General features: G+C 55.8%; 41 protein-coding genes and 1 pseudogene. 12 read left to right on the top strand and 30 right to left on the bottom strand.

Annotation, left to right across the window (positions count from 1 at the left end):
- Positions 1 to 339: 339 nt before the first annotated feature.
- On the top strand, positions 340 to 1,482 hold the full coding sequence (gene ompF / locus BWI95_RS13525) for a porin OmpF (RefSeq protein WP_054803100.1): 1,143 nt from the start codon (positions 340 to 342) through the stop codon (positions 1,480 to 1,482).
- 186 nt (positions 1,483 to 1,668) lie between these two features.
- Positions 1,669 to 2,859, top strand: a complete 1,191-nt coding sequence (locus BWI95_RS13515; RefSeq protein ID WP_054803099.1) for an amino acid aminotransferase — start codon at positions 1,669 to 1,671, stop codon at positions 2,857 to 2,859.
- 47 nt (positions 2,860 to 2,906) lie between these two features.
- On the opposite strand, the gene BWI95_RS13510 is transcribed toward BWI95_RS13515, so the two are convergent.
- The 7 genes from BWI95_RS13510 to cmoM form a co-directional block, all read right to left on the bottom strand.
- Positions 2,907 to 3,554: an MBL fold metallo-hydrolase gene (locus tag BWI95_RS13510; protein WP_023481588.1), complete on the bottom strand. Its 648-nt coding sequence runs from the start codon at positions 3,552 to 3,554 to the stop codon at positions 2,907 to 2,909.
- Between the two features lie 26 nt (positions 3,555 to 3,580).
- The gene (locus BWI95_RS13505) at positions 3,581 to 4,129 is read right to left on the bottom strand and encodes a YcbK family protein (protein ID WP_054803098.1); all 549 of its coding nucleotides are present in this window, start codon (positions 4,127 to 4,129) and stop codon (positions 3,581 to 3,583) included.
- Positions 4,130 to 4,317: 188 nt separating this feature from the next.
- Entirely contained in the window at positions 4,318 to 6,123 is a 1,806-nt protein-coding gene (gene ldtD / locus BWI95_RS13500) for a L,D-transpeptidase (protein WP_054803097.1), read from the bottom strand.
- Positions 6,124 to 6,304: 181 nt separating this feature from the next.
- Complete coding sequence (gene mukB / locus BWI95_RS13495; protein ID WP_076769640.1) at positions 6,305 to 10,753, bottom strand: chromosome partition protein MukB; 4,449 nt, start codon at positions 10,751 to 10,753, stop codon at positions 6,305 to 6,307.
- On the bottom strand, positions 10,753 to 11,457 hold the full coding sequence (gene mukE / locus BWI95_RS13490) for a chromosome partition protein MukE (protein WP_023481680.1): 705 nt from the start codon (positions 11,455 to 11,457) through the stop codon (positions 10,753 to 10,755). Before mukE ends, mukB begins: the two co-directional genes overlap by 1 nt.
- Entirely contained in the window at positions 11,438 to 12,760 is a 1,323-nt protein-coding gene (gene mukF, locus BWI95_RS13485; RefSeq protein ID WP_076769639.1) for a chromosome partition protein MukF, read from the bottom strand. Before mukF ends, mukE begins: the two co-directional genes overlap by 20 nt.
- The gene (gene cmoM, locus BWI95_RS13480) at positions 12,753 to 13,547 is read right to left on the bottom strand and encodes a tRNA uridine 5-oxyacetic acid(34) methyltransferase CmoM (protein WP_054803096.1); all 795 of its coding nucleotides are present in this window, start codon (positions 13,545 to 13,547) and stop codon (positions 12,753 to 12,755) included. The genes mukF and cmoM overlap by 8 nt, the downstream gene beginning before the upstream one ends.
- Positions 13,548 to 13,665: 118 nt before the next feature.
- On the opposite strand from cmoM, the gene elyC reads away from it, so the two are divergent.
- The gene (elyC, locus tag BWI95_RS13475) at positions 13,666 to 14,445 is read left to right on the top strand and encodes an envelope biogenesis factor ElyC (RefSeq protein ID WP_076770315.1); all 780 of its coding nucleotides are present in this window, start codon (positions 13,666 to 13,668) and stop codon (positions 14,443 to 14,445) included.
- On the opposite strand, the gene BWI95_RS13470 is transcribed toward elyC, so the two are convergent.
- The 14 genes from BWI95_RS13470 to BWI95_RS13405 all read right to left on the bottom strand — a co-directional run bounded on the left by BWI95_RS13470 (position 14,422) and on the right by BWI95_RS13405 (position 30,245).
- Entirely contained in the window at positions 14,422 to 15,315 is an 894-nt protein-coding gene (locus BWI95_RS13470; protein WP_023481603.1) for a YcbJ family phosphotransferase, read from the bottom strand. The two genes, elyC and BWI95_RS13470, sit on opposite strands and share 24 nt — an antisense overlap.
- 133 nt (positions 15,316 to 15,448) lie before the next feature.
- On the bottom strand, positions 15,449 to 16,198 hold the full coding sequence (gene kdsB / locus BWI95_RS13465; protein WP_054803094.1) for a 3-deoxy-manno-octulosonate cytidylyltransferase: 750 nt from the start codon (positions 16,196 to 16,198) through the stop codon (positions 15,449 to 15,451).
- The gene (locus tag BWI95_RS13460; protein WP_054803093.1) at positions 16,195 to 16,377 is read right to left on the bottom strand and encodes a Trm112 family protein; all 183 of its coding nucleotides are present in this window, start codon (positions 16,375 to 16,377) and stop codon (positions 16,195 to 16,197) included. Before BWI95_RS13460 ends, kdsB begins: the two co-directional genes overlap by 4 nt.
- 50 nt (positions 16,378 to 16,427) lie before the next feature.
- The gene (locus BWI95_RS13455; RefSeq protein ID WP_054803092.1) at positions 16,428 to 17,660 is read right to left on the bottom strand and encodes a winged helix-turn-helix domain-containing protein; all 1,233 of its coding nucleotides are present in this window, start codon (positions 17,658 to 17,660) and stop codon (positions 16,428 to 16,430) included.
- Between the two features lie 45 nt (positions 17,661 to 17,705).
- Positions 17,706 to 18,683 carry a tetraacyldisaccharide 4'-kinase gene (gene lpxK, locus BWI95_RS13450; RefSeq protein WP_054803091.1) on the bottom strand — a complete coding sequence of 326 codons (978 nt, stop codon included), beginning with the start codon at positions 18,681 to 18,683 and terminating at the stop codon, positions 17,706 to 17,708.
- Positions 18,680 to 20,428 (bottom strand): lipid A ABC transporter ATP-binding protein/permease MsbA, encoded by a 1,749-nt coding sequence (gene msbA, locus BWI95_RS13445; protein WP_054803090.1) that lies wholly within the window; start codon positions 20,426 to 20,428, stop codon positions 18,680 to 18,682. The genes lpxK and msbA overlap by 4 nt, the downstream gene beginning before the upstream one ends.
- A 36-nt stretch (positions 20,429 to 20,464) precedes the next feature.
- Positions 20,465 to 22,729 carry a ComEC family protein gene (locus BWI95_RS13440; protein WP_076769638.1) on the bottom strand — a complete coding sequence of 755 codons (2,265 nt, stop codon included), beginning with the start codon at positions 22,727 to 22,729 and terminating at the stop codon, positions 20,465 to 20,467.
- 217 nt (positions 22,730 to 22,946) lie between these two features.
- Positions 22,947 to 23,231 carry an integration host factor subunit beta gene (ihfB, locus tag BWI95_RS13435; RefSeq protein WP_007374142.1) on the bottom strand — a complete coding sequence of 95 codons (285 nt, stop codon included), beginning with the start codon at positions 23,229 to 23,231 and terminating at the stop codon, positions 22,947 to 22,949.
- Positions 23,232 to 23,410: 179 nt separating this feature from the next.
- The gene (gene rpsA / locus BWI95_RS13430; protein WP_023481457.1) at positions 23,411 to 25,084 is read right to left on the bottom strand and encodes a 30S ribosomal protein S1; all 1,674 of its coding nucleotides are present in this window, start codon (positions 25,082 to 25,084) and stop codon (positions 23,411 to 23,413) included.
- Positions 25,085 to 25,205: 121 nt separating this feature from the next.
- Positions 25,206 to 25,889, bottom strand: a complete 684-nt coding sequence (gene cmk, locus BWI95_RS13425) for a (d)CMP kinase (RefSeq protein ID WP_023481374.1) — start codon at positions 25,887 to 25,889, stop codon at positions 25,206 to 25,208.
- Between the two features lie 163 nt (positions 25,890 to 26,052).
- Complete coding sequence (gene loiP / locus BWI95_RS13420; RefSeq protein WP_023481474.1) at positions 26,053 to 26,820, bottom strand: metalloprotease LoiP; 768 nt, start codon at positions 26,818 to 26,820, stop codon at positions 26,053 to 26,055.
- 134 nt (positions 26,821 to 26,954) lie between these two features.
- The gene (gene aroA / locus BWI95_RS13415; protein WP_054803089.1) at positions 26,955 to 28,238 is read right to left on the bottom strand and encodes a 3-phosphoshikimate 1-carboxyvinyltransferase; all 1,284 of its coding nucleotides are present in this window, start codon (positions 28,236 to 28,238) and stop codon (positions 26,955 to 26,957) included.
- Between the two features lie 66 nt (positions 28,239 to 28,304).
- Positions 28,305 to 29,390, bottom strand: a complete 1,086-nt coding sequence (serC, locus tag BWI95_RS13410) for a 3-phosphoserine/phosphohydroxythreonine transaminase (RefSeq protein ID WP_023481286.1) — start codon at positions 29,388 to 29,390, stop codon at positions 28,305 to 28,307.
- Positions 29,391 to 29,552: 162 nt separating this feature from the next.
- Positions 29,553 to 30,245: a DUF421 domain-containing protein gene (locus tag BWI95_RS13405; RefSeq protein ID WP_054803088.1), complete on the bottom strand. Its 693-nt coding sequence runs from the start codon at positions 30,243 to 30,245 to the stop codon at positions 29,553 to 29,555.
- A gap of 137 nt (positions 30,246 to 30,382) precedes the next feature.
- Here BWI95_RS13405 and ycaO point away from each other — a divergent pair, with 137 nt between their 5' ends.
- The 4 genes and pseudogenes from ycaO (at position 30,383) to pflA (ending at position 36,672) form a co-directional block, all read left to right on the top strand.
- Positions 30,383 to 32,143, top strand: coding sequence for a 30S ribosomal protein S12 methylthiotransferase accessory factor YcaO (gene ycaO, locus BWI95_RS13400; protein ID WP_076770314.1), 1,761 nt, complete (start codon positions 30,383 to 30,385; stop codon positions 32,141 to 32,143).
- 405 nt (positions 32,144 to 32,548) lie between these two features.
- Positions 32,549 to 33,406: a formate transporter FocA gene (gene focA, locus BWI95_RS13395; protein WP_139567605.1), complete on the top strand. Its 858-nt coding sequence runs from the start codon at positions 32,549 to 32,551 to the stop codon at positions 33,404 to 33,406.
- A 51-nt stretch (positions 33,407 to 33,457) separates the two neighbouring features.
- Positions 33,458 to 35,739 (top strand): annotated as a pseudogene (pflB, locus tag BWI95_RS13390) (formate C-acetyltransferase).
- A 192-nt stretch (positions 35,740 to 35,931) separates the two neighbouring features.
- Positions 35,932 to 36,672 (top strand): pyruvate formate lyase 1-activating protein, encoded by a 741-nt coding sequence (gene pflA / locus BWI95_RS13385; RefSeq protein ID WP_042714174.1) that lies wholly within the window; start codon positions 35,932 to 35,934, stop codon positions 36,670 to 36,672.
- A 74-nt stretch (positions 36,673 to 36,746) separates the two neighbouring features.
- On the opposite strand, the gene BWI95_RS13380 is transcribed toward pflA, so the two are convergent.
- From BWI95_RS13380 to lrp, 6 genes are all read right to left on the bottom strand, one after another.
- Positions 36,747 to 37,895: an MFS transporter gene (locus tag BWI95_RS13380; protein WP_042714176.1), complete on the bottom strand. Its 1,149-nt coding sequence runs from the start codon at positions 37,893 to 37,895 to the stop codon at positions 36,747 to 36,749.
- A gap of 298 nt (positions 37,896 to 38,193) precedes the next feature.
- A complete protein-coding gene (serS, locus tag BWI95_RS13375; RefSeq protein ID WP_054803087.1) occupies positions 38,194 to 39,486 on the bottom strand; it encodes a serine--tRNA ligase in 1,293 nt (430 codons plus the stop codon).
- Between the two features lie 92 nt (positions 39,487 to 39,578).
- The gene (locus BWI95_RS13370; protein ID WP_054803086.1) at positions 39,579 to 40,922 is read right to left on the bottom strand and encodes a replication-associated recombination protein A; all 1,344 of its coding nucleotides are present in this window, start codon (positions 40,920 to 40,922) and stop codon (positions 39,579 to 39,581) included.
- Between the two features lie 9 nt (positions 40,923 to 40,931).
- On the bottom strand, positions 40,932 to 41,543 hold the full coding sequence (gene lolA, locus BWI95_RS13365; RefSeq protein WP_076769636.1) for an outer membrane lipoprotein periplasmic chaperone LolA: 612 nt from the start codon (positions 41,541 to 41,543) through the stop codon (positions 40,932 to 40,934).
- Between the two features lie 117 nt (positions 41,544 to 41,660).
- Positions 41,661 to 45,776 carry a DNA translocase FtsK 4TM domain-containing protein gene (locus tag BWI95_RS13360; RefSeq protein ID WP_076769635.1) on the bottom strand — a complete coding sequence of 1,372 codons (4,116 nt, stop codon included), beginning with the start codon at positions 45,774 to 45,776 and terminating at the stop codon, positions 41,661 to 41,663.
- Between the two features lie 120 nt (positions 45,777 to 45,896).
- Positions 45,897 to 46,391 carry a leucine-responsive transcriptional regulator Lrp gene (lrp, locus tag BWI95_RS13355; protein WP_000228469.1) on the bottom strand — a complete coding sequence of 165 codons (495 nt, stop codon included), beginning with the start codon at positions 46,389 to 46,391 and terminating at the stop codon, positions 45,897 to 45,899.
- 550 nt (positions 46,392 to 46,941) lie between these two features.
- Here lrp and trxB point away from each other — a divergent pair.
- The 5 genes from trxB (at position 46,942) to infA (ending at position 52,822) form a co-directional block, all read left to right on the top strand.
- A complete protein-coding gene (trxB, locus tag BWI95_RS13350) occupies positions 46,942 to 47,907 on the top strand; it encodes a thioredoxin-disulfide reductase (RefSeq protein WP_054804022.1) in 966 nt (321 codons plus the stop codon).
- 114 nt (positions 47,908 to 48,021) lie between these two features.
- Entirely contained in the window at positions 48,022 to 49,788 is a 1,767-nt protein-coding gene (cydD, locus tag BWI95_RS13345) for a heme ABC transporter permease/ATP-binding protein CydD (RefSeq protein WP_076769634.1), read from the top strand.
- A complete protein-coding gene (gene cydC / locus BWI95_RS13340) occupies positions 49,789 to 51,510 on the top strand; it encodes a heme ABC transporter ATP-binding protein/permease CydC (RefSeq protein ID WP_054804023.1) in 1,722 nt (573 codons plus the stop codon). It begins immediately after the preceding gene.
- A 102-nt stretch (positions 51,511 to 51,612) separates the two neighbouring features.
- On the top strand, positions 51,613 to 52,314 hold the full coding sequence (aat, locus tag BWI95_RS13335; protein ID WP_054804024.1) for a leucyl/phenylalanyl-tRNA--protein transferase: 702 nt from the start codon (positions 51,613 to 51,615) through the stop codon (positions 52,312 to 52,314).
- 289 nt (positions 52,315 to 52,603) lie between these two features.
- A complete protein-coding gene (gene infA, locus BWI95_RS13330; RefSeq protein ID WP_001040187.1) occupies positions 52,604 to 52,822 on the top strand; it encodes a translation initiation factor IF-1 in 219 nt (72 codons plus the stop codon).
- 606 nt (positions 52,823 to 53,428) lie between these two features.
- Here infA and clpA read toward each other — a convergent pair.
- The 3 genes from clpA to BWI95_RS13315 all read right to left on the bottom strand — a co-directional run bounded on the left by clpA (position 53,429) and on the right by BWI95_RS13315 (position 57,558).
- Positions 53,429 to 55,717: an ATP-dependent Clp protease ATP-binding subunit ClpA gene (clpA, locus tag BWI95_RS13325; protein ID WP_023481807.1), complete on the bottom strand. Its 2,289-nt coding sequence runs from the start codon at positions 55,715 to 55,717 to the stop codon at positions 53,429 to 53,431.
- A 31-nt stretch (positions 55,718 to 55,748) separates the two neighbouring features.
- Positions 55,749 to 56,069 (bottom strand): ATP-dependent Clp protease adapter ClpS, encoded by a 321-nt coding sequence (gene clpS, locus BWI95_RS13320; protein ID WP_023481436.1) that lies wholly within the window; start codon positions 56,067 to 56,069, stop codon positions 55,749 to 55,751.
- Between the two features lie 331 nt (positions 56,070 to 56,400).
- The gene (locus BWI95_RS13315; protein ID WP_076769633.1) at positions 56,401 to 57,558 is read right to left on the bottom strand and encodes an esterase/lipase family protein; all 1,158 of its coding nucleotides are present in this window, start codon (positions 57,556 to 57,558) and stop codon (positions 56,401 to 56,403) included.
- Between the last annotated feature and the right edge of the window lie 113 nt (positions 57,559 to 57,671).

The following is a 57,671-nucleotide window of genomic DNA, read 5'->3' as shown; positions in this document are numbered from 1 at the left end:
CGCTTTTGTGCATAAGGTATGCCTTTATCTCAATTAAATATAAGTAATTCATATAAATAGGAAAGGTAGCGCTGATTTTTTAAGCGGCAACTGCGGAATTTAGAGATGGTTCACAAAGTTCCGTCAAATTCACAAATTATTACACAATATTTCTTCTTGTTACTTATTTAAGACATTTGTAGCACTTTCAGGCTAGCGAAACGTTTACTTGTTTGGAAAGATGCCTCTCAGACACAGAAAGACACCAAACTCTCATCTGTAGTTCCGTAAATTTTTTTTGACGGATTTACACGGCGGCAGTGGCAGGTGTCCAAAAAAAACCAATGAGGGTAATAAATAATGATGAAGCGCAATATCCTGGCAGTGGTTATCCCTGCCCTGCTCGTAGCGGGCGCAGCTAACGCTGCTGAGATCTATAACAAAGATGGCAACAAAGTTGATATCTACGGTAAAGCAGTTGGTTTGCACTACTTCACCAAAGATAATGGCGCTAACGGTTATGCTGGCAACGGCGACAAAACATACGCTCGTCTGGGCTTCAAAGGCGAAACTAAAATCAATGACCAGGTGACCGGTTACGGCCAGTGGGAATATAACTTCCAGGGTAACAACTCTGAAGGCGGCACCGATGCTCAGAAGGGCAACAAAACTCGTCTGGCCTTCGCTGGTCTGAAATTCGGCGACGCGGGCTCTTTCGACTACGGTCGTAACTACGGCCTGGTATACGATGCAATCGGCGTAACCGATATGCTGCCAGAGTTCGGTGGCGACACCAGCAACAGCGATAACTTCTTCTCCGGTCGTAACGGTGGTCTGGCGACTTACCGTAACAGCAACTTCTTCGGCCTGGTTGATGGCCTGAACTTCGGCGTACAGTACCTGGGCAAAAACGAGCGTGCGAATGCCCAAGGTTCTGCAGATGATATCACTCGTTCCAACGGCGACGGCTGGGCGACCTCTCTGAGCTATGACTTCGACGGCTTCGGCGTTGTTGGTGCTTACGGCGCAGCGGATCGTACCAATGCACAGGAAACCCACGACGCATCTGCGACTGGTTATGGCGCAGCTGGTAAAAAAGCTGAGCAGTGGGCAACGGGTCTGAAATATGATGCGAACAATATCTACCTGGCAGCTCTGTACGGTGAAACCCGCAACGCAACCCGCCTGAATACTACCCCTGCGGGCAGCACCGTTGAGCGCAACGGTTACCTGAATAAAACTCAGGACTTCTCCGTTGTTGCACAGTACCAATTTGACTTCGGTCTACGTCCGTCCATCGCTTACTACAAATCTAAAGCGAAAGACGTTGCAGGCGTAGGCAGCGCAGATTACATCAACTACATCGAAGTGGGCGCAACCTACTACTTCAACAAAAATATGTCCACCTATGTTGACTACATCATCAACCAGATTGATAAAGACAACAAACTGGGCGTAGGTTCTGACGACACCGTAGCAGTGGGTCTCGTTTACCAGTTCTAATCAGTCACCCTCGACTGTTATAGGCATTTAAAACAGGGCTTCGGCCCTGTTTTTTTATGCCTGCGGCAAAAAGCGCGACGACTTTTGAAAAGCGTCGCGCTTTTTATTGCAAACGGTTGGCAATTCCCCTGCCAGCCGTTAACCTGATAACGGAATTCCCTTCTGTCATCAAAATGGAACCTCGTCATGTTTGAGAATATTACCGCTGCCCCTGCCGACCCTATTCTGGGCCTGGCCGATCTGTTTCGCGCCGATGAACGCCCGCACAAAATTAACTTAGGCATCGGTGTCTATAAAGATGAAACCGGTAAGACGCCGGTGCTGACCAGCGTGAAGAAAGCAGAGCTCTATCTGCTGGAAAACGAAGCCACCAAAAACTACCTCGGCATCGACGGCATTCCAGAATTTGGCCGCTGCACCCAGGAGTTACTCTTCGGCAAAGGCAGCGCCATTATCAATGACAAACGCGCACGGACGGCACAAACCCCAGGCGGCACCGGCGGTCTGCGCGTTGCCGCAGATTTCCTCGCCAAAAACACCAGCGTAAAACGCGTCTGGGTCAGCAACCCGAGCTGGCCGAACCATAAAGGCGTATTTAACTCCGCTGGCCTGGAAGTGTGCGAATACGCTTACTACGATGCACAGAACCATACCCTCGATTTTGAAGGCCTGCTGGCCAGCCTTGAGCAGGCGCAGGCTGGCGACGTAGTACTGTTCCACGGCTGCTGCCACAACCCGACCGGTATCGATCCGACGCTGGAGCAGTGGGAGACGCTGGCGAAGCGCTCTGTAGAGAAAGGATGGCTGCCGCTGTTCGATTTCGCCTATCAGGGTTTCGCTCGCGGTCTGGAAGAGGATGCTGAGGGGCTGCGTGCCTTCGCTGCGCTGCATAAAGAGCTGCTGGTCGCCAGTTCCTACTCGAAAAACTTCGGCCTCTACAACGAGCGTGTAGGTGCCTGTACGCTGGTCTGCGCCGATGCAGATACTGCCGATCGCGCATTCAGCCAGATGAAATCGGTGATCCGCGCGAACTACTCCAACCCGCCAGCCCACGGCGCGTCAGTGGTTGCAACCATCCTCAGCAACACTGCCCTGCGTGCGATCTGGGAGCAGGAGCTGACCGACATGCGCCAGCGCATCCAGCGTATGCGTCTGCTGTTTGTGAATACGCTGCAGGAGAAAGGCGCGAACCGCGACTTTAGCTTTATCACCCGCCAGAATGGCATGTTCTCATTCAGCGGCCTGACCAAAGAGCAGGTGCTGCGCCTGCGTGAAGAGTTCGGCATCTATGCCGTGGCTTCCGGGCGTATCAACGTCGCCGGCATGACGCCAGATAATATGGCACCGCTGTGCGAGGCGATTGTCGCCGTCCTGTAAGCAAGACGCAGGAAGTAAAAAGGGTCGCTTACGCGACCCTTTTTTGTTTACCACACCGGTTGTTCATCTTGCAGGAACGGGTTGTGCAACCGCTCATTCCCCAATGTCGAGAGTGGCCCGTGACCCGGAATAAAGGTCACGTCATCACCAAGCGGCAACAGCTTATGCTTGATGGAGTGAATCAGTTGCGCGTGATCCCCTTTCGGGAAATCGCTGCGTCCTACGCCGCCTTTAAAGACCACGTCGCCAGAGATCAGCAAACGTGACTGCGCGTCAAAAAAGACGATATGCCCCGGTGTATGTCCCGGACAGTGCAGCACCTGCAGGCTGATATTGCCTACGGCTACGCTGTCGCCTTCATTTAACCAACGATCGGGCGTCAGCGGCTGGCAATCTTCGAGGCCAAACATGCGGCTCTGCGCCGGTAATCCCTGTAGCCAGAACTCATCTTCTTTTTCCGGGCCGATAATCGGCACACCATAATGCTGCGCCAGTTCCGCCGCCGCACCAACATGATCGAGATGACCATGCGTCAGCAGGATTTGCGTCACCGTCACACCACACGCATCCACTTCCTGAATAATGCGCTCTGCATCGCCACCGGGATCAACCACGGCAGCAACTTGCGTCTGTTCACACCAGATTAGCGAACAATTCTGGGAGAACGCGGTAACCGGAATAATACGATAGTTCATACTGCTCCTGTAGCTCAGACTGAGTTTTACCAGTGCCTTACCGGCCCGGTGTCAATATGCACAAAATTGCTTTTGGGGTAGTATCCTACACCACCCGCGCGCAGAGATAACGCAGCTTTGCGAATATTACTCAGGGAAATCCCTTCAATATGGAAATCCATCGCCTGGCCTTTGGTGTGATAGCTTTTTTTCGCCACACCGCGGCTATGAGCACGCAGCTCATTATTGGTATCAACAGAGCGATAACCGGAGATGAGTTGGACAGGTTTATTCGTGCCTAACAGGCCTTGCAGGCGGAACAGGTGATCAAATAGCTGAGGATCCATGTGCGTAATTTTATTTGCGCGGTAATCACGGAAGAAATGGTTGAGTTTTGCTAATTCATCCTGAATATAGCCTCTACCATCAAAGAACTCAGCTTTAATAGACTCCCCGGTATTAAGATTATTAAGTCTTAAAATACGCGGGCGCGGCGTGGAGAGCGTTGCAAAAGCGGGAGTGGGCAGCAGAGCAACACCGAGTGTGGCTCCACCCAACGCCAGCAATTTGCGGCGATTAGCGTCAAATTTATCCATGATAATCAGATCTACAGAAAAAGTGCATTGAACGATTTTTATGCACTGCTTTAGCGCACGAGAGGCACCTTACCGGGCATCAAACGCCGCGTCAAGGCGGCCTCTCCCCAGCAATCCCGGGCTCTGTAGCCTGAACTACCCGGGAATTGCCTGTCACTATGACAACGGAAAATCGCAAACTGCTTCATTTACCTGATTAATTTTTCAGCTTTCGCCAGAACAAGCGCACCGGTGCGCGCCGTCAGATCATAATTGTAAATATCTGTGCGGTATTGCGTGCGTCCATCCGCGCCAACGAACGCGGTCAAATAGTAAAGATTGACCGGAATATCGTGGCGAATATTGACGTAGCGCGTATCGCCCTGCTTTAACGCATCCGAAATACGCGTATCGCTCCAGCCCGCATCCTGCAACAGCATATTGGCAAGCTCAGAGGATTTATTCACCCTCACGCAGCCGGAGCTAAGCGCACGGGCCTGTTTCTGGAACAGAGCGTGGTTCGGCGTGTCATGCAGGTAAATCGCGTCAGAACTCGGCATATTGAACTTATAACGCCCAAGCGAGTTGGTCACGCCAGGTGCCTGCTGAAAACGGAAAGGCAAGTTAGATGGCGTAATCGTCGCCCAGTCAACCATTGTGGGATCGATCGGCTCTTTGCTGTTCCAGCCGCGCAGCACGGTGTAACCATGGCGCTCAAGGTAGGTGGGATCGTTCCACAACTTCGGCAGGATATCTTTGCGCGCCAGCGTCGGCGGCACGTTCCACGGCGGGTTAACCACAACATTATTAAGCGCGCTGCTCATCATCGGCGTTTTGCGATCCGGGCGACCGACAATCACTCTCGACGACAGCACTTCATTGCCGTTGAGGTAGTAGACCAGCGAATACTCCGGAATATTAACCATAATGCCGGTCGAAAGCGTCGAGGGCAGCAGGCGCAGACGCTGAATATTGAGCGCCAGCAGACCGGCGCGCTGCGCAGGCGTGACGTTCAGCCAGTCGCGCGTGCTTTTACCGATCACGCCATCAGCGTGTAAACCCTGCCAGGCCTGAAAACGTTTTACCGCCTCAACCAGCGTGCGGTCATAGGCCTCACGCGCGGCGGGCTTTTTCTTAGGTGCCGGCTCTGCCGAGGTGCTGACCGTGGCATTGCCATCCGGCAGCGCTATCTCTGCGCCGCTCTCCAGCATGCCGTTGCGCTGCAGGATCTCACGCAGCGCCGGAACGTCATTGCTCCACTGTCCCGGGCGCAGTGACGCTGTACCGGTCATCTCCGGCCACGGGCGTGAATCTGCCACCAGCGTCAACAAGGATTGGTGCATCGCCGTATATTGCGGGTGATGCGGTGCCAGCGTGGCAATAAAAGCAGGCAGGGAGCCGTTATCCAGCGCAGATTGCCACTGGTTGATCACCGAAATAGCGGGTGTCGCGAGCGTATAAGGTTTATCGCTATAGAGCCAGCGCTGACCCTTCGCCTGGATACCGGCCACAAATTGCAGGTAACCCATCATCGCGTCGGAGAGTACAACATCCCGCGCCATGCCGGTCACATCCGGGTTGGTCAGCAGTTCGACCCAGGTGGTAAATTGCGGCTGAAAGCCGCCAATCGCCACTTCCGCCAGCTGCTGCTGGAAAGCTTGAACTGCTTCGCGGTTATCCCACATCGGCTTCTGGCCGCGTGCAGCATAGAGCGCCGCGAGCTGATCCATATAGACAGGCGCCCAGTTTGCTGGCAGCTGAGATTGCAGCTGTGCCCGTACTTCGGCAACCGAGACACCGTTCGGATAGGGTTTCACACCGATCATCATCGCCGTCGCCGGAGATTGCTCCAGCGGCTGCGGTAATAGGGTGGGTTGATCGCCCGGCGTCGCCGAGGTATCAACCGGTACAACTTCAGGCTCATCGGCCTGCGCATTAAACAGCGGAGCGAATGCGAATGCCAGGCACAAACTCAACGCCGACATTCGACGACCATACGACTTCAAAAGCAACATCCCTGCCCCCTGTTCTCACCTTACATGTGACTAAATGTCACCTTTTTCTCAGTATATAAAGACAAAAAAACATTTGTCTGACCTACTGTAAAGAAGTTTAAAGATTAAACGCCGACTGGCAATCTTTTTCAGAAAACAAAAAGAGCGGCACTGAGGCCGCTCTTTATATATTGTGCTGCGATTAGGAAACGTCCGCCGTCCCGGGGAGCGTTTCCGGCAGCTGCGGAGCAAAGCCACGCAGGCCGACAACATGCACATGTTCCTGATTCTGCACCACTTTACGCACCAGCTTGTAGGTAGTGCCTTTCTCCGGGCTGATGTTCTCCGGCGCGGCGATAATCAGCTGCATCTCCAGACGCTCACACAGCTCGAACAGTGTGGCGATAGAGCGGGCATCAAGACGCGCCGCTTCATCAAGGAACAGCAGGCGACACGGCGAGATATCCTTGCCGCGCAGGCGGCGGGCTTCATCTTCCCAGCTCTGCACCACCATCACCAGAATGGACATCCCGGTACCGATCGCTTCCCCGGTCGACAATGCCCCCGACTCGGCGCGCAGCCAGCCGTCGGAGCCACGGTTGACTTCCACTTCCATCTCCAGATAGTTGCGGTAGTCGAGCAGCTCTTCGCCAATGGTCTGCGGCGTGCGCTGCCCCATATCGATTTGCGGGTTCAGGCGCTGATAGAGCTTCGCCAGCGCTTCCGAGAAGGTCAGGCGGCTGCTGTTAAACAGATCCTGATGCTGCTCGTGCTGCTCTGAAAGCACATTGAGCAGCGTGGCGTGGGTCTCCCGCACGTTCACGTTTAAGCGCACGCTGTTGACCTGGCCGAACGAGACGCTCTGCAAACCCTGGTTGAGCATACGGATACGGTTCTGCTCGCGCTGAATGGTTTTGCGAATAATATTCGCCACGCTGCGGGAGCTGATCGCCAGCTTCTGCTCGCGCGAGGTGAGCTCTTCCGTCAGGCGGCTTAGCTCAATCTCCATCTGCTCAATCGCCTCTACCGGATCGTCGGTGCGAATAATATCCTGACGGATACGTTCGCGCAGATGCTGGTAGACCGCGACAAAGAACTGGATTTTACGCTCCGGGCGTTTCGGATCTTCCGACATGCGCAGCACATCGCGCAGGTGTTCATTATCCGACACCGCCAGGCGCAGGGCACCAAGGGCCTTATCCGACATGGAGCGCAGCTCGTCCGCAGAAAGGTAAGCCAGTTCGCGACGGTGGAGACGACGCTCAACGCCGTTATCTTTCACCATGCGCATCACCGCGCACCAGCCCGCTTTCGCGCTCACCACCTGCTCACGCATTTCGTGATAATCGCGCTCCAGACGGCGTAACTTGCGCGTCAGGTTATCCATCTCGGCCTCACAGAAGGTGAGCGCTTTTTCCAGCTGATTGCGGCGCGAGCGGTTGCCGGAGAGCTGGGCATGCAGTTCGTCACGACGCTGACGCGCCCGCTCCTCTGCCCCGCTGTCGGCGCGCACGCCGATATCCTGTAACTCTTTTTGCAGGTCGTTAAGCAGCTCTTTTTTGGTATCAAACGAACTCTTCAGCGAGGCCAGCACCTGGTTGTACTGACCGTACTGCGCGGCATGGCTGCGCATCGCTTCGCGCGCACGGGTACGCTCCGCTTCAGCCTGCTCCAGACGCTGGCGCAGCTTCTCATTAAGATCGTTATTGCCGTTAAACATCTCGGCGGAGTCGGAGTAGCTGAAGTGCGCCCGGCGTTGAACCACTTCCGCCAGCGCGAAAGCCTGCTGGCGCGCATCACGCTGCACCTGCTGCGACGCGGCGTAGTCGGCTTTGAGCTGTTCAAACTGCTCCGGATCGCTCTGCAATACGGAAACCATCGGTTCAAGCTTCGCCAGCTGATTGCCGAACTGCTGAATAAAGCGCGCGGCTTCCTGCGCTTCATCCAGCCGCTCCTGGATCTCATCGACGCGATCGGCGAGGGTCTCATCCGCCAGCAGGCTCAGGCGCGGCAGCAGGCGGTTAAGCTGGGCCACGCCCTCTTTCGCCTGCTCGAACTGAACGCGATTCTGCTGGTTATCATTTTCATGATTGCTGATAGCCCGCTCAAGCTCGCCGCGGCGGCTGTTGAGGGTGCGGATCTCCGCTTCCGGATCGTCGTCAAACGCCACGCCAATATGGCTGCCGATAAAGCGGCTGAAGGCCTGATGCAGACGCTGGGTTTTCTGCACATCAAACGACAGGGTGGCGAAACGTTCCGCCAGCGTTTCCCGCTCGGCGTGCAGGCTTTCAATCCGGCTTTCACGCGCGGCACGGCCAAAGATCGGCAGCGTCGGGAAGCGGGAGTAGCGCCACTGGCGGTCGGCGATTTTCACCACTACCGCTTTTTCCAGCTCATCCACGCTGAAGACGCTGTCATCGAAGGATTGCGGATCCCCTTCGATCAGATAGAGATCTTCCGGGCAATCCTCCAGCCCTTCGAGCATCCCGGCGACTAGCGAGAGATCCGGCACCACGATAGCGTGGCGTGACGGGCCATACAGCGCCGAGTAGTAAGGGGCATCTTCGAGGCTAACGTCATCATAAATTTCCGAAAGCAGGACGCCGCCAAAGCGTTCGGCCAGCGCATTGAGGCGCTGATCTTCCGCACCGCCCGGCTGGCTTAAACGCTCGATCTCATCATCGACCGCGCGCTTACGTGCACCGATCTCATCGCGCTCAACGATAGCTTCGCGCTCGCGCTCCAGCAGCTGTTGCAGATACTCGGTAACATCCTGGCCCGACTCAAACTGCTCGCCGCTCTGTTCACACAGCTGCGACAGGCTGTTCTGCGCCGCCAGCCAGATCGGCGCGCGTTTGGTAAGGGTCTGAATGCGCGACTGTAACTGCTCCAGCTCCTGGCGCAGCGCCATACGCTGCTCACCGGCAGCAGAAACGTTGTCTGAGAGCGCGGCAATCTGCGCTTCCAGCTGCTGATGCAGCGCTTCCAGCTCCTCGGCATCAATCTGTTTACCCTGTCGTTTGCAGAACTCCGCCAGCAGGCGCTCGGCGTCTTGCTGCTCGCGCAGGCGCTGCTCCAGCTCCGTCAGACGCATGCGCAGCGGCTGAACCTGCTCCGCCAGATGGCGCTGGTTAACCGCATCGCGCAGTAATTCACGCGCCACGCTCCAGGCTTCATTACGCGCCAGCGGGCCATTAATGGCGGCCACCAGCTGATAGGCCTGCTCAAACTGGCTGTGCGCCGTTTGCGCGACGCTGATTTTTTGATCCAGCGACAGCAGTTTCTCGGTTGCTTCCTGCTCTTTGGCCTGGAAGGTCTCCAGCCACTCATCGGCGCTTTCAATGGTCAGATCCGGCAGGTGGCAAAGCGTTTTCGCCCGCTCCAGCGCCTGCAGAGCCTGGTTGTACTGGATCGCGCGGGTTTGCTGAACGTCCAGCGCCTGCTGGTAGTCCGCAAGCTGATTTTTCAGTTCATCCACTTCCAGCTCGGCCGCTTCGGCACGGGCTTCGTTATCTTCCTGGCGCTCGGCGGCTTCGGCCACCACTTCCTGCTGCTCTTCGAGGCGGATCTGCAACTCTTCCAGATCGGCTTCGTAGCGCTCAATCTTCTCCTGCTGACGCAGCGCGGTCTGCACGAGGTTTAAGTGATCGCTGGCGGCCTGGTAATCGGCCTCCAGATCCCCTTCCGCACCGCTATGTTCCGCCAGCTCGCGCGCCATATCGACATGCTTATACTGCTCGGCGGCAAGCTGCTTGCGTGAGGTAAAGAGATCGCGGCGATACTCCAGCGCTTTATCCAGATGCACCCGACGCTCATTGGCGTGGCGCATATAGTCTGCCGCCACGTAATCGGTGGCTTCGCTGATCAGATGTTTAAAGAGATCGCGGTCGGACTGGGTAACGCGGATCGCCTCCAGCGTCATGCGGTTTTCGCGCAGCGCCGCTTCCATATCCTGAAACGCTTTACGCACCCCGCTGTTTTCTGGCAGCAAGTAGTCGCGCAGGGAGCGCGTAATGGCGCTGGAGATCCCGCCATAGAGCGAGGCTTCAATCAGGCGGTAGAACTTGCTGCGATCGGAGGCGGAGCGCAGACGACGCGCTACGATCCCCAGATCGAACATCAGCGAGTGGTAATCGGTGATGGAGTTGAACTGCTTAAACTGCACCCCTTCCATCGCGTCGAGCTTATCTTTCACTTCCTGCAGCGTCAGGACACGCGCCTGGCGCTCATTGAGGGTTTCCGTCAGCAGCTGCGTTGGCAGCACCGAAGTTGGCAAGCCCTGAATGGCAAAAGGTTTAATGTCCACTTTGCGATCGCGACCGGCGACCTGCTGCAAACGCACGCCAACCAGCACGCGCTGGTTGCGGGAGTTGATCACATCCAGCACCGAATAACAGACCCCGGCTTTCAGTTTGCCGTGCAGACCCTTATCGCGTGAGCCTGAAGTTGCGCCCGCTTCGGTGGTGTTACGGAAGTGCAGCAGCGTCAGATCCGGGATCAGCGCCGTGACAAACGCCGCCATGGTGGTCGATTTCCCGGCCCCGTTACCGCCTGAAAGGGTGGTGACCAGCTCGTCGAGATCAAAGGTGCGGGCAAAAAAGCCGTTCCAGTTAATCAGCGTAAGCGAACGAAATTTACCGCGATCAATCATTACTCATCCTCCGAGCTGTCCGGCTGGTTCTCTTCAGGCTCATCATTGAGCTGCAGGTGATTTTCCACAGGCATCGCTTCACCGTCGCGGATCATGCGCAGCTGCGCTTCACGCGCATCGTCACCCGAACGCACATCGGCCCCGAAGCGGAACACCGATTCGGTGATGCGGAACTTGCTGCTGTCATTGCCCATAAACCAGATCATGCCGAGACGGCGCAGACGGTTGAGGGAGGAACGCACCTTTTCCTGCAGCTTCTGACGGTCGAGATCGGAGCCGGTTGAGCGGTTGTTCACCAGCTTCAACAGCTTGTTTTCATCCGCCAGCGACAGCAGCTCGTCATAGAGCTCCTGCTGGGTAAAAATCCCCTCGTTAGCCAGACGCTCCGGGCTGAGATAGAGGTAGCACAGAATTTTGCCGACCATCATATCCAGCTCAGAGAGCACCGAGCGCGGGATGAGGGTGGTGGAGCGCGGGCGCAGATAGAAGAAACCTTCCGGCGCGCGAATCAGCTCCACGTTATAACGGGCGTAGAACTCCTCGAGATACTCCTGGAAATCCATCAAAAAGGCGTGATTATCCAGCTCGTCGAGGCCAATATGCCGCCCTGAGCGCAGTGCGCTATCCAGCGCCGGAAACAGCGGGTTTGCCAACGCTTGTGCCAGTTTAACCGGCATCACTTGTTCAATATTTGTCGATGACATGCGCCTGTACCTTGGCTCCGTAATCATTAATCGGCTGCCATTTCGGCGGCAGGCCGGTGAAATCTGCTTGCGCTACGCCGAGGCGTACCGCCTGATCAACTACGATGCGCGCGATGTCAAAATGACGCGCGCGCGGGTATTGCGCCAGATACTCGCGGGCCACAAGGCCGAGATCGAGCGGCACACCTTTGGTTTTATAGATAGCCAGCTGCCGTTCGATCAGCGCCGCGAGCTGTTCGCGAATCTCGTTAAACTCCTCGAACTCCATCTCCGTTGGCAGCTCACCGGTCACCTCTTCGTCGCGCAGCGCCATCTCTTCATCGCGCATATCCAGCAAGCGGTCGGCGCTGGCGTGGGTCAACGTCCACGGTGCGTCGAAATAGCTCTGCACCGACTGGCGCAAACGCTGGGCGAAGACGCGGTTTTTATCCATATCAATCGCGGTACGGATAAATTTATGCACGTGGCGGTCGTAACCGATCCACAGGTCGATGGACTGCTGCCCCCAGCTGACAATACGGTCGAGCTTGCTTTGCAGGTTAAAGACCAGTTGATCGAGGAACTCGAGATCGTCGCGTCCCATGGTCGCTTCCTGGATGCTCAGCAAGTTGGTTTGCAACTTATCGCCTGCCGCTTCGAGCGTATCCTGCAGTTCGCGCAGCGTACCGGAGGTTTCAGAGAGCAGTAGCTCACAGCTGGAGATGGCAGCGCGCCAGTCCTTATTTAGCAACTGGGCAATATCATCTTTCACCTGTTGCTGCTGCTCATCCATGATGCGCTGCGTAAGATCGATGCTGTCGAAAATCTCTGCAACAGAGTATTTCAGCGGCGCAAAGACGTTCCGGTGCCAGTGGAATTCATCCCCGCCCTCTTCTGCCGCATCGGCAGCGCGCTTCAACTCAGCCGCCACAATAGAGAGCTGCATCGAGAGGCGCAGCGTGGAGAACTCGCGCTGGCGAATATAGTAATCGGTAATACCGATGCCCAGCGGCGTGAGGCGGTAGATGGCGTTGCCCTCTGCCTGCTCGCTGGTAAAGCGGTTCAACAAACGCTGACGCACCATATCGTTAATCGCGTTGTTTGCACGCTGGTTAACGGTTTCGCTGGTTTGCTCAAACGCTTCACTCACATGACGAAAGGCGTCAACCAGCTCGCCTTCACTCATTTCGCCATCAAGACGCTCGCCGTTAAGGGTGGCGACAGCCAGCAAAAAGGAGAGCCTGTCGACCGGCAGCGAGATGGAGAAATCATTTTTCCTGGCCCAGGCAACCAGTTCGGGGACTGTCTGGGAAAATTCACTCATCGTTTGTCCTTCCATCGATTTGCGGCTTACGGGCTGTCACGTGGATATAACGGCCGAGGCTAATATAGGGTTCCTGCCGGCAGTAGCGGGTCTCCAGCTCCAGCAGCATCTCGAAACTGCGCTGCTGCTGAGTTTTGTCGCGCAGATAGTCATGGAAAACACGCACGCCGGTTTTGCCGGTGATATGCCAGCCAATCTGCTCAAGCCAGCGATAAACCTCGGCGGGCGCACGCGGGTAATCCGGGGAGAGCGTACGCTTCTTCCGCTTCGGCATCCCCACCTGCACATAGTCAAAGTTCCCTGCCACCATGTTATGCATCAGCAGGCCGTCAGCATTGTAAAACATCAGCGACAGCGCACCGCCCGACCTTAATACCGTCCACAATTTTTGCAGCACGGCGACGGGATCGGCGACCCATTCAAGAACTGCATGGAACAATATCAGATCAACCGGCGATGCCAAATGCTGAGCAATATCCTGAACCGGGCAGTGTACAAAATGCATGTTACCGCTGATGCCTTTCTCTTCCGCCGCGGCCTGCGCGCGTTTAAGCATCTCCTGCGACACATCGCAGAGGGTCACATGATGGCCAAGCTGCGCCATGCGGATCGCCGTTTGCCCCTCGCCGCCGCCCGCGTCAAGCACGCGCAGCGGGCCGTCATTCATTTCTGCCAGTAATATATCAAGATCCTGCCACAGGATCGCCTGACGCAGCAGACCTTTTGTCGTGCCGTAAATGTTGCGCGAGAATTTCTCGGCGATATCGTCGAAATTGCGATCCTGCATAGCCGCCCTACGCTCCTGGCAAAAGCGCTATTTTGTCACAGCCGTGCCGATAATGAACCTATCTGGTGTAAGATCCGCGGAAATCGCCTGCTGTATGCTCAAAAAGGAGACGGATACAGTGCTTTTCACACTGAAAAAAATCGTTGGTGGCCTGATGCTGCCGTTACCCCTTTTACTTTTGGTTATCGGGGCCGGAATTGCGCTGGTCTGGTTTAGCCGCTGGCAGAAAACCGGCAAGGTGTTTATCAGCGTCGGCTGGCTTTTACTGCTGCTTTTAAGCATCCAGCCGGTGGCGGATCGCCTGCTGAAACCGATAGAAGAGAGCTACCCGACCTGGCACGGTAGCGAGCGGGTGCAGTATATCGTTGTGCTGGGCGGTGGTTATACGTGGAATGACGCCTGGGCGCCAAGTTCGAACCTGATTAGTAACAGCTTGCCGCGGCTTAATGAAGGTATCCGCTTATGGCGGGCTAATCCCGGTGCAAAAATGATCTTTACCGGCGCGGCGGCCAAAACCAACCCGGTAAGCACCGCAGAAGCGGGCGCCAGGGTTGCCGAGAGCCTCGGCGTGCCGCGCAGCGATATCATCACCCTTGATCAGCCTAAGGATACCGAAGAGGAAGCGTCTGCGGTGAAACAGGCTATCGGCGATGCACCTTTCCTGCTGGTGACCTCCGCGTCGCATCTGCCGAGAGCAATGATCTTCTTCCAGCACGTTGGGTTAAAACCGCTGCCTGCGCCGGCAAACCAGCTGGCCATCGACTCACCGCTTAACCCGTGGGAGCGTGTGATCCCTTCCCCGGTCTGGCTGATGCACAGTGACCGGGTGGGTTATGAGACGCTGGGACGCATCTGGCAGTGGCTAAAAGGGAGTTCAGGCCAGCCAGGGGAGCAGTGATTTCGAGGCCAGATCGACATTGGCACGGTTGAAGCGACCGGTATTCACCAGCTGCGCCACTTCGTCCCACAGCAGATAGAGCCAGCGCCGCCAGATAAACGACTCGGCAACCGGCGCGCGCTGTAAATAGTGCCACAGCAACCCTTCCGCCTGCGGGCCATCCACCAGGCGGAAGAGTTCATACTCTCGCGGTGCCCACAGCATAATGCCGGGGCCAACCATCGCCAGCAGCTGATCGCTGCGGGCATCTTTCAGCATGCTGCGCAGGTTAAAACTGCCGTGCACCAACACGCAGTTGTCGTTGAATCCTTCAAACAGAGCGGGCAAGCATTCGCGGGTGCGAAACAGCAGGCGCTTATCCTGCATCGTCAGGCCGGTATTTTGATATTGATTGAGGGTAGTCCAGAGCACTTCGACGCGCTGACGATACCAGGAGGGCCAGATATTCTCCTGGGTGCTGTCGACGGTGCCCACGCAGCCGTGGCTATCCTGACGATGCCAGGAGAGCAGCCCCTCAACAATTTGATCTTTGAGCTGCTCCCAGCGCTCCGGCGTGCGCGCAGGTGCTTCAACCGGCACGCCGCGCAGACGTTCAATCAGCAACACGTCAGGACCGGGGTGCTCTTCGTGAGTCATTACGCCATAAACCACCGGCATGCGCACCGTGCCGCTGCGGGCGAGCATTGAGATTTTCCACGCCAGCTGTTGTGCCAGCCCCGGGGTGGTAAAGCTTCTAGCCATCAGTGGCATCGGGTTTCCCCGGCTGTCATACAGCGTCCAGAGCGCCGAATCAGGTTTTTCACTGACGCACTCCATGCGGCTTAATTTCTCTCCCAGCAGATGGCTGAGTTCGGCGCGAAGTTGTTCCATAGCAATGCCCCTACAAAAACGACTGCTTTTATAATGAGCGCCATACCGGGAGATGTCACCCCAATGAGATCAAAACAGGGTGATTATTTGACGAGCCAGAGCAAATCCCCTCCGGGCGGAGGGGATGAGTAGGTTAACGCATCGCCTGGCGGACGCGTTCAAGATCCTCTGGCGTATCAACGCCGGTGCCGGGGACCACGCTTGCTACATCGACGTGGATTCTTTCGCCGTACCACAACACGCGCAACTGCTCGAGCATCTCGATCTGCTCCAGCGGGCTGGTTTGCCAGCTGACATAGCGGCGAATAAAACCAGCACGATAGCCATAGATGCCGATATGACGCAGGAAGCTGTCGCCGATGGTCTCACGCGAGGCGGCAAAACGGTCGCGATCCCACGGAATGGTGGCACGCGAGAAGTAGAGCGCGTAGCCCTGCGCATCCATTACCACTTTCACCGCATTGGGGTTGAAGGCCTCTTCTGCACTCTCAATCGGCACAGCCAGCGTTGCCATACCGACATCGCGGCGCGCGGCCAGATTGTCGGCGACCTGGCGAATGATCGCCGGCGGGATCATCGGCTCATCACCCTGTACGTTAACGATCACTGTCTCATCACTGAAACCACATTTTTCAACGACTTCAGCAAGACGCTCGGTGCCGGACTGATGATCCGCGCGGGTCATGCACACTTCGCCGCCCACCGCCTGCACCGCCTCCCTCACCTCTTCGTTATCGGTAGCAACGATAATACGCTCAGCGCCAGATTCGCGAGCGCGCTCCAGCACATGCACCACCATCGGTTTACCGTTGATGTCGACCAGCGGCTTACCCGGGAGGCGCGTCGAGGCGTAGCGCGCGGGAATAATTACCACAAAGCTCATGGACGGCTCTCTTCTGGGGTTAACGCGCGGGCTTCGGTTTCCAGCAGCACAGGAATGCCTTCGCGTACCGGGAAAGCCAGGCTGTCGACTTTGCAGATCAGCTCCTGCTTATCCTGGGTGTAGTTGAGTTTGCCGTTGCAGACCGGGCAGGCAATTATTTCGAGTAAACGGTGATCCATCTTTCCTCCTGAGAAACCGATGATGAGCGGATTGAACTTATCATAGGCAATTATGACGCCGCGTCTATCTCCAGACCGGCACGCGATGATGAAAACAGGCCATTGGGCAGGCGTGAAAAGGTAATGCGCTGCGCACCTTGCCAGCGCGCGAAGTCGGTAATCGCACGCTGTAGCCCCTTCTCCAGCTGAAGCGACGGGGAAATGCCCTCTTCCAGAAACAGCGCAATCACTTCAAGCACGCCGGTTTTGCGGTGCATTTTTGCATCCATCCGCCCGACCAGCCGCCCCCGGTGCAGCAAAGGCAGGACAAAATAGCCATATTGCCGCTTCGGTGCCGGGGTATAACACTCCAGCCGGTAGCTGAAGCCAAATAGTTGTTCCGCTCGCTTGCGATCCCAGACCACCGGATCGAACGGCGAGAGCACCGCGCTGTGGGTGGCGGTGAGTTTGTCCGCCTGCGCCTGTTCCAGCAGCGGCAGCAAAGAGGCGTGTAACCACGCAGGTCCTAGCCCCTCGACATTAACCGGTAATATGGTTTGCGCCTCTTGCATCTGCGCCAATGCCTGAGCAAGCGCCGGGCGACGCAGGCGATAGTAATCCGCCAGCCACTGCGCACGGAACAGGCCAAGGCTGCGGGCGCTCTTTTCCAGCATGATGGCTTCGGCCTGCTCCTGCGAGAGCAGATCGCGCACATCGTCCCACTGCGGCATCACGCGCTGCGTCAGATCGTAGACGCGCTGGAAATTACGCCGCTCAATGACCATTACTTTTCCGGCGGTGAACAGCCCCTCCAGATAACGCTTATGGGGTTTCCACTCCCACCAGCCGCTGGTGCCTTTGCGCGGATGTTCAAAATCAGCGGATCGCACCGGACCATGCTCCTCAATGTGTGCAATAAGCTGCTCAATCTCAGCCGCATGCTCCTGCATCCACGCCTGGCGATACTTCCACCCCATTTTGTCGGGTGCCAGCATGCGGTGACGGACGAGGGCAAAATCCTCGCGCGGCAGAAAGCAGGCTTCATGCGCCCAGTACTCCATCAACTCGCCGTTGCGCAGGGCATCATCCAGCCAGCGCGGCTCAAAGGCGCCGAGACGGCTGAACAACACCAGATAAGGGCTGCGGGCGACGATATTAATGGTATCGATCTGCAACAGTGACATACGCCGGATAGTCGAGAGGATATCCTCCGGTTTTGCACGTCGGGAAGGTTTTTGCAGCAGACCCTGCGCGGCGAGATGGAGATGGCGAGCGGCGGTAATCGAAAGTTGCGGCACAGACATAGGCGTTCCTGTTGATGAAACAGGGCGCAGCCGAGGCGGCTATCCTCAGCGCACCAGTGTGAGCAGATCCAGCAATAATTTTTCGGCCGCATCGCCCGCAAGCTCGGCATCAACCGGCAGATACCACCAGTTAGCCTGCGCAAATGGACGACATTTAACGGCATCTTTTTCCGTCATCACCAGCGTTTCACCGGGCTGAAGCAGCGCGTCAACATCCTTCTGTGCCAGCGCCTGGTGATCCGCCAGCGCCACGCTGCGCTTAAGCGTTGCGCCACACTCAGCAAGGGTGGCGAAAAAGCGCGGAGGGTGGCCAATTCCCGCCATCGCGACAATCTGGCCAAGCTCGTTTACCGTACGGCGCTCGCCCGTCAGCAGATTGACCGCCAGACCTGGACGCAAACGCATGGCGATTTCACCCGTCTGCGGCGTACCGCCGTTGGCGATCACGGCATCGACGCTTTTCAGGCGCGACGCGCGTTCACGCATCGGCCCCGCCGGCAGCCACCAGCCATTGCCGAAGCGCCGCACGCCGTCTACCACCACAATCTCTTTATCACGCGCCAGCCGATAGTGTTGTAAACCATCGTCGGTAACGATCAGCTGCAGCGGATGCTGCGACAATAAAGCGTTGACCGCTTCACATCTGTCAGGCGAAACCGCCACCGGCGCGCCGGTACGCTGATAAATCAGCACCGGCTCATCCCCCGCCTGCGCTGTTGACGTTTCAGGCGTCAACAGCAGCGGATAGCGATCGGCCTTACCCCCGTAGCCGCGCGAGACCACTCCCACGCGGATACCGAGCTGCTGTAGCTGCTCGACCAGCCAGATAACCACTGGCGTTTTACCATTGCCGCCCGCCGTCAGGTTACCGACAACGACCACTGGCACCGGGGCGCGCCAGGCTTTTTTTAATCCGATACGATAAGCAAACCGGATTGCGCCACTCACCAGGCCATAGAGCCAGGAGAGCGGCAGCAGCAACAGCCACAGCGGGGATTCACCGGACCAGATGCGCGCGATCATTCGCCAAACTGCATCTTATGAAGCTGCGCATACGCCCCACGCTGCGCCAGCAGCTCGGTGTGGCTACCGCGCTCGACAATGCGGCCATCTTCCACCACCACAATTTCGTCGGCCTGTTCAATGGTCGACAAACGGTGCGCGATGACCATCGAGGTGCGGTTTTTCTGCAGCTCATTCAGCGCTGCCTGAATGGCGCGCTCGGACTCGGTATCGAGTGCAGAGGTCGCCTCATCAAGGATCAGGATCGGGCTGTCGCGCAGCAGCGCGCGCGCGATGGCGATGCGCTGACGCTGACCACCAGAGAGCAGAACGCCATTTTCACCAATGATGGTATCGAGACCGTTATCCATCTTATTGATAAAGTCGAGGGCATAGGCCATCTCAGCGGCACGCTCAATCTCTTCGCGGCTGTACTCTTCCGTACGCGCATAGGCAATGTTGTTCGCCACGGTATCGTTGAAGAGGTGGACGTTTTGAGAAACCAGTGCGACCTGGTTGCGCAGTGAAGAGAGCGTGTACTCGCGCAGGTCGTGACCATCCAGCAGGATTTCACCCTCATCGATATCGTAGAAGCGCGTGATCAGGCTGGCAATGGTGGTTTTACCTGAGCCAGAGCGCCCTACCAGCGCGACGGTTTTACCGGCCGGAATGGTGAGATTGATATTACGCAGCGCTGGGGTTTCACGCCCGGGATAGGTAAAGGTCACATTGCGGAACTCAAGATCGCCACGCGCACGTTCAATATTGCGGCTGCCTTCATCTTTCTCTTGCTCGCTATCGAGGATGGCAAACAGCGTCTGGCAGGCCGCCATTCCGCGCTGGAACTGCGCGTTGACGTTGGTCAGCGATTTTAGCGGACGCATCAGTGCAATCATCGACGAGAAGACCACGGTGATAGTACCGGCCGTCAGCGTCGCCATGACGCTCGGGAAGCTCGCGGCATAGAGCACAAAGGCCAGCGCCAGAGAAGCGATAAGCTGAATAATCGGGTCGGAGATGGAGGAGGCCGAAACCATTTTCATTCCCTGCAGGCGCATTTTGTTGCTGACTTTGTCAAAGCGGCTTGTTTCCACTTCCTGCCCGCCAAACATCAGCACCTCTTTGTGCCCTTTTAGCATCTGCTCTGCGCTGGTTGTCACCTGCCCCATGGTGTTTTGCATATTCTTACTGATGCTGCGAAAACGTTTGGAGACAACGCGAATGGCGATCGACACAATCGGTGCCAGCACGATCAGAATCAGCGACAGCTGCCAGCTGTACCAGAACATCATGATAAACAGCCCGATGATTGAGGCACCTTCGCGCACAACGGTGATCAACGCGCCGGACGACGATGACGCCACCTGCTCTGAGTCATAAGTAATGCGTGACAGCAAGGTGCCGGTGGACTGTTTGTCGAAGAAGGAGACCGGCATGCCCATCATATGGCTGAACAGGCGACGGCGGATGGTCATCACCACTTTGCCGGAAACCCAGGAGATGCAGTAACTCGAAATGTAGCTGGTGATGCCGCGCAGGATCATCAGGCCAATTACCACCAGCGGCATCCATAGCAGCACTGAGCGATCCGTTTTACCAAAACCATCGTCCAGTAACGGTTTGAGGAGCGATAACATGAAGGTATCGCTGGCTGCGTTGAGGATTAACGCGATCGCCGACACGATCAGCCCCGCTTTAAAAGGCGCAATAGTCGGCCATAGACGGCGGAATGTCTGCCATGTAGAGAGATCTTTGTCGTTATGCATTCAAAAAACCAGCACTTGTTGAAATAGCCGCATATTCTACCCGTTATCTTGGGGGACGCCAAACCACTGATGATACCAACGTGGTAAAAGTTGATCGCGTAAGCTGTGGATTTCCCAGCCCTGAGGCGAAAATGAAACGGTGATCTGCCCCTGATGAGGCGTGTCGTACCACTGATAGCCTTGCTGCTGGTAACGTTTTTTAACCTTCGCCGAGGGCAAACGCCAGGCGTTATAACGCGAAGCTGACGCCAGTGCCGCCGCGCCGCCGACACGCTGTATAAAGGGCAAGGTCGAAGAGCTCTGGCTTCCGTGGTGAGGCACCTGCATCAGTGTAGCCTGCAAATGCGCCCAGTAATGGCTGAGCATCGCCATCTCCCCCTGCCCTTCAATATCACCGGTGAGCAGCACGCTGTAGCGTCCATCCTCTACCTTCACCACGCAGGAGCGGTTATTGCCCTGCGAGCGTGTCTCTTTTAGCGGCCAATGCGCGGTAAAGGTTAATCCCTGCCATTGCCAACGCTCGCCGCGAAAACAGGGCGCATGCCCTGCCCAACCAATGGGACTTCTGATCCACAACTGCGGCCAGACCTTCAGCAACGAATCCAGGCCGCCGCGATGATCGAGGTGATCGTGACTGAGAATTATCCCTTCCGGCCGCAGCCCGCGCCAGCGCAGCCAGGGCGCAATCAACTGCGCGCCACTGTCTCCGCCGGGCCACGCGGTACCGGTATCATACAGCAGCGCTCTTCCCCGACGCTCTATCACCATCGCCAGGCCCTGCCCGACATCCAGCATATGCACTGACCAGTTATCAGGCCGCGCGCTGCGCCAGACGGGATAAGCGAGCAGTGTCAGGCAACCCAGACAGATGGCAGGGATCGTGCGCCACAGGCGAAAGCGTAGCGCAATCAGTAGCAGCCAGGGCGCAAAGGAGAGCCATTGCCAACGCGTGTCTATATTGACCCAGCCGGGCGGTAACCCGCGCAAAAACGTAAACAGCGCCTCCAGGCTCATATCCGCCAGCGCCCAGCAGAGCGACTGCAAAACCATGGAGTCGGACAGATGCAGCAGCATCCCGGCCAGAATAAGCGGCACTGTCACAAACGTCACCAGCGGGACGGCAATCAGATTCGCCACCAGCGCGCTCAGGCTCAGACCATGAAAGATAGCGAGCTGCATTGGCAGTAAAAGCAACAGCATCCCGACCTGCAAATGCAGCAGGTTCAGCGCGCCTCGCCCGAGCCGCGTGCGCACCTTCAGCGGCGCAGGAAACCACTGAAACCAGAACAGCAAAGCTGCAACGGCAAAAGCGGAGAGCCAGAGACTATCAGAGAGCACCGCCAGCGGATCGATAAACAGAATCGCGGCCACGCAACATATCCACACCTGCCAGGGCGACCACTGCCTGCCGGAAAGACGCAGCAGCGCCCAGACGCAAAGCGATATTGCCGTGCGCAGCGCTGGCGGTTGTAACCCCGTAAGCCAGGCGTAGCAGACCGCGCAAACTAGTCCGGTTAAGAGTGGAAAACGCCAGTTAATGCAATGTGCAGGTAAGAGAAGCTGTGCGGCTCGGGCAAACAGCCAGCCAAGCATCGCGGCCAGCGCGATATGTAAGCCAGAAATCGCCATCAAATGCGCGGTTCCCGTCTGACGGAAGGCCTCCTTTATCTCCGGGCTAAGTGCTGCACGCTCACCCATACCGAGCGCAAGAATAACGGCTTTCCACTGCCGTTCAGCCAGTACTTCGCTCAGCGAGTGAAGATAGTCTGCATGCCAGCTGCAGCGCGATTGCAGTAAGCTGGCATCGATAAAGCGACCGGTGAGCGGTTGATGCGAGGCCAGCGCGTAGCGCTGCGCATCAAAGCCACCTTCGTTCAGTTGCCCATGAACGGCCCGCGCGCGAATGGTCATCGCCCAGCGCTGCCCGGCGCAGGCCGGGGCGGGCAGATATTGCCCGTAGAGCGTAATGCCCGGAGCGGCAAGAAGCCACTTACCATCAAGACGCAGGATTTTCCCCTGGTGACGAGTCGCGTTATCAGTTTGGGTAATTTCAAACTCGATCTGGCGATGCGCTGCTGGCAGGTGCTGGGCCGGCCAAACAGCCTGCATTGCGGCAAGGATCCCCCATGCAAAAAAAAGCAGCGTCATGCCAACGTAGCGCAATACTAGGTAGCGTTGGCAACCCAGCAGAGTTCCGGCAATGATGACGCACCAGAGTGTGCTGATGCCCGGCAGTGCCGGCAGCCATGCAAGCGGCATAATCCCGAGCGTAATACAGGCAGCCAGCGCGGTCAGTCTCATCCTTACCTCCGTGTTATGAGGCGCAGTATGAGATGCAGAGATAGCGATGTCAGGAGCGTTTTCCGCGGCTTGCGGCGCGTGTCGGGGGGTGTTTACAGGGTTACACTACAGCGACATATTTTTGCGAGGTAGGCCGAAAAAATTAGCGATGCTAAAAACGAAAAAAGCACCCCAATGGGTGCTCTTTCGACGAGTAAACGTTAGCGTTGGCTAAGGCTTATTCATAAATATTGGCGCGGTCACGTAATTCTTTACCCGGCTTAAAGTGCGGAACGTATTTACCTTCCAGATCCACTTTATCGCCTGTTTTTGGGTTACGCCCGGTGCGTGGTGCACGATAGTGCAGGGAGAAACTGCCGAAACCGCGGATCTCAATGCGCTCGCCCTGGGCAAGAGTAGAGGCCATATGCTCCAGCATCTCTTTCACTGCATCTTCAACAGCTTTAGCCGGAATATGCGATTGCTGGCTTGCAAGTCTTTCGATCAATTCTGACTTGGTCATGATTGCTCCGGTCTCCTTCAACGCAAGGTTAGCTTAGTAGCTTGAACAAGGGCGGCCGTAGCCGCCCTTTGTCATTGATTACAGGACGAATCTTGTAATCTGTCAAGTTGCTCATCATCAATTGCGCTATAACGGTCGACTTACGTCGCGCTACAGCGCAAATGAGACAGCGTGCTTGATTACTCGCCTTTAGCTGCTTTGAAAGCTTCAGCCATAGCGTTAGAGAAGTTGCCTTCTTCCTGTTTGTTGTTAACAGAAGCAATTGCATCTTTCTCGTCAGCTTCGTCTTTCGCACGAACAGACAGGCTAACTACGCGGTTTTTACGGTCAACGCCGGTGAATTTAGCTTCAACATCGTCGCCAACATTCAGAACCAGAGTTGCGTCTTCAACGCGGTCACGGGAAGCTTCAGAAGCGCGCAGGTAACCTTCAACGCCGTCAGCCAGTTCTACGGTTGCGCCTTTAGCGTCAACTGCAGTGACTTTACCGTTTACGATTGCGCCTTTCTTGTTCAGTGCAACGTAGTTGTTGAACGGATCTTCTGCGAGCTGTTTAACGCCCAAGGAGATACGCTCACGCTCTGCGTCAACCTGCAGAACAACGGCTGCGATTTCGTCGCCTTTTTTGTATTCACGAACTGCTTCTTCGCCTGCAACGTTCCAGGAGATGTCAGACAGGTGAACCAGGCCGTCGATACCGCCGTCCAGGCCGATGAAGATACCAAAGTCAGTGATAGACTTGATTTTACCTTCAACGCGGTCGCCCTTGTTGTGGGTTTCAGCGAACTGCTGCCACGGGTTGGATTTGCACTGCTTCAGGCCCAGGGAGATACGACGACGTTCTTCGTCGATATCCAGAACCATAACTTCCACTACGTCGCCAACGTTAACAACTTTGGACGGGTGGATGTTTTTGTTGGTCCAATCCATTTCGGAAACGTGAACCAGGCCTTCAACGCCTTCTTCGATTTCAACGAAGCAGCCGTAGTCGGTCAGGTTGGTCACGCGGCCAGTCAGCTTGGTGCCTTCCGGGTAGCGTTTAGCGATAGCAACCCACGGATCTTCGCCCAGCTGTTTCAGGCCCAGAGATACACGGGTACGCTCGCGATCGAACTTCAGCACTTTAACAGTGATTTCGTCGCCAACGTTTACGATTTCGCTCGGATGCTTAACGCGTTTCCATGCCATATCAGTGATATGCAGCAGGCCGTCAACGCCGCCCAGATCAACGAATGCACCGTAGTCAGTGAGGTTCTTAACGATACCTTTAACTTCCATGCCTTCCTGCAGGTTTTCCAGCAGCTGATCGCGCTCTGCGCTGTTTTCGGATTCGATAACCGCACGACGGGAAACAACAACGTTGTTACGCTTCTGGTCAAGCTTGATTACTTTGAATTCAAGCTCTTTGCCTTCCAGGTGCAGAGTGTCACGGACCGGACGAACGTCTACCAGGGAACCCGGCAGGAACGCGCGAATACCGTTGAGCTCAACAGTGAAGCCGCCCTTGACTTTGCCGTTGATAACACCGGTAACAGTTTCAGCGTCTTCGTAAGCTTTTTCCAGCGTGATCCAAGCTTCGTGACGTTTCGCTTTCTCACGGGACAGCAGGGTTTCACCGAAGCCGTCTTCTACTGCATCCAGAGCAACGTCAACTTCGTCACCAACCTGGATTTCCAGCTCGCCCTGGGCGTTTTTGAACTGCTCAGCCGGAATGGCGGACTCAGATTTCAGACCGGCGTCAACCAGTACGATATCTTTGTCGATAGCAACAACAACACCGCGGACAATGGAACCCGGGCGGGTTTCGATTTCTTTCAGGGACTCTTCAAAGAGTTGAGCAAAAGATTCAGTCATATTGATAATCTTCAGGATTCTTCAATTTAACGTCCACCTGGCTTCATGCCGGATGGGGTTGTTTCACATGCCTGCTCACAATCCATTGCAGCAGGGGGTACTACGAATTCGGTCGCATATGTTATGCGAGAGCCAACTTTTGGCGGGCGTATTGTAGCGCTTTTTCAATCACTTGCTCAATGCTTAAGCGGGTAGAATCCAGCACTAAAGCATCGGCAGCGGGAACCAGCGGTGCAACAGGACGATTACGATCGCGGTCGTCTCGTTCCTTTATCTCAGCCAAAAGGCGTTCAAAGTTAACACTAAAGCCCTTCTCCTGCAACTGTAGCATGCGGCGATGCGCACGCTCGTCCGCCGAGGCGTCGAGGAAAATTTTTACCGGCGCATCGGGGAAAACCACCGTGCCCATATCGCGGCCATCGGCAATAAGACCGGGCGCTTCACGGAAGGCGCGCTGGCGACGCAACAGCGCCTCACGCACGCGCGGGAACGCAGCAATCTGCGACGCGGCATTGGCCACTTCCTGGGTACGAATTTCGCCGCTGACATCTTCGCCTTCGAGGATCACTTCCAGATGACCGTCGGTTGAGACAAAACGCACATCAAGGTGCACGGCGAGCGGCACCAGTACATCTTCCGAAGAGACATCAACGTGATGATGCAGTGCGGCCAGCGCCAGCACACGATAAATTGCGCCTGAATCTAACAGATGCCATTGCAACGCTTCCGCCATTGCCTTGCAAAGCGTGCCTTTTCCCGCACCGCTTGGCCCATCAATGGTGATTACCGGGGCAATTGCCGTCATCTTTTTCTCCTTAATCAAGGCATATCGTTATATAACGCCGCGCATTATACGCGCCAACGCGCACGAAAGTTACTGCTGCGTGCGAATAACGAAAGAGTATGAGGCTGAGTGTAGATTAATTGCGCGGGAGTACGGGCTGATTTGCACCAGCCCGGAATAAAACTTACTTCTTGCTATCTGCGGCGATACGGTCGCGGATATGCTTCGCACGCTCAGCTGACGGCGGGTGAGAATCAAACATCGATTTCTCAGAACCGGCATCCAGCTTCGCCAGCTTGTCAAAGCTGGTAACCAGACCCTGACGGCTGATGTTACGTTTTTTCAGCAGATCGTAGGAGAAATCATCCGCTGCGGACTCCTGGCTACGGGAGAAGGCAGAGTTGATCAGGTTCTCACCCAGATCGCCCAGCTGAGACTGGGAGAGCTGTGCACCTGCCGCGCTGCTGGCGGAGATCGCATCACGCGCGGCCAGTGTGGCATACGCGGTTTGCATCGCTTTACGGCTATGACCCAGCGCAACGTGGCCCATTTCATGGCCCAGAACCGCTTCAACTTCGTTGTTGGTCATCATGTCCATCAGACCGCTATAGACACGAATACAGCCGTTCGCCATCGCCCACGCGTTCACTTCTTTGGTCATATAGACTTTGTAAGTGACTGGCGTGCCATCGATGTTGTTGCCCAGCGCTTTAGCAATCTTGTTCAGACGCTTCGCGTAGGTGCTCGATGCAGGCGCGATGGTGTTTTGCTTGTCCATCTCAGCACATGACTGCTCAGAAAGCGTTTTCACATCCGCGTCGCTCAGCGTCGCCGCTTTATAAGCAGACATACCGGATTTGGTCAGCGCATCCGTATCAATACCACCCATGTTCTTACAACCAGAGACAAGCGTTGCTGCTACGAGGCAGCTAAAAATCATTGTTTTTTTCATTGACAGTCCATGTATTAACTAACTGAATTGAGGGAAAGAGTCCCGCGCAAATGGTAGCACAGCGCAACGGCTTTTCACCCTCTTAACAATGGCAGGTAATTGCGCCCCGCAGAGGATGCGGGGCGGTAAGAACATCAGGCAAGCGTACTGATACGCGCTAACTGCTCGAAGTAATCAGGGAAAGTTTTCGCCGTGCATTTCGGATCGAGAATGGTGACCGCCGTATCCGACAGCGCCACCAGCGAGAAACACATCGCCATGCGGTGATCGTTATAGGTGCCAATCTCTGCAACCTGCAGCGCAGCTGGCGGCGTCACGCGAATAAAGTCTTCCCCCTCCTCCACCGTTGCGCCCACTTTGCGCAGCTCCGTCGCCATGGCGAAGAGGCGATCGGTCTCCTTCACGCGCCAGTTGTAGATATTACGCAGCGTAGTAGTACCCTTCGCGAAGAGTGCCGTAGTGGCGATGGTCATCGCCGCATCGGGAATATGGTTCATGTCCATATCGATGGCGTTCAGCTCGCCGCGCGAACAGGCAATATAATCTTCGCCCCAGACCACGGTCGCGCCCATTTTTTCCAGCACATCGGCAAAACGAATATCGCCCTGCACGCTATTACGACCAATACCGGTCACCTTGACTGTACCGCCTTTAATGGCCGCAGCCGCAAGGAAGTAGGAGGCAGACGAGGCATCGCCTTCAACCAGGTAGTGTCCCGGCGACTGATAGTGCTGCCCGCCACGCACGACAAAACGCTGGTACTGCTGGTTATCAACGTCAACGCCAAAAGTTTTCATCAGATGCAGAGTAATGTCGATATAGGGTTTCGACACCAGATCGCCTTTGATGGTGATCACCGTATCCTGCGGCGCCAGTGGCGCGGTCATCAGCAGCGCGGTTAAGAACTGGCTGGAGACGCTGCCATCAACGCTCACTTCGCCGCCGTTGAACCCGCCGCGCAGGCGCAGAGGCGGATAGTGCTCCTGCTCAAGGTAGTCGATCTTCGCCCCGCCCTGACGCAGCGCGTCAACGAGATGACCAATCGGGCGCTCTTTCATGCGCGGCTCGCCGGTCAATACCACGTCGCCGTCGCCCAGGCAGAGCGCGGCTGCCAGCGGACGCATCGCCGTACCAGCATTACCGAGGAATAACTCAACTTTTTCTGCCGCGTTCAGCGGGCCGCCCACGCCGGTCACTTCACAGCGGGTGCGATCGGCTGACAGCGTATAGTGAACCCCCAGCGTAGTCAGGGCATTAAGCATATGGCGAACATCGTCGCTGTCCAGCAGGTTGGTCAGCACGGTGGTGCCACGGGCAAATGCGGCAAGCAGCAAGGCGCGGTTTGAAACACTCTTTGAACCAGGCAGATTGATGGTGCCATCCACACGCGCGATGGGTTGTAACGTCAGGGATTCCATGAAACTTCACTCTCTACGGACAAAATAAAACCCCGCAGCCCGGCTGCGGGGATGGTCATTACTGCATTAACCGTGACGGCGTTCGAACTCAACCATAAAGTCCGTCAGCGCCTGCACGCCCGCCAGCGGCATGGCGTTATAGATGGAAGCACGCATGCCGCCCACCACACGGTGGCCTTTCAGCGCGTGCAGGCCAGCGGCAAACGACTCTTCGAGGAAGAGTTTATCGAGCGCGCTGTCAGCCAGCTGGAAAGGGACGTTCATACGTGAGCGGTTCGCCTTCGCCACATCGTTACGGTAGAAATCACTACCGTCGATCACGCCATACAGCAGATCGGCTTTTTGCTGGTTGATGCGGTCCATCGCTGCCACGCCACCCTGCTGCTTCAGCCATTTGAATACCAGGCCGGAGAGGTACCAGGCAAAGGTCGGCGGGGTGTTGAACATCGAATCGTTATCGTTAAGCACGCTGTAATCAAGAATCGACGGGCAGGACTGGTGCGCTTTACCGAGCAAATCTTCACGCACAATAACCAGCGTTAATCCCGCCGGGCCAATGTTTTTCTGCGCACCGGCGTAAATCACGCCAAAGCGGCTGACATCAAGGGGGGCAGAAAGAATGGTAGAGGAGAAATCCGCTGCCACCACCACATCGCCAAAGTCCGGCGTTTCGTCAATGGCAATGCCGTCGATCGTTTCGTTCGGGCAGTAGTGCAGATAGGCTGCGTTGTCGCTCAGCTGCCAGTCGCGCATCGGTTTAACCGCGCGCAGGCCGTCGAGGGTGGTTTTGGCATCGATAACGTTCGGCGTGCAGTACTTCTTCGCCTCTTTGACGGCGCTTGCCGCCCAGTAACCGGCATCGACATAATCCGCGGTGGTTTTATCGCCCAGCAGATTGAGCGGAACGCCAGCGAACTGGCCGCGGCCACCGCCGTGACAAAACAGCACTTTGTAGTTGGAGGGGATATTGAGCAGATCGCGAAAATCCTTTTCTGCCTCTTCCGCCACCTGGATAAACTCTTTGCCACGGTGGCTGATTTCCATCACCGACGTGCCGAGACCTTGCCAGTCGCACAACTCCTGCTGAGCCTGCTTAAGCACATCCGCCGGTAATACGGCCGGGCCAGAACTAAAATTGAAAACCTGCGTCATTTCCCCTTACCACCCTATAAAGCAAAACGTTTTTCCTGTGACATCGGTTTTATCATTCACCGCCACAGGCCGCAACGAGTAATCAGAGGCAGGGGAAAGTTGTGCGCCCCATCACATAGCAGAATGTTTTGTCAGTCGAAAGCAGATCCGATAAAAACCCTGTTATGTGACGCGAATCGCCCTGCTGGCCTTCGACCATTCCGGATTTGCGCAGCGCGGGCAGGCTTTTTTTTCACCCGCCTGCAGCGCAGAAATTTTACTGCAGCGGACGCAAACATAATCGCCCGCTTCCGGCACGGTGATAAAACGCTCGCTGCACCCCTCTGGCAGAATGCAGAGCCCGGGTTTGACCTCTTCATCAATATAGTAATAGACGCTGAGTTGGCCGTTGGTCTCCATAATCGCCAGCCGCACCTGCCCGAGCTGCTCGACGCCGTTGTTGCGCAGCTCCATAAAGAACTCGAACTCTGTCATGTTCTCTTTATGCAGCCTCTCCCACTCCAGCTCGCCCTCTTTAATAATGACGATCGGCTTGCCCTCGAGCAGATCTTCCAGCTTTTCGCTATGCGACATCAGCCACATCACCAGACGGTAGAGCAGCGCGAGGGTAATAAAGACCACCAGCACCGGCAGCATGGGGACATCATCATAGAAAGCGACGTCACCCGCCGCCGAGCCAAGGGTCAAAATAATCAACACTTCAAACAGCGACATCTGCCGTACGCCGCGTCGACCAGTGATTTTGAGGAACAGAAAAACCAGTACAAAGGTGTAGAGACTGCGCAGGGCCACTTCGCCCAGAAATTCGAGGGGAACCTTGTCGAGCGCCATGCGATGCAGGTCAAACGCTTTCATTTTTAATGCCTTAACAGTGAGTTACTCCTGATAAGCATAGCCAGAACTTTTATTTTCGCCGCACCACTAAGGACGATAGCGCCTGCCACGTAAAACCCGTATCATTGCGCGCTTTACGTACGAAAAAAGTGACCGCCATGACTCAAACATTTATCCCCGGTAAAGACGCCGCGCTGGAAGACTCCATCGCCCGCTTTCAGCAGAAACTGACCGATCTCGGTTTCAATATTGAAGAGGCCTCCTGGCTAAACCCTGTGCCAAACGTCTGGTCGGTGCATATCCGCGATAAAGAGTGCGCGCTCTGCTTTACCAATGGTAAAGGTGCCACGAAGAAAGCGGCGCTGGCCTCCGCGCTCGGCGAATATTTCGAACGTCTCTCCACCAACTACTTCTTTGCTGACTTCTGGCTTGGCGACGCCATTGCCCAGGGGCCGTTTGTCCACTATCCGAATGAGAAGTGGTTCCCGCTGCCGGAAGATGACTCGCTGCCGGAAGGCATTCTCGATGCACGTCTGCGTGCCTACTACGATCCGGAAAATGAGCTGGCCGCTGGTATGTTGATCGATCTGCAATCCGGTAATGAAGAGCGCGGGATCTGCGCCCTGCCCTTTACCCGCCAGTCGGATGAGCAGACGGTCTATATCCCGATGAATATCGTCGGCAACCTCTATGTCTCCAACGGCATGTCGGCGGGCAATACCCGTAACGAAGCGCGCGTGCAGGGGCTGTCTGAAGTTTTCGAACGTCATATTAAAAACCGCATTATCGCCGAGAGTATTAGCCTGCCGGAGATCCCGCAGGAGGTGCTGGCGCGCTATCCGGGCGTGGTCGAAGCGATTGCCAAACTGGAAGCGGAAGGTTTCCCAATCTTTGCCTATGACGGCTCGCTGGGCGGTAACTACCCGGTGATCTGCGTGGTGCTGTTCAACCCGGCGAATGGCACTTGCTTCGCCTCGTTTGGCGCGCACCCGGACTTCGGCGTGGCGCTGGAGCGTACGGTGACGGAACTGTTGCAGGGCCGCGGTCTGAAGGATCTGGATGTCTTCACTCCGCCGACCTTTGATGATGAAGAAGTGGCGGAACACGCTAACCTCGAAACGCACTTTATTGACTCCAGCGGTCTTATCTCCTGGGATCTGTTCAAACAGGATGCCGATTATCCGTTTGTCGACTGGAGCTTTGCCGGCACTACGGAAGAGGAGTTCGCGACGCTGATGAGTATCTTCCAGAAGGAAGATAAAGAGGTTTATATCGCGGATTATGAGCACCTGGGCGTCTATGCCTGCCGTATTCTGGTGCCGGGCATGTCTGATATCTATCCGGCGGAAGATCTGTGGCTGGCGAATAACACCATGGGTACCCACCTGCGTGAAACGATCCTCTCCCTGCCTGGCAGCGAGTGGGATAAAGAGGCCTATCTCGATCTTATCGCCCAGCTGGATGATGAAGGTCACGATGACTTTACACGCGTGCGCGAGCTGCTGGGTCTGGCGACGGGCAAAGATAACGGCTGGTACACCCTGCGCATCGGCGAGCTGAAAGCGATGCTGGCGCTGGCGGGCGGCGATCTCGATCAGGCGCTGGCCTGGACCGAGTGGACGATTGAGTTTAATGCCTCGATCTTCAGCCCAGAGCGTGCCAACTACTACCGCTGCCTGCAGACCCTGCTTCTGCTGGCGCAGGAAGAGGAGCGCCAACCGCTGCAATACCTGAACGCTTTTGTGCGCATGTATGGCGCGCAGGCCGTTGAAGCCGCCAGCGCCGCCCTCAGCGGTGAAGCGCCGTTTTACGATCTGCAGCCTGCCGACGGCACGCTGCAGGCGTTCCCGGCTCATCAGGCACTGTTAGCCGCTTACGAAAAATTACAACGTGCCAAAGTCGCTTACTGGTCTAAGTAACGATAAATAACACTACAACAGGTAGGCTTATTCGCAAGTCTACGCTATATTACGGGGCAATTTTATTGCCCCTTTTTTATTATATTTTGGTGATGAATCTTAAATGTAATATTTACGTTAATCGTGGGTGAATATAATTATATTCGCAGCGCGAATATTGTTACGTCGAATGGCAATTACTCCATATTAATTAACCGTTAACGGAGGATCGCACAAAAAAATTCAACGCTTCTTATAAATTTTAAAATTTATTTTTATTTTGATAATCAACACGTTACTCCGCTTTAGCAGAAAAACCATACGCTTTGCGGGCCTATAAGCCAGGCGAGATATGATCCATATCAAATTGTCTTCTATAATGCTTTGTTAGTATCTCGTCGCCGACTTAATAAAGAGAGAGTTAGTGTGAAAGCTGACAACCCTTTTGATCTTATACTTCCAGCAGAGATGGCCAAAGTGGCCGAAGAAGCTGGTGTCTATAAAGCGACTAAACATCCGCTTAAGACCTTCTACCTGGCGATTACCGCCGGTGTGTTTATCTCCATTGCATTCGTTTTCTATATAACGGCTACCACCGGTACAGCAACCATGCCGTATGGCATTGCGAAACTTATCGGCGGCATCTGTTTCTCACTTGGGTTGATTCTCTGCATTATCTGCGGCGCCGACCTCTTTACCTCCACGGTGCTGATTGTTGTGGCGAAAGCCAGCGGACGCATCACATGGGGGCAACTGGCTCGAAACTGGATCAACGTTTACGTTGGTAACCTGGTGGGTGCGCTGCTCTTCGTCTTATTAATGTGGCTGTCCGGCGAATATATGGTCGCCAACGGCGGCTGGGGCTTAAACGTATTGCAGACCGCCGATCACAAGGTGCACCACACCTTCGTTGAAGCGGTGGCGTTGGGTATCCTCGCCAACCTGATGGTCTGCATGGCGGTATGGATGAGTTACTCCGGCCGCAGCCTGATGGATAAAGCAATGATTATGGTGCTGCCGGTAGCGATGTTTGTCGCCAGCGGTTTTGAGCACAGTATTGCGAACATGTTTATGATCCCGATGGGCATCGTGATTCGCAACTTTGCAAGCCCGGAGTTCTGGACCGCCGTTGGTTCCAGCCCGGAAAGTTTTTCTCACCTGACCGTAATGCACTTTATTACCGACAACCTGATCCCGGTAACCATCGGGAACATCATCGGTGGAGGCTTACTGGTCGGGTTGACATACTGGGTCATTTACCTGCGTGGCAACGATCGTCACTAAAGATCGTTTCAGGCAGTAAATAAAAAATCCACTTAAGAAGGTAGGTGTTACATGTCCGAACTTAACGAAAAATTAGCCGCAGCCTGGGAAGGTTTTACTCAAGGTGAATGGCAAAACGCTGTAAACGTACGTGATTTTATCCAGAAAAACTACACTCCGTACGAAGGTGACGAGTCCTTCCTGGCGGGCGCCACTGACGCGACCACCAAGCTGTGGGACAAAGTCATGGAAGGCGTGAAACTGGAAAACCGCACGCATGCGCCAGTTGATTTCGACACCTCCGTTGCTTCCACTATCACCTCTCACGATGCGGGCTACATCAACAAGCAGCTTGAGAAGATCGTTGGTCTGCAGACCGAAGCTCCGCTGAAACGCGCCATCATCCCGTTTGGCGGGATCAAAATGGTTGAAGGTTCCTGCAAAGCGTACAACCGCGAACTGGATCCGCAGCTGAAAAAAATCTTCACCGAATACCGTAAAACCCATAACCAGGGCGTATTCGATGTTTACACCAAAGATATCCTGAACTGCCGTAAATCTGGCGTGCTGACCGGTCTGCCGGACGCCTACGGCCGTGGTCGTATCATCGGTGACTACCGTCGCGTTGCGCTGTACGGTATCGACTTCCTGATGAAAGACAAATATGCCCAGTTCCAGTCTCTGCAGTCTGACCTGGAAAACGGCGTAAACCTGGAAGCGACTATCCGTCTGCGTGAAGAGATTGCTGAACAGCACCGCGCGCTGGGTCAGATCAAAGAGATGGCAGCAAAATATGGCTGTGATATCTCCGGTCCGGCAACTACTGCTCAGGAAGCAATCCAGTGGACCTACTTCGGCTACCTGGCCGCGGTTAAGTCTCAGAACGGCGCTGCAATGTCCTTCGGTCGTGTTTCTACCTTCCTGGACGTCTACATTGAACGTGACCTGAAAGCGGGCAAAATCACCGAGCAGGATGCACAGGAAATGATTGACCACCTGGTCATGAAACTGCGTATGGTCCGCTTCCTGCGTACTCCTGAGTATGATGAGCTCTTCTCTGGCGACCCGATTTGGGCAACTGAATCTATCGGTGGTATGGGCGTTGACGGCCGTACGCTGGTTTCCAAAAACAGCTTCCGCTTCCTGAACACCCTTTACACCATGGGGCCGTCTCCGGAGCCGAACATCACCGTTCTGTGGTCTGAAAAACTGCCGCTGAACTTCAAAAATTCGCTGCCAAAGTCTCCATCGACACCTCTTCTCTGCAGTATGAGAACGATGACCTGATGCGCCCGGACTTCAACAACGATGACTACGCGATTGCCTGCTGCGTAAGCCCGATGGTTGTCGGCAAACAGATGCAGTTCTTCGGTGCCCGTGCAAACCTGGCGAAAACCATGCTGTACGCTATCAACGGCGGCGTGGATGAAAAACTGAAAATGCAGGTAGGTCCGAAATCTGAACCTATCAAAGGCGACCTGCTGAAGTTCGACGAAGTGATGGAACGTATGGATCACTTTATGGACTGGCTGGCTAAACAGTATGTCACCGCACTGAACGTTATCCACTACATGCACGACAAGTACAGCTACGAAGCCTCACTGATGGCGCTGCACGATCGTGACGTAGTTCGCACCATGGCTTGCGGTATCGCTGGCCTGTCGGTTGCCGCTGACTCCCTGTCTGCTATCAAATATGCGAAAGTTAAACCGATTCGTGACGAAGACGGTCTGGCTATCGACTTCGAAATCGAAGGCGAATACCCGCAGTTTGGTAACAACGACGCCCGTGTCGATGACATGGCGGTTGACCTGGTAGAACGTTTCATGAAGAAAATTCAGAAACTGACTACCTACCGCAACGCGATCCCGACTCAGTCGGTTCTGACCATCACCTCTAACGTTGTGTATGGTAAGAAAACCGGTAACACCCCGGATGGTCGCCGCGCTGGTGCACCGTTTGGGCCGGGTGCTAACCCGATGCACGGCCGTGACCAGAAAGGTGCTGTTGCCTCTCTGACCTCCGTTGCAAAACTGCCGTTTGCCTACGCGAAAGATGGTATCTCTTACACCTTCTCTATCGTGCCGAACGCGCTGGGTAAAGATGATGAAGTGCGTAAAACTAACCTCGCAGGCCTGATGGATGGTTACTTCCACCATGAAGCCTCAATCGAAGGTGGTCAGCACCTCAACGTCAACGTTATGAACCGCGAAATGCTGCTCGACGCGATGGAAAACCCGGAGAAATATCCGCAGCTGACCATCCGCGTTTCCGGTTACGCTGTGCGCTTTAACTCTCTGACTAAAGAGCAGCAGCAGGACGTGATTACCCGTACTTTCACCCAGACCATGTAATGGTATTGGCTGAAAGAAGCTTGTAAAAAGCGTACAATAAAGGCTCCACGTCTGTGGGGCCTTTTTCACAACCAGAGCCTGCTTCGTCAGCCATCTATTGAGTGGATGCCTGCCAAAACAGACTTAGTGCAGAAGGAATGAAACTGCACAGACACAGGCCCCGGATGGGCCACATCTGGAGAAAACACCGCAATGTCAGTTATTGGTCGCATACACTCCTTCGAATCCTGCGGCACGGTCGACGGCCCGGGCATCCGCTTTATCACCTTTTTTCAGGGCTGCCTGATGCGCTGCCTCTACTGCCATAACCGTGATACCTGGGATACCCATGGCGGTAAAGAGATCACCGTTGAAGAGCTGATGAAAGACGTGGTGGCCTATCGCCACTTTATGAATGCTTCCGGCGGCGGTGTAACTGCCTCGGGCGGCGAAGCGATTTTGCAGGCGGAGTTCGTCCGTGACTGGTTCCGCGCCTGTAAAAAAGAGGGTATCCATACCTGCCTTGATACCAACGGCTTTGTTCGCCGCTACGATCCGGTGATCGATGAGCTGCTGGAGGTCACCGATCTGGTGATGCTCGATCTGAAACAGATGAATGATGAGATCCACCAGAATCTGGTTGGCGTCTCCAACCATCGCACGCTGGAGTTCGCCCAGTATCTGGCGAAGAAAGGGATTAAGGTCTGGATCCGCTACGTTGTCGTGCCGGGCTGGTCAGATGATGACGACTCTGCGCACCGCCTCGGCGAGTTTACCCGCGACATGGGCAACGTCGAGAAAATCGAACTGCTGCCCTACCATGAGCTCGGCAAACATAAATGGGTGGCGATGGGCGAAGAGTACAAGCTCGATGGCATTCACCCGCCGAAAAAAGAGACCATGGAACGGGTAAAAGGGATCCTCGAGCAGTACGGCCATAAAGTGATGTACTGAGCCGCGAAACGAATAAAAAAGCCACAACATAGCGTTGTGGCTTTTTTTGTCTGGCCGAATGAGCCGGAGAAACGTCAGGCGTGTGCCACCGGCGTCGGATGATGGCCCGCTTTGCGCATCAGCATCACCAGGTAGACCAGCGATACGCCAGCAATCATCACAAACAGCAGGCTGTCGGAGTAGCTCTGCATCAGCATGGAGGTGAGCGTTGGTCCGAGCAGGCTGCCGATGGTATAGCTCAGCAGCAGCGCCTGGTTCATCGCCACCAGTTGATGATGCTCCACTTTTTCACAGGCCCAGGCCATCGCCACCGGGTAGAGCGTAAAGCCTGCCGTGCCCAGTACAAACAGCGCCGGTGCCATCGCCGCGTTGCTCAGCATGCCGAAGCAACCGATAATCACCACAAAAACCTGCACGCGCAGCACCAGTAAACGACCAAAGCGGTCAGCGATGCGGCCAATCGGCCACTGACCAATAATCCCGGCACTGACCATCAGCGCCATCCAGAAACCAATGCCGGAGTCGCTGACGCCCTGATGCGACAGGTAGAGCGGCATCAGGCCATAGAGCGAACCAAGAATAATCCCGGAGATAATGCAGCCGTTAACGCCAAGACGGGCCTGACGCAGGCGCAGCATTGGCCAGATCGAAGAAGCCACCTGCTCTTCGCTGTGCTGATTAACGATACGCGTAAAGAGCAGCGGCAGCATCGCAGCCAGCACCATACCGGTAACCCACGGCAGTACGCTCATCAATTCGGTTGGCAGTTTGCTGACCATCAATTGGCCAAGCACGGTGCCGATATAGTAAACCATCATATAGGCCGCCAGCAGGCGACCGCGGTTGTGAGCAGTGCCGCTGGACATCAGCGCGCTCTCTACCACCACCCAAATCATGGCGCAGCCGACGCCGGCGATAAAACGCCAAATCATCCAGCTCCAGAAACCCACCATCAGCCCTAAGCCGACGCAGCCTGCGGCAAAAATCAGCGAGGCGATGTAGTAGCTGCGGTTAAAACCCATCTGGCGGATCAGTCGACCGGTCAGTAATGTTCCCAGCAGGTTGCCAGTGAAATAGGATGAGCCAACCATGCCGACTTGCCAGGTGGGCAGATTTTCATGGGCGAGCCAAAGGGGCACGAGCGTGTTCAGCGTCGCGATAGCCAGGGTCAACAGCATCAGGCCACAGAGCAATAAAAGCACTGGGCGGGTATAGGTGGTCATGGGTTAAAACCGTGAGGAAGTTCAGTTTGCGTGCGCATCATGCCACCGGCAAAAACATTGTCAATCCACTGTTTTTCGTCAGAGTGAGCTTTTTATCGACGACGATTTGTAAAACTTATCCTCTTTGTCACTTAGCGCGCACCGTCACGTTATATCTCTTTGAAAAGAAGCCAGTAATCTATAAACCACGACAATTTTTCAGTTGAAAAAATTCATGAAGATTAATGGTTGAGACGCACGAAAAAGGCAATAAAAAAGCGCCCGCAGGCGCTTTTAAAAACATACTGTATCGGCAAGATTAACCGATGTACTCCAGCCCATTCATATAAGGGCGCAGTACTTCCGGTACCTCAATGCGGCCATCGGCCTGCTGGTAGTTTTCCAGCACCGCAACCAGCGTACGCCCCACTGCCAGACCAGAGCCGTTCAGGGTATGCACCAGACGGGTTTTCTTGTCGGACTTGCTGCGGCAGCGTGCCTGCATGCGGCGCGCCTGGAAATCCCAGACGTTGGAGCAGGAGGAAATTTCGCGGTAGGTGCCCTGCGCCGGAACCCACACTTCGAGATCGTAGGTTTTGCAGGCGCCAAAGCCCATATCGCCGGTGCAGAGCAGCACTTTGCGGTAAGGCAGACCGAGCAGTTGCAGCACTTTCTCTGCATGCCCGGTAATCTCTTCCAGCGCCGCCATGGAATCTTCCGGGCGAACCACCTGAACCAGTTCGACTTTATCAAACTGGTGCATACGGATCAGACCGCGCGTGTCACGACCATAAGACCCCGCTTCAGAACGGAAGCACGGCGTATGCGCGGTCATTTTGATCGGCAGACTCTCTTCATCGATAATTTCATCGCGTACGAGGTTGGTCAGCGGCACTTCCGCGGTCGGGATCAGCGCGTAGTTGCTGCTGTCGGACTCCTCTTCCAGCGGACGGGTATGGAACAGGTCGCCGGCGAACTTCGGCAACTGGCCAGTACCGTACAGGGTGTCATGGTTGACCAGGTACGGCACATAGTTTTCCGCGTAGCCATGCTGCTCAGTGTGCAGATCCAGCATGAACTGCGCCAGCGCGCGGTGCATACGGGCGATCTGCCCTTTCATCACCACGAAACGGGAGCCGGTCAGCTTCACCGCAGCGGCAAAATCCAGGCCGCTGTGCATCTCACCGAGGGTAACGTGATCGCGGATCTCGAAATCAAACTGACGCGGCGTGCCCCAGCGGCTGACTTCAACGTTATCGTTCTCGTCACGGCCAACCGGTACGCTGTCATCAGGCAGGTTCGGAATGGTCAGCGCGATATCGCGGATCTCAGCCAGCAGCGTTTCCAGCTCGGCTTTCGCCGCGTCCAGCTCTTCACCCAGCTTGTTCACTTCCAGGCGTAATGGCTCGATATCTTCCCCGCGTGCTTTCGCCTGGCCGATGGATTTCGATCGTGAGTTACGCTCTGCCTGCAGATTTTCAGTGTTGACCTGCAGGACTTTACGACGCTCTTCGAGCGCGCGTAATTTCTCTACGTCCAGCTTAAAGCCCCGGCGTGCCAGTTTTTCAGCGACTGCGTCTGGCTCGGTACGCAGCAGATTGGGATCGAGCATGCTTTTCCTGTGCTTATCGAATTGAAATAAAAGGAACCCGACCGCAGAGTACGATCGAGGGTATGAGCCGTAACCTTACCGCAACGCCCGCACTAGCGGTAGCGTTTTATAGGGCTTTTATGATCCTGTTCAGCGAGCCAGGCGAGCTTTTCGCCAATCTTGCCTTCAAGACCTCTGTTCGTTGGCTGATAGTAGCGCGTTTCTGCCATTTCCTGCGGGAAATACTCCTCCCCGGCGGCAAAGGCGTTGGGCTCATCGTGGGCATAGCGATACTCCTGCCCATAACCCATCTCCTTCATCAGCTTGGTCGGCGCGTTGCGCAGATGCGGCGGCACATCATAATCGGGGCGCTGTCGCGCATCGGCCATCGCAGCTTTAAAAGCTTTATAAACGGCATTACTTTTCGGCGCGCAGGCCAGGTAGACAATCGCCTGCGCAATGGCGCGTTCGCCTTCGGCCGGGCCAACGCGGGTAAAGCAATCCCACGCGGAGATAGCGACCTGCATGGCGCGCGGATCGGCATTGCCGACATCTTCTGAAGCAATCGCCAGGCAGCGGCGCGCAACATAGAGCGGGTCGCCACCCGCTGAGATAATGCGCGCATACCAGTAGAGCGCGGCATCCGGCGCACTTCCGCGCACCGATTTGTGCAGCGCGGAGATCAGGTCGTAAAAACGGTCGCCTTTATTATCAAAGCGCGCGCTGCGCTCACCGGCAATCTCCGTAAGCAGCTCAGGGTTGAGTACGCGCTTGCCGCTCTTATCGAGCTCCGCCATATCCGCCATCATCTCAAGCGTGTTGAGCGCCCGGCGCGCATCGCCGCCCACCAGTTCGGCAATCGCCAGCCGGGTTTCGTCCGGCAGCACGATATCCTGGCCGCCGTAGCCGCGGGCTTTATCTTCCATCGCCTGCGTCAATACCAGTTCAATATCCTCTGTGGTGAGGGATTTGAGCAGGTAAACGCGCGCGCGGGAGAGCAGTGCGGAGTTGAGTTCAAATGAAGGGTTTTCGGTGGTGGCGCCGATAAAGGTGATGGTGCCATCTTCGATATGCGGCAGAAAGGCATCCTGCTGGCTTTTGTTAAAACGGTGGACTTCATCGACAAACAGAATGGTGCGGCGTCCGGCATTGCGGTTCTGGCGGGCGCGCTCTATGGCTTCACGGATCTCCTTCACGCCGGAGGTGACCGCTGAGATGCGCTCGACATCAGCATCGGCATAGCGCGCAATGACCTCTGCCAGCGTGGTTTTGCCGGTGCCCGGCGGTCCCCACAGGATCATCGAGTGCAGATGACCAGCTTCGATGGCGCGCGGCAGGGGTTTGCCCGGTGCCAGCAGATGCTGCTGACCAATGTACTGCGCTAAATTTTCTGGCCGCATACGCGCGGCCAGAGGTTGAAACGTGTTCTCGGAAAAATCGAGCGACATGTTACTCATGCACGCCTCTTACTTGCGTTGATCGTCAACCGTTACGCCCTGCGGCGGGGTAAAGGTGAATTTCGATGCATCGACAGCGCCGTTCTGCTGCGCTTTCAGCTGATAGCTGCTGCGCTGGTCATCCTGTTCGATGGCGCTGAACTGATGGATGGTGCCGTCGCGGCCGACATTGATGGTGAACTGTTTCAGGTTACCGTTGCTGCTTTTTGGCGTCAGTTCAAAATCATCGCCCTTCTGCGCAATGTTGTACTGCTGCCAGTCGCTGCTCTGGTTACGGGCAATCAGCATAAACGGCGTGTTGCTGGTAGCATCTTTCAGCCAGGTTGCCGTCGCCTGTTCAACAAACGGGTTGTAGAACCACAGCGTTTTGCCGTCGGAAACCAGTACGCTCTCGTCCGGCTGGGTCATATGCCAGTTAAACAGGTTCGGGCGTTTAACCCACAAATCACCCTGGCCTTCCTGTACCGCAGCGCCGCTGCCGTCGGTCACTTTCTGGGTAAAGCTGGCGTGGAAGCTGCTGACTTTATCGAGGCGGCTTTTCAGATCGCTTGCCGCGTCTGCCCAGACATTGCTGACCACTAAGGAGCCCATCAGTGCACAAACCATGGCGATTTTTTTCATTGTCATTCCTCTGATACGTCACTCCCGACGTGGGAGAATCCTTCTGTCACTCTAGAAAGCGAAACGCCAGAGTGACAGAAGAAAAAACTGAATTTGTACTATTTACCTAACTTTGCATCACTCGAACGGCGGCGGAGCCAGCACTTCACGGTTACCGTTGTGCCCCTGCTCGCTGACAATCCCCTGCGCTTCCATCTGTTCGATAATGCGCGCCGCACGGTTGTAGCCGATACGGAACTGGCGCTGCACGCCGGAAATCGAAGCTTTGCGTTTTTCGGTGACAAAGTTAACGGCCTGGTCGAACAGCGGATCCAGCTCTTCACCGCCGTCAAAACCACCGCCGCCGCCTTCGCTTTCGCTGTCGGAGGTGATGCCGTCAACGTATTGCGGACGCCCGCGCGCTTTCCAGTCCTGCACCACGGCGTGGACTTCCTGATCGCGAACAAACGCGCCGTGGACACGCACCGGGGCAGAGGTTGAGTTCGGGCCGGAGTAAAGCATATCCCCCATGCCGAGCAGCGATTCCGCACCGCCCTGATCGAGGATGGTACGGGAGTCGATCTTGCTCGATACGGTAAAGGCGATACGCGTCGGAATGTTAGCTTTAATCAGGCCAGTGATCACATCCACAGAGGGGCGCTGGGTGGCCAGCACCAGGTGAATACCGGCGGCGCGCGCTTTCTGCGCCAGGCGGGCAATCAGCTCTTCCACCTTTTTACCGACCGTCATCATCAGATCGGCAAACTCATCAACCATCACCACAATGTACGGCAGTTTTTCCAGCACCGGATGTTCGGTTGCCATGCTGTCGCCCGGCTTCCAGTACGGATCCGGGATAGGACGACCCATCCGCGCGGCTTCGGCGATCTTCTCGTTGTAGCCTGCAAGGTTACGCACGCCCAGCGCCGACATCAGCTTGTAGCGGCGCTCCATCTCATTGACACTCCAGCGCAGCGCATTGGCGGCGTCTTTCATGTCGGTAACCACTTCGGTCAACAGATGCGGAATGCCTTCATAGACCGACAGCTCGAGCATTTTCGGGTCGATCATGATGAAACGCACATCTTCCGGCGTTGCTTTATAGAGCATGCTGAGGATCATGGCGTTGACGCCGACCGACTTACCGGAACCGGTGGTACCGGCGACCAGCAGGTGTGGCATCTTCGCCAGGTCAGCAATCACCGGATCCCCGGCGATATCTTTACCCAGCACCACGGTGAGCGGCGACGGACTTTCGCGGAATTTCACGCAGTCCAGCACCTCTCGCAGATAGACGGTCTGGCGCTTCTTATTCGGCAACTCAAGGCCAACGTAAGGTTTACCCGGGATCACTTCCACCACGCGCACAGCAACGGTAGAGAGCGAACGCGCCAGGTCACGTGACAGGTTAGAGATTCGCGCCGCTTTCACGCCAGGCGCGAGGTTCAGCTCAAAGCGGGTGATCACCGGACCCGGCGAGTAGTTCACCACGTCCGCTTTAATACGGAAATCGGCCAGGCGAGCTTCAACCAGACGAGCCATCTGCTCAAGCGCAAAGGTGTCCACCGGCTCCACTTCCACCGGCGGCTGCGTTAACAGATCGAGCGACGGCAGCGGCGTAGTCGGCTTCTGCACCGGGCGGCTATCACCATTACGCATCAGCAATGGATGGATCAGGCTCTCCTGCTGCTGCGGAGCAGATTGCTGTTGCGACTGCTGAACAGGTTGACCATAAGCAGGCGGCTGAACCGGCTGCGCGGCTGGCTGCTGATAGTGCTGTTGCGGCTGCTGGGCAGGCTGACCATAGGCAGGCGGCTGAACCGGCTGCGCGGCTGGCTGCTGATAGTGCTGTTGCGGCTGCTGGGCAGGTTGACCATAGGCAGGCGACTGAACCGGTTGCGCGGCTGGCTGCTGATAGTGCTGCTGCGGTTGCTGGGCAGGCTGACCATAAGCAGGCGGCTGCACCGGCTGCGCGGCTGGCTGCTGATAGTGCGGCTGCGGCTGCTGGGCAGGTTGACCATAAGCAGACGGCTGCGCCGGCTGCGCGGCAGGTGGCTGCTGCGGCTGCTGATAATGAGGCTGTGCAGAAGCTTGTGGCTGCGGCGTAAAGAGCGGTGCGTTCGCTCGCTCAACCGGTGCTGTGTTCATCGGCGAGACGTCGGCATCTTCCGGCGTAAAGGCCTGCGGCTCAGCGCCGTAGCGCTGCTGCTGAGATGCGGCGAACTGACGAGCCAGCTCCGCCTCTTCCGCTTCGGCTTCATTCAACTCAGCTTCAGAGGCAGCAAACTGCGGCGTTTCATGCTGATACTCTTCACCGTAGCGATCGTGTTGCGTCGCGGCGAACTGACGTGCCAGCTCGTTTTGCTGGAACATAGCGGCATCATCATCGGAGAGATGTTGATCTGGCTCACGCACCTCATCTTCACGCGCACGCTCTTCAGCCATGCGCTGTGAAGGCAGTTTAATGCCATAGGAAGCAAGCTCGCGACGCGTCGGCACGCGCACACGGTTAGGTCGCGGAAGCTGCGGGCCAATCCCCTCTTTTACCTGCGGACGTGGCGCGCCGCCGGCAAGACCAAACACCGGCGCGCTGGCTGCTGCCGCGGCGGCGGCAGTGCCAGCCGTTGAAGCGGCCTGAGCGGCAACGGGCAGAACGCTCTCTGCCACAACCGTTGGATCCACAGCAGGTGGAACAGGCATCGACGGCGCGGCTGGTCGGGCTACCGGTTCTGGCTCAGCGGGCTCCGGAATCGGCTGATACCAGGCGGCCAGCTGCTCACGCTCGCGCGCTCGCTTCTCTTCCACTTCTTCAAAGTAGTAGAGCGGCGGACGGGTATGTTTCGCCTCTTCCACCACGGGTTCAGGTTCGATGACCGGCTCCGGCGCAGGGGCGATTTGCGGTTCAGGCTGCCACTGCTGGGCTGCAGGCTGCGGCTGCCAGTAGACCTCTTCTTGCTGCGGCTGCGGCGTTACCGGCGCATCTGGCGTCCACGGATCTTCCGTGATCGGCTGCTGCCACTCTGGCACGGACTGCGCGGCAGGGTGCTGATAAGCAGCCGTTTCGTCATAGTGCGTTGGCTGCTGATAAGCGGCCTGGGGATCGCCATGCATTGGCGCCTGATAAGCGGCCTGTGGATCGCTATGCATCGGCGGCTGATAAGCAGGCTGTTGATTAGGATAGCCAGGCGCCTGCTGCGCATGCTGCCATTCAGCGGGCTGCGGCGTTTGCATAACCGGCTCCGTCGGCGCAGCGAAGCTTTGCGCGGCAACGGTTGTTGCGACGGCAGCCGCCGCAACGGGTTCCGTTACGCTGCGACCATTGAGCAGCGGATCATACTCCTGCTCCACTTCCGTCGCGCGATGTCCCGAGAAGAGCACGTCGTCTGGCTGCGCTGGCACACCGCGCGCGCTGTAGGCGATCTCCTCTTCATCATCCATCCGCTTGCCGGAGAAGAGCGCTTCGTCTGTTTTGCGCCCCATCGGGTTGGCAAACTTCTCCGCAATACGTTTACGGCGCGCCAGAGCACCGCGCAGAATGCGGGCGCGACGAGATTCGCGAGGCGCGTCGCTTGCCTCGTCCTCATCATACTCATCCTCTTCTTCATACTCTTCATCATCAACCCATGTGTCATCGCGACGGGTGCGGTTGGTGGCGAAGGTGAGAATATTGAGAATAACGCTGCCGATTTTTTCAGCGATGGTGACCCATGACCAGCCGGTAAAGAGCGTCAGCCCGGCGGCCCAGATGCAGAGCAGTGCGAGCGTTCCGCCGCTGCTGCGCAGCAGCGGCTGCAGCGTGGTGCTGAGCAGGCTACCAATCACGCCGCCCGAGGCGAAATACCAGATATCATCCGCGTTGATCGCCGCCAGACCGCAGGAGGTCAGGATCAGCGCCAGCGCGCCAATCAGGCGTAGCGAGACGGCGAAATAGTCGATGTAATCTTCAGTGGCGCGATGGCGCCAGGCAAACCAACAGCCGCCGATAATAATGACCGGAATGGTGTAGGCCATAATGCCGAAGATGAAAAACAGGGTATCCGCCAGCCATGCGCCGGGCACGCCGCCAAGGTTATGGATCGGCTCATGCCATGCGGTCTGCGACCAGCTTGGATCGGATGGGTTAAAGCTGAGAAGCGCCGCCATCAGCCAGATGGCAGAAAGGGAAACGAGGATCAGCAACGCTTCGAGGAGTCGGCGTCCGCTGCTTAGCTTGTTAAAAGTGACTTCTTTGTCTTCGGTGTATTCCTGGCTCAAGACAGGCTCTCCAGGTCCTTGATGCTAAAACGGACAACAGCGCCGGGTCTCCCCGGCACTGTTGCTGTATGGATTAACAGGAGTGTAATCAAAAAACAGCGATTGTGCACCTGTTCCGTATTAGCGCGTCTTAATAACCAGACGATTACTCTGTTTGACCTCTTCCATCACCACATAGGTGCGGGTGTCGTTTACGCCTGGCAGGCGTAACAGCGTTTCGCCCAGCAGTTTGCGGTAGGCCGACATATCCGGTACGCGCGTTTTCAACAGGTAGTCAAAATCACCAGAAACCAGATGACACTCCTGAATTTCTTCAAGTTTTTGCACTGCAGCGTTGAATTGTTCAAACACATCCGGCGCGCCACGATTCAGAGTAATCTCAACGAAGACCAGCAGTGATGCATCCAGATAATGCGGGTTAAGCAGTGCCGTATAGCCCTGAATAAACCCCTGCCTTTCCAGCCTGCGCACGCGCTCAAGGCACGGCGTTGGCGAAAGCCCTACTCGTTTAGAAAGCTCGACGTTGGAAATACGCCCATCTTTTTGCAGTTCATTTAAAATATTGCGGTCAATGCGGTCGAGATCTTTGCCAGGGCGCTTCTTGCTATCTACCATTATTATTGTCTCTCTGTATTCCTTCCCTACTCCTGTCTTGACCCTGTGCACTTCACTGTTCAGGATCTTTGCCCGTCGTATTGTGCCGCGCGCCAGCAAGCTGACCGTTGCATAATCCCAGGGGCTGTGTTGAGAAGACCGGTGCCTGCGGCAGCTATCGATATCACGGATGGCGTCTGTCCACGCCATGCGTAGATTTCGCTAGCCCGGTAAAATGGCATTTACATGCGTAAACGTGCGTTACGCGCGAAATACTGCTTTTTTTCTTCCTTTGATGTTTTCGCAAAAGCGCAGGGGATTGTCAAAGCAAAACATCTTTTTTTAGTACAACATGCCAGATATTCATCAAGGTCGATTCCTTATCCTCATTTATTCATCTTATAACTGCCTTTTTCTCAGTAGAAGTTGTTATGTTTTTGGCCTAAATCATTGCCCCGCCATCGGTCTTTTCTATCACACACATCGTTAACAAAATCGCTACGCCCTTTTTTTACGCCCGCAAATTCCCTACAATCCAGCCCAATGTCTGCCAAACAATAATGAGGATCTCATGGGGACGGCCAAACACAGTAAGCTGCTTATCCTTGGTTCAGGCCCTGCCGGTTATACCGCAGCGGTCTATGCTGCGCGTGCAAACCTGCAGCCGGTGCTAATCACCGGTATGGAAAAAGGCGGTCAGCTCACCACCACCACCGAAGTGGAAAACTGGCCGGGCGACCCGCACGATCTGACCGGCCCGGGTCTGATGGAGCGCATGCATGAACATGCGACCAAATTTGATACTGAAATCATTTTTGACCATATCAACAGCGTCGATTTACAGAACCGCCCGTTCCGCCTGATTGGCGATAGCGCTGAGTACACCTGCGACGCGCTGATTATCGCCACCGGTGCCTCCGCGCGCTATTTAGGCCTAGCCTCTGAAGAAGCCTATAAAGGCCGCGGCGTTTCTGCCTGCGCCACCTGTGACGGTTTCTTCTACCGCAACCAGAAAGTCGCGGTCATCGGCGGCGGCAACACCGCAGTTGAAGAAGCGCTCTACCTGGCGAATATCGCCTCAGAGGTGCATCTGATCCACCGCCGCGATACCTTCCGCGCGGAGAAGATCCTGATCAAGCGTCTGATGGATAAAGTTGAGAGCGGCAATATCGTGCTGCATACGCACCGTACGCTGGAAGAGGTGACGGGCGATCAGATGGGCGTTAGCGGCCTGCGCCTGCGCGATACGCAAAACCCGGATAATATCGAGTCGCTGGACGTTGCCGGTCTGTTTGTCGCTATCGGCCACAGCCCGAACACCGCGATCTTTGACGGTCAGCTTGAGCTGGAAAACGGCTACATCAAGGTGCAGTCCGGTATTCATGGTAATGCGACACAAACTAGCATTCCCGGCGTGTTTGCCGCAGGTGACGTGATGGATCACATCTATCGTCAGGCGATCACCTCCGCTGGCACTGGCTGTATGGCAGCGCTGGATGCTGAACGCTACCTCGATGGGCTGGCAGTTCAGAAATAATCTTTACAAGTCAGTAACAAAGGTAAATAAGGCGACATTAAGTCGCCTTTATTTTTGCACCGTTGTAACATTGCGCAGGCTAAAAATCCGATAACTTCACCTGCAAAGCGCGCAATGAATAAAACCCGTCAGCAAGAACTCACTCGCTGGTTAAAACAGCAAAGCATTATTTCTCGTCGTTGGTTGACGCTCTCCCGCCTGCTTGGCGTGGTCAGCGGCGTCCTGATCGTCGCGCAAGCGTGGCTGCTCGCCAGCATTCTCAACCATATGATTATCGAGCACATTCCGCGCGAGGCACTGCTGCTGCCCTTTGCGCTGCTGGTGCTGGTCTTTATTCTGCGCAGTTGGGTGGTCTGGCTGCGCGAGCGGGTAGGATTTCATGCGGGGGCACAGATCCGCTTTGCGATACGCCGCCGCGTGCTGGATCGTCTGCAACAGGCCGGCCCGGCATGGATTCAGGGTAAACCCGCCGGCAGTTGGGCGACGCTGATCCTTGAGCAAATCGACGACATGCATGACTTCTACGCCCGCTATTTGCCACAAATGGCGCTGGCGGCGAGCGTACCGCTGCTGATTGTGATTACCCTTTTCCCGATTAACTGGGCGGCAGCGCTGATCCTGCTTGGCACCGCACCGCTAATCCCGCTGTTTATGGCAATGGTCGGGATGGGCGCAGCCGATGCTAACCGCCGTAACTTTAAAGCACTGGCGCGCCTGAGCGGTCACTTCCTTGACCGCCTGCGCGGCATGGAGACGCTGCGTATTTTTGGCCGTGGCGAAGCGGAAACGGAAAGCATCCGCCGCGCGTCGCAGGATTTTCGCAGCCGCACGATGGAAGTGCTGCGCCTGGCGTTTCTCTCCTCCGGGGTGCTGGAATTTTTCGCGTCACTTTCCATCGCGCTGGTCGCCGTTTACTTTGGTTTCTCCTATCTGGGCGAACTCAATTTCGGCCATTACGGTACCGGCGTGACGCTGTTTGCCGGTTTTCTTGCGCTGGTGCTGGCACCGGAATTTTTCCAGCCGCTGCGCGATCTGGGTACCTTTTACCACGCGAAGGCGCAGGCAGTAGGCGCAGCGGATAGCCTGAAAACCTTTATGGAAGCGCCGCTCGCCCATCCGCAACGCGGCGATATCACGCTCAATGCGGGTGAGCCTGTCACCCTGACGGCAGAGGATTTAATTGTTAAATCGCCCGAAGGCGCAGTGCTGGCCGGGCCGCTCACCTTTACCCTCTCCTCCCAACAGCGGGTTGTGGTGGTCGGGCGCAGCGGATCGGGAAAAAGCTCGCTGATTAACGCGCTGTTAGGGTTCCTGCCTTATGAAGGCTCGCTGCGCGTTAACGGTATTGAACTGAGCGCGCTCGATCCCGACAGCTGGCGCAACGCGATAAGCTGGGTCGGCCAAAACCCGCAGTTGCCAGCCGCCACGCTGCGCGAGAATGTGCTGTTATCTCGCCCGGATGCCAGCGAAGCGGCCTTACTCGCTGCGCTGGATAAGGCGTGGGTAAGCGAGTTTCTGCCGCTGTTACCGGAAGGGCTGGAAACCCAGCCTGGCGATCAGGCTGTTCGCCTCTCCGTCGGCCAGGCGCAGCGTGTCGCTGTCGCCCGCACTCTGCTCTCCTCCTGCCAGCTGTTGCTGCTGGATGAACCCTCCGCCAGCCTTGATGCCCACAGCGAGCAACGTGTGATGCAGGCGCTGACCAGCGCCTCGCGCCAGCAAACGACGCTGATGGTGACCCACCAGTTGGAAAACCTCGCAGAGTGGGATGCCGTTTGGGTGATGCAGGAGGGACGCATTGTTGAACAGGGCAGCTATGCCGAGCTTGCCGCCGCCGGGGGCGTGTTTGCCGCGCTGCTGGCACATCGTCAGGAGGAGATTTAAATGCGCGCCTTGCTGCCTTATCTCGCATTATATAAACGCCATAAATGGATGCTGACGCTGGGCGTGGTGCTGGCGGTCGTCACGCTGCTGGCCAGTATTGGGCTGTTAACGCTTTCAGGCTGGTTCCTTTCCGCCTCGGCAGTGGTCGGCGTCGCCGGGCTATATAGTTTCAACTATATGCTGCCCGCCGCCGGTGTGCGCGGGGCGGCGATCACCCGTACCGCCGGGCGCTATTTCGAGCGGCTGGTTAGCCACGATGCCACATTCCGCGTGCTGGAACATCTGCGCGTGACTACCTTCAGTAAACTGTTACCCCTCTCCCCCGCCGGGCTGGCGCGTTTTCGTCAGGGCGATGTGCTTAACCGCGTGGTTGCTGATGTCGATACGCTTGATCACCTCTACCTGCGTGTAATTTCACCGCTGGTGGGCGCGCTGGTGGTGATTATTGTGGTGCTGGTCGGCCTGAGCGTGCTCGATCTCTCGCTGGCTCTGATGTTAAGCGGCATTATGCTGGCGACGCTGCTTATTCTGCCGCCCCTCTTTTATCGCGCCGGCAAAGCGACAGGGGAAAACCTCACCGCACTGCGCGGGCAGTATCGTCAGCAATTGACCAGCTGGTTACAGGGGCAGGCAGAGCTGACCATTTTTGGTGCCAGCCAGCGTTATCGCGAGCAGCTGGAAAACACCGAATTAAGCTGGCACGAGGCGCAGCGCCGCCAGTCCGATCTGAGCGCCGTGTCGCAGGCAGTGATGCTGACGATTAGCGGCGCGGCGGTAATTATTATGCTGTGGTTCGCCTCCGGTGATGTCGGCGGTAATACCGAGCCTGGCGCGCTGATCGCACTCTTTGTCTTCTGCGCGCTGGCGGCGTTTGAAGCGCTCGCCCCGGTTACCGGCGCTTTCCAGCACCTTGGGCAGGTTATTGCCTCCGCCACGCGGGTGACGCAGCTTACTGACTGTCAGCCGGAAGTCACTTTTCCCGCCACGCGCACCGCCGTGCCCCAGCAGGTTAGCGTGGCGCTGACCGACGTGTCGTTTAGCTATCCGGGACAACCGCAGCGGGCGCTGGATAGTCTCAGCGTATCGATTGCCGCAGGCGAGCATGTTGCCATTTTGGGCCGCACGGGCTGTGGTAAATCGACGCTGCTGCAACTGCTGACGCGCGCCTGGGATCCGCAGCAGGGCGAGATTCATTTACAGGATCGCCCATTACGCTCGTATGCTGAGGCCGATCTGCGCTCGCTTATCAGTATGGTGCCGCAGCGCGTACACCTGTTTAGCGCCACGCTGCGCGATAACTTGCTGCTGGCTTCACCGCAGGCAAGCGATGAGATGCTGAGCGCGACGCTGGAACGCGTGGGGCTGGAGAAGCTGCTGGATGAGAATGGCCTTAACGCCTGGCTCGGTGAAGGCGGACGTCAGCTCTCCGGCGGTGAACTGCGTCGTCTGGCGATTGCACGCGCGCTGCTGCATGATGCCCCGCTGGTGTTACTGGATGAACCGACCGAAGGGCTTGATGCCTCCACTGAGAGCCAAATCCTTGATCTTCTTAATGAAGTGATGAGAAGTAAGACCCTGTTAATGGTCACCCATCGTCTGCGCGGGCTGGCAAATTACGATCGGATAATTGTAATGGACAACGCGCAAATAATTGAGCAAGGTAATCACGCAGCGTTAATGGCGAAACAGGGGCGGTACTACCAGTTTAAGCAGCGTCTGTAGTGGTTTGACTCATTTTCGCTCTCGCGTCACCAACACTGAAGCAAGAGCGAAAGATGACGATATTAACAGAGGTCACTTGTCGCATTGTGGAGCGTTGCAGTCATGCGCCTGGTTCAGCTTTCTCGTCACTCTATTGCATTCCCTTCGCCGGAAGCGGCGCTGCGTGAACCCAACGGGCTGCTGGCGCTTGGTGGCGACTTAAGTCCGGCGCGCTTGCTGATGGCCTATCAGCGCGGGATTTTCCCGTGGTTTTCACCGGGTGATCCTATCCTCTGGTGGTCGCCCGATCCGCGCGCCGTATTATGGCCGGAAAATTTTCACGTCAGCCGCAGCATGAAGCGCTTTCATAAAACCTCACCTTATCGCGTGACGCTGAACCACGCTTTTGGCCAGGTCATTGATGGTTGTTCAGACGATCGTGACGAAGGCACGTGGATTACGCCCGATATCGTCATGGCTTACCACCGTTTGCATGAACTGGGTCATGCGCACTCGATTGAAGTGTGGGAAGGCGACGAGCTGGTAGGTGGGATGTATGGCGTCGCGCAGGGCTCGCTTTTCTGCGGTGAGTCGATGTTCAGCCGACGCGTAAATGCCTCGAAAACCGCCCTGCTGGTCTTTAGCGAGGAGTTCGCGAGACTTGGCGGTAAATTGATTGATTGCCAGGTGCTTAATAGCCATACCGCTTCCCTTGGCGCGGTGGAGATCCCCCGCCGCGACTATCTGCAATACCTCGCGGAACTACGTCTGGCCCCGCTTCCTTCACACTTTTGGGTGCCCCGTCGGCTCTTTCCGGCTCGTTGAAGAATGTTTTCGGCACATTTGTATTCAGAGTGTTATAATGGTCGCTCGTAGCAGCTTTTGCCTGTTGCCCCGCCCCATCCGGGAGTCGTTCGTATCAGGGATGCCCTTCGTTTACTTCTACCGCTCCCCTTTACGGTTGCGCTTTACTGGCGCTCTGGCTGCGGCGTGCGGGGAATCGGCAAAAGCTGTTTTGCTGCGTTTTATCAGCACAAATCTTTACTTAACACACGAACTTCGGCATTATCTTGCCGATTCAAAAAATTATGGTAGTGATACCCCCGAGGATTAGATGGCCAAAGAAGACAATATTGAGATGCAGGGTACCGTTCTTGAAACGTTACCTAATACGATGTTCCGCGTAGAACTGGAAAACGGTCACGTGGTCACTGCGCATATCTCTGGTAAGATGCGTAAAAACTACATCCGTATCCTGACGGGCGATAAAGTGACTGTGGAACTGACCCCGTACGACCTGAGCAAAGGCCGCATTGTCTTCCGTAGCCGCTAAGATCTTCCGCTAGCGCAACTGCGCACCTAATTTAAAGGCCGGGTAATCCCGGCCTTTTCTGTTTCTGCTTCAGCCGCTACTTAAAAAATCGCTTTTAACGATCAGGGATAGTGGCAGCCGCCCCGCTCGCGACAGGCTCTCCATTCAGAGGTACCGATATCCGGGCCGGACGCCGGATCGCGACAGACTGGCCACCATTTGCTGTAGAAGTTACAGGTAGCGGCTTTTCCTGCAAGCGGAGCAAGCAGTAAAAAACTGAGCATTACAGGTATAAAAATATGCCTCATGGTATCTCCTCCTTATTGACCAACTTCTGATTCCTTTTCATGGCAATAACCCACTTCAGCGCTATTGCGCATTAAAACAACCTACAAAAAAACGGCTTACACGGCAATATTTTTATTATTATCAATAATTTACATTAAGAATGTTTGCACGAAGTACCGCAGTTAGCTCTGCAGAACCGTTTATCTCACGGTTTTACTGCGGTGACAGGCAGGGTCTTGCGCTGACAAAGTAGAGGGTACGCCGCTTTTTCACGCGCGCTTATCGACAGGCATAAAAAAACCGGGCACAGGGCCCGGTTTGATGAGGTTAATGCAGAGATTAATGTGCTGCTTCCGGTTTGTGCTTCTGCGCACTGTGGAAACCATACTCCAGTTCATTCTTCTCTTTATTCAGCGTGACGGTGACCTGGCCGCCATCAACCAGCGATCCGAACAGCAGTTCGTTGGCGAGCGGTTTTTTCAGGTTGTCCTGAATCACACGCGCCATTGGTCGGGCACCCATCGCACGGTCGTAGCCTTTCTCTGCCAGCCAGTCGCGCGCTTCCTGGCTGACCTCCAGCGAGACGCCCTTCTGATCCAGCTGCACCTGAAGTTCGACGATAAATTTGTCAACCACCTGGTGGATCACCTCGGTAGACAAATGATCGAACCAGATGATGTTGTCCAGACGGTTGCGGAACTCTGGCGTAAAGATCTTTTTGATCTCTTCCATCGCATCGGTGCTGTTATCCTGGTGGATAAGGCCGATAGATTTACGCTCGGTTTCACGCACGCCGGCGTTGGTGGTCATCACCAGCACGACGTTGCGGAAATCGGCCTTGCGCCCGTTGTTATCGGTCAGCGTCCCGTTATCCATCACCTGCAACAGGATGTTAAAGACATCAGGATGCGCTTTTTCGATCTCATCAAGCAGCAGAACCGCATGCGGATGCTTGATCACCGCGTCGGTCAGCAAGCCGCCCTGATCGAAACCGACATAGCCCGGAGGCGCACCGATCAAACGGCTCACGGTGTGGCGCTCCATATACTCGGACATATCAAAGCGCAGCAGCTCAATGCCCAGCGCTTTCGACAGCTGTACCGTCACCTCGGTTTTACCGACGCCGGTCGGGCCAGCAAACAGGAAGGAGCCGACCGGTTTATGGTCCTGACCCAGCCCTGCACGGCTCATTTTGATCGCTTCGGTTAAGGCCTCAATGGCTTTATCCTGACCAAACACCAGCATTTTCAGACGGTCGCCGAGGCTTTTCAACGTATCACGATCGCTCTGAGAGACGCTCTTCTCAGGAATACGTGCGATGCGGGCAACCACGGATTCAATATCCGCCACGTTAACCGTTTTCTTGCGTTTGCTGACCGGCATCAGCCGCGCTCGCGCGCCAGCCTCATCAATCACGTCAATCGCTTTGTCCGGCAGATGGCGGTCATTAATGTATTTCACCGCCAGCTCAACCGCGGCGCGTACCGCTTTCGCCGTGTAACGCACATCGTGGTGCGCTTCATATTTCGGCTTCAGGCCGTTGATAATCTGCACCGTTTCCTCAACGGAAGGTTCAGTGATATCAATTTTCTGGAAGCGGCGCGCAAGGGCGCGATCTTTTTCAAAGATGTTGCTGAACTCCTGATAGGTCGTGGAGCCCATCACGCGGATCTTACCGCTGGAGAGCAGCGGCTTAATCAGGTTGGCGGCGTCAACCTGCCCGCCGGATGCAGCGCCCGCACCGATGATGGTGTGGATCTCATCGATAAACAGAATGCTGTTGCTGTCCTGCTCAAGCTGTTTCAGCAGCGCCTTAAAGCGTTTTTCGAAATCGCCACGGTATTTAGTACCTGCCAGCAGTGAGCCGATATCCAGCGAGTAGATGGTGCAGTCGGCCATAATTTCCGGCACATCGCCCTGCACAATTCGCCAGGCCAGCCCTTCGGCAATCGCGGTTTTACCGACGCCCGACTCCCCCACCAGCAGCGGGTTGTTTTTACGGCGGCGGCACAGCACCTGGACGGCGCGTTCGAGCTCTTTGCCACGTCCAATCAGCGGATCGATTCCGCCCACGCGAGCAAGCTGATTAAGGTTGGTGGTGAAGTTTTCCATACGTTCCTCCCCGCCTGCTTGCTCTTCGCTGCTCGCCTGGCTGCTACTACTGCTGCCCGCGTCAGAGGATGGACCCGGCTCGTCTTTGCGCGTGCCGTGAGAGATAAAGTTCACCACGTCAAGGCGGCTGACTTCATGTTTGCGCAGCAGGTAAGCCGCCTGCGACTCCTGCTCGCTGAAGATGGCAACCAGCACGTTCGCACCGGAGACTTCGCTGCGTCCGGAAGACTGAACGTGAAACACCGCGCGCTGCAGAACGCGCTGGAAGCTGAGCGTCGGCTGCGTGTCACGCTCCTCTTCGCTCATCGGCAGGACGGGTGTGGTTTGTTCGATGAAGGCCTCGAGTTCCTGCCGCAGCGCCACCAGATCCACGGAACACGCTTCCAGCGCATCACGGGCAGATGGGTTACTGAGCAGAGCCAGTAACAAGTGCTCGACGGTCATAAACTCATGTCGGTGCTCGCGCGCTCTGGCGAAAGCCATGTTTAAACTGAGTTCCAGTTCTTGATTGAGCATAGGCACCTCCCCCAAGTTTTATTGCCTGACGTCAGGCTTTTTCCAGCGTACACAGCAACGGATGCTCGTTCTCCCTTGCATACTTGTTCACCATGGCAACTTTCGTCTCCGCGACCTCGGCGGTGAAAACACCGCAGATAGCCTTACCGTGATAGTGAACCGTTAGCATCAGTTGCGTTGCACGTTCAACATCATAAGAAAAGAACTTTTGTAGCACGTCAATAACAAATTCCATTGGCGTGTAGTCATCGTTCATTATCATCACTTTGTACATCGATGGCGGTTTGAGCGCGTCGCGCAGTTTATCTTCCGCCAATTGCTCAAAATCCAGCCAGCTATTGCTCTTACCCATCGTTAGCGCTTCATCTTAGGTTACAGGTTCCGGCGCACGTCTAATCGGCCGATTACATGAGTTTAGATGCATTTTCAATCAGCATCAGATGTCAGGCAACTATAATGGATCGCCCTGCATTTGAATAACAACATTAAGTGGATGGTTATGTGAAGATGTCCTGCTTAGTGCACATTATATGGCTCGATTATAGTTTTTTTTGGCGATCCTTGCCATTTCACCTGTGTAAAAAGATTTCAAAGTATCTTATTTTTCTTTTTTTTAAATTTTAAACATTATGCTAAATAAAAAAACGAACCGCTGAGGGTTCGTCTTTTTATTTATTTCAGAACTATTTATCCAGCTCCAGTAATGACCTCGCAACATCGGCATAGAAAGCATTAACATAAGCCTGCGGGATGACATCAAATCCCATAAAGTCGAGATGATCCCAATCGTACATTACCGGGTAATAGCTCCACTGCCCTTTTTTCGGCTGGCCATCATAGGGTTTCGCATCAGCACCAAAGGGGTAATAGCTGGAAACTGAATTCACCAGCCCATCATTCGTCGTCCAGGTGGCATTAATTAATGATGTTTGCGGATCGGTAATGGTTTTACCCATATAGGTTGCTGACGGCACCAGCAGTGGATTGGTATAGACGCCGGGGATCTGGAAAGAGGTAAACGGCACGCCAACGGTTGTTTTACCGGTATGCGAGAAATAATAGACGTTGGGCTTAGTCTCCAGGTACTGCTTATTCGCACTGACGCCAACTACCGAGAGATCGTAAGAGGCAATATCCTTCGAATCCCAGATGCTGCTGGTGAAAACATCGCGAATATATTCAGCCAGGCTCTCATCCGGATCGCGGCGCAGGCCAAACTGGTCGAGTTTGAAATCATAAACAAATGAAGAGAGCGACGACACGCCGGCAATAGTCGCCGCTTTGCGGACCATATCTTCAATCAGGCCAACGATCAGGTTTTTATCTTGTGCAAACGAGCTGCCATTATTTGGCGTCGCGACGGTAGTGACGCTGAAAACATAATCTTTCCCGCCTTCAAAAAGCGGAGAGAGCTCTGTTCCGGGGTGCGATTCATGGAACGCGCGCTCCTCTTCGCTGCCATCCTGCAGCATATCGACCAGCTGGCGGCTGGTTAACCCGCCCATACTGTGGCCAACGAGGTGGATCTTATGGTGCTCATCCCAGTGTGGATAGATGCCGGGGTAAGTTTTACCGTAGCGGGCATGGTTCGCTTTCAGGGAATGGGCGGCGCCATAATCAACGGTGCCGCCTTTAATATAGTAATAGAGCTCAACCGCGCGATCCCAGTTGCTGGAAACCGGCCCAACAACGGCGGCGTAAGACTCCACCCCATTGCTATTTAAATAGGCAATGGTGTCATCAAACCCGCCCCAATATTTGAAACCCAGCATTTCATCGGGGCCCCAGCCGACAACACCATGAACAAAAATCAGGGGATAGTGATTTCCTTTTTGGGCCATGTTTTGTGGAGCCGCGTCGACTGTCTCCGCCGCGACGAAAGAGGAATTAATAAGCGAAGCTGATACCAATAGCGCTAAAGATAATTTCTTTAAAGTTTTCAATGTAACTTCAT

Origin of the sequence: Kosakonia cowanii JCM 10956 = DSM 18146 (genome assembly GCF_001975225.1) — a bacterium.
Classification (GTDB): Bacteria; Pseudomonadota; Gammaproteobacteria; order Enterobacterales; family Enterobacteriaceae; genus Kosakonia; species Kosakonia cowanii.
This window is presented reverse-complemented; position numbering and strand designations above follow the sequence as displayed.

Excerpts from the sequence above, each read along its gene's own strand:
- clpA (WP_023481807.1), bottom strand. The coding sequence starts at position 55,717 with ATGCTCAATCAAGAACTGGAACTCAGTTTAAACATGGCTTTCGCCAGA.
- trxB (WP_054804022.1), top strand. The coding sequence starts at position 46,942 with ATGGGGACGGCCAAACACAGTAAGCTGCTTATCCTTGGTTCAGGCCCT.
- ldtD (WP_054803097.1), bottom strand. The coding sequence starts at position 6,123 with ATGTTGCTTTTGAAGTCGTATGGTCGTCGAATGTCGGCGTTGAGTTTG.
- msbA (WP_054803090.1), bottom strand. The coding sequence starts at position 20,428 with ATGCATAACGACAAAGATCTCTCTACATGGCAGACATTCCGCCGTCTA.
- kdsB (WP_054803094.1), bottom strand. The coding sequence starts at position 16,198 with ATGAGCTTTGTGGTAATTATTCCCGCGCGCTACGCCTCGACGCGCCTC.
- serC (WP_023481286.1), bottom strand. The coding sequence starts at position 29,390 with ATGACGCAGGTTTTCAATTTTAGTTCTGGCCCGGCCGTATTACCGGCG.
- BWI95_RS13315 (WP_076769633.1), bottom strand. The coding sequence starts at position 57,558 with ATGGCCCAAAAAGGAAATCACTATCCCCTGATTTTTGTTCATGGTGTT.
- cydD (WP_076769634.1), top strand. The coding sequence starts at position 48,022 with ATGAATAAAACCCGTCAGCAAGAACTCACTCGCTGGTTAAAACAGCAA.
- BWI95_RS13405 (WP_054803088.1), bottom strand. The coding sequence starts at position 30,245 with ATGAAAGCGTTTGACCTGCATCGCATGGCGCTCGACAAGGTTCCCCTC.
- BWI95_RS13510 (WP_023481588.1), bottom strand. The coding sequence starts at position 3,554 with ATGAACTATCGTATTATTCCGGTTACCGCGTTCTCCCAGAATTGTTCG.
- lrp (WP_000228469.1), bottom strand. The coding sequence starts at position 46,391 with ATGGTAGATAGCAAGAAGCGCCCTGGCAAAGATCTCGACCGCATTGAC.
- infA (WP_001040187.1), top strand. The coding sequence starts at position 52,604 with ATGGCCAAAGAAGACAATATTGAGATGCAGGGTACCGTTCTTGAAACG.
- aat (WP_054804024.1), top strand. The coding sequence starts at position 51,613 with ATGCGCCTGGTTCAGCTTTCTCGTCACTCTATTGCATTCCCTTCGCCG.
- mukE (WP_023481680.1), bottom strand. The coding sequence starts at position 11,457 with ATGTCATCGACAAATATTGAACAAGTGATGCCGGTTAAACTGGCACAA.
- pflA (WP_042714174.1), top strand. The coding sequence starts at position 35,932 with ATGTCAGTTATTGGTCGCATACACTCCTTCGAATCCTGCGGCACGGTC.
- ihfB (WP_007374142.1), bottom strand. The coding sequence starts at position 23,231 with ATGACCAAGTCAGAATTGATCGAAAGACTTGCAAGCCAGCAATCGCAT.
- cmoM (WP_054803096.1), bottom strand. The coding sequence starts at position 13,547 with ATGCAGGATCGCAATTTCGACGATATCGCCGAGAAATTCTCGCGCAAC.
- cmk (WP_023481374.1), bottom strand. The coding sequence starts at position 25,889 with ATGACGGCAATTGCCCCGGTAATCACCATTGATGGGCCAAGCGGTGCG.
- clpS (WP_023481436.1), bottom strand. The coding sequence starts at position 56,069 with ATGGGTAAGAGCAATAGCTGGCTGGATTTTGAGCAATTGGCGGAAGAT.
- ompF (WP_054803100.1), top strand. The coding sequence starts at position 340 with ATGATGAAGCGCAATATCCTGGCAGTGGTTATCCCTGCCCTGCTCGTA.
- mukF (WP_076769639.1), bottom strand. The coding sequence starts at position 12,760 with ATGAGTGAATTTTCCCAGACAGTCCCCGAACTGGTTGCCTGGGCCAGG.
- BWI95_RS13380 (WP_042714176.1), bottom strand. The coding sequence starts at position 37,895 with ATGACCACCTATACCCGCCCAGTGCTTTTATTGCTCTGTGGCCTGATG.
- ycaO (WP_076770314.1), top strand. The coding sequence starts at position 30,383 with ATGACTCAAACATTTATCCCCGGTAAAGACGCCGCGCTGGAAGACTCC.
- BWI95_RS13470 (WP_023481603.1), bottom strand. The coding sequence starts at position 15,315 with ATGGAACAACTTCGCGCCGAACTCAGCCATCTGCTGGGAGAGAAATTA.
- BWI95_RS13505 (WP_054803098.1), bottom strand. The coding sequence starts at position 4,129 with ATGGATAAATTTGACGCTAATCGCCGCAAATTGCTGGCGTTGGGTGGA.
- BWI95_RS13455 (WP_054803092.1), bottom strand. The coding sequence starts at position 17,660 with ATGTCTGTGCCGCAACTTTCGATTACCGCCGCTCGCCATCTCCATCTC.
- BWI95_RS13515 (WP_054803099.1), top strand. The coding sequence starts at position 1,669 with ATGTTTGAGAATATTACCGCTGCCCCTGCCGACCCTATTCTGGGCCTG.
- rpsA (WP_023481457.1), bottom strand. The coding sequence starts at position 25,084 with ATGACTGAATCTTTTGCTCAACTCTTTGAAGAGTCCCTGAAAGAAATC.
- serS (WP_054803087.1), bottom strand. The coding sequence starts at position 39,486 with ATGCTCGATCCCAATCTGCTGCGTACCGAGCCAGACGCAGTCGCTGAA.
- BWI95_RS13370 (WP_054803086.1), bottom strand. The coding sequence starts at position 40,922 with ATGAGTAACATGTCGCTCGATTTTTCCGAGAACACGTTTCAACCTCTG.
- lolA (WP_076769636.1), bottom strand. The coding sequence starts at position 41,543 with ATGAAAAAAATCGCCATGGTTTGTGCACTGATGGGCTCCTTAGTGGTC.
- loiP (WP_023481474.1), bottom strand. The coding sequence starts at position 26,820 with ATGAAAAAAACAATGATTTTTAGCTGCCTCGTAGCAGCAACGCTTGTC.
- cydC (WP_054804023.1), top strand. The coding sequence starts at position 49,789 with ATGCGCGCCTTGCTGCCTTATCTCGCATTATATAAACGCCATAAATGG.
- mukB (WP_076769640.1), bottom strand. The coding sequence starts at position 10,753 with ATGATTGATCGCGGTAAATTTCGTTCGCTTACGCTGATTAACTGGAAC.
- BWI95_RS13460 (WP_054803093.1), bottom strand. The coding sequence starts at position 16,377 with ATGGATCACCGTTTACTCGAAATAATTGCCTGCCCGGTCTGCAACGGC.
- aroA (WP_054803089.1), bottom strand. The coding sequence starts at position 28,238 with ATGGAATCCCTGACGTTACAACCCATCGCGCGTGTGGATGGCACCATC.
- BWI95_RS13440 (WP_076769638.1), bottom strand. The coding sequence starts at position 22,729 with ATGAGACTGACCGCGCTGGCTGCCTGTATTACGCTCGGGATTATGCCG.
- lpxK (WP_054803091.1), bottom strand. The coding sequence starts at position 18,683 with ATGATCGCGCGCATCTGGTCCGGTGAATCCCCGCTGTGGCTGTTGCTG.